Genomic DNA, 43,955 nt, shown 5'->3' with positions numbered 1-43,955 from the left:
CAGCCCTCATCAACCGGGAGGGACAGGTGGAATGGAAAGCAGAGCTGGACCCGTGGGGAAATGTGCTTTCCGAAGACAACCCGCATAATATTGAACAGCCGCTGAGGCTGCCGGGCCAGTGGTATGACGGGGAATCGGGGCTGCACTATAACCGGCACCGGTACTATGATCCGGCACAGGGAAGATATATCACGCAGGATCCGATTGGGCTTAAGGGGGGATGGAATAGGTATGTTTATCCGTTAAACCCTGTTATGGGTACAGATCCCTTAGGTCTAGAGGCCAGCTGGGGCAGTGTATTAGGTGATGGTGGTGGAAGATACGCTGCTAATACCATGTCTATGGATCTAGAAATGTCCCATAGTGGGGCTTCAGCTCAAGATATATTACAATCAAATCAAAGAATGTGCATAGGGGCGAATGGCTGGAATCCAGGTAATCAATATACAAAAGGTATTGTATTTGGCTCAACAGCTATCGGCATTGGGGGACTTGGAGTTGGGGCTGCTATAGAAGATGGTATTGCTGCTGGAGTGACGAAAATGTCCTTGGGGTGCACAAAAAATGCAGGAAAAAAAATAATTGAAAATAAATTAGAAAACAAGTCTACCCCGCTAAAGGAAATTGTGAATGAATGTGTTAAAGGTGCCGTGGACTCTGGGTTAGATAAGCTAGGAAGTTTTGCCTTTGATACTTCTATTGATAATTTACCTAATTAGAAACGGGTTTTCAATCTCCAAAAAGGAGGAAGGTATGAGTTTTTATACTAAAATTGCCATTTTATTTTTTAGCATAGTTACTAATATAAATACATCTTATTCGGCTACGGTTGAGAAATTTCCTACTGCAGATGAATCAGATATAGTAGTTCAAAGTTTTTACAAGAGTTATAACAATGATGAAATCAATCATATATATGAAATCTTGATTTCCCGAACAGGAGATAAACCAAGCAAAGATGTAGTGCTTCAAAATATAGGAGAGAGAAAAAAAACAATTGGGAAATTTATTAGAAGTGAGCTTAAGTCCAGCATGCATGCTTCACCTAATTTGCTGTATCTTTTTTATGAGGCTTATTACGAACATTCTACTATGCTGGAATTTTTTTGCGTTACTCGAGATCCCTCAGCAAAGAAAATTAGAATTACTGTTGATCAGATAGATACTGATAACCAAATGAGAAATGAAGGTAGCGTGGATGATAGGGTTCAGCAAGCAGTAGTTAAGGTCAATGAGTTTAGAAAACTGTACAATGATAAAATGTATGAGTCATTTTATAATCAAGTTGATTTTGGTTCGGAAAGCTATGTTGTGCCTAAAGATAAATTTTTAATTATGATGAGAGAACAAAATGAAAGCTTAGGTAAGTATATTAGTTCTAAACTGTTATTTAGTAGGAGCAAAAACAATGGTGTGGTTTTAACTTATTTAAGTCAGTATGAAAAATATGCTGTTGTTGAACTTTGGGGAGTTATTAGGGATTCACCTATAGATGCATTCAGGTTAAGAGTCTATGAAGTGTTTTGATAGATGATAACATTTAGTTAAGTTCAAGAATAATTTGCTGGCTTTTTGCAACAGGCACTTTTTCGATATTGAACTCTGCGTATAACGAATGAGTTGCCCAGAATATGCATCATTAATACCATCATGTTCTCTACGGCAACTTCATAAAACAGGATAGCCACTTGCCCGGAGCGAAACTGGGCGATGAGCCGTTGATTGATTTTACCCGCCTGCACCGGGAAGCGGAGCGGGTATTCGGCTGTCACAGCGAACAGCGGTGCTACACGGCAGTGGGCCGGCTGGCCGCACGGGTTATCGGCGGTGAGATGCAGGACTACCGGTACGATATCCGGGGCCAGCTTACCGGTACAGGTGCAAAACGGCAGTACGGTTACGACGAACACGGCCGCTTAATCAGCGCGGTACAGCCCGGCCTCAGTGCAGCATACCATTACGACCCGGCAGGCAACCGGGTGGACGGGGAAGGACAACAACAGTTCGACAACCGCCCGGCACAGGACAGCCAGTGGCAGTATGAGTACGATGCGTGGGGCAGTCTCATCAAAAAATACAACGAGCGGGAGAAACATCTTTACACTTACGACCTGCTGCACCGACTGACGGGCTTTGAGAAACAGACGCCGGACGGCGCGGTCACTAAAGCCACCTACCACTACGACCCGTACGGCAGGCGCATCAGTAAAACCGTCAGACGCAATAACCAGAGCGACACCACGCGCTACGGGTGGGATGGTGACCGGCTGGTGATGGCGGAGAAAAACGGGCAAAAAGTTCACACACTTTACGAACCCGGCAGCTTTACGCCGCTGCTGCGCATTGAGGGTGAAGGTGGCGACGGGGCGTACACCTGCCTTGCCGACAAACTCCGGCAGCACAGCCGGATACCGTTTACGGCGCAGGAGTATGCGGACATGGAGCGTCTGGAAGACGACCTGCGGACAGGAAAGCTGTCGGAGAGAAGCCGCGGCTGGCTGGAATTTGCGAACATTCCCGCAAACCTGATGGCGGTGCAGCTTGACCCGCTGCCGGTGGTGAATATCCGACAGGTTCACCTTTACCAGTGTGACCTCCGGGGCGATGGGCCAGCGCACGCGTTACCGCCACGGGGCCTTCGACCTGCTGTGTGAAGTGGAAGACGCGGGTGGGCAGCGGATACTCTGCGACTACGACGGTGCCGCAAGGCTGAAGCAGCTTACGCGCAGCGGCAACCAGCAGTGGCGGTTGTACTTCGATGCGGCAGGCCAGATGGCCGGGGAGGATGACTGGTCGGGACGCAGAACCGTCTATATCCGTGATGAACAGGGACGCCTGACACAGAAACAGCGGCCGGACGCCATCGTCTGGTGGCGGAAGAGCAGGACGGCGAGCGTATCGAATACCGTTACGACGAAGCCGGAAGGCCGGAGGGCACCACAACGCCGGACGGGGAAACCCAGAGAGAATATGATGCTTCGGGCATTTTGACCGGTTACCGCAGCAACGGTCACTGGATGGATTTTGGCCTTACGCCGGCAGGGCTGGAGAAAAACCGGCGCTACCGGCCGGAGGATGAAGCGCGCTGGCTGGGGCAGACACAGCTGAACCATGCGGTGTATATGCAGGAGCAGGGATATGACGCCTGCGGGCGTACGGCATGGCAAAACAGGGCGCAGAACGGCTGGCAGGCAGCCACCAGAGCGTGGCGTCGTGGCGATCGCTGGGTGAACACCGTTACGCGTGCTATGAATTAAAGAGTCATGAGTATGACTCTCTCTCTTTGCCTTAACCCTCTTTGACAGCTCCTCCGGGGGCTGTTTTTATATGTTCACTGAGGAAGTCTATAAACGCCCGTATGCGTGTACTCACGGCACGATCGCTGTAATAGACGGCACTGAACGGCATCTCTACCGGTAGCCGTTTATCTGCCATGAGTTCCACCAGTTCACCGCGGGCGATTTCCCGGTCAATCATATAGTCCGATAAGCAGGCTATACCGTTTCCGCTCAGACACAATTGTTTGAGCGTTTCACCACTGTTGGAAGACATTCCACAAGTAATTTCGTGAAGCTGGCCATCGTGGCAGGCGACAGGCCAGGTATTAAGTGACACCGGTTCGGTGAAACCCAGGCACAAATGCTTTTTCAGATCCTCGACCGTTTCTGGTTGACCAAAACGTTTAAGGTAGTCTGGTGAGGCGATAATTTTTCGGTAACTGGTAAAGAGTGGACGGGCGCGCAGACTGGAATCCGTTAGCGCGCCTGCGCGGATTGCAACATCCACTTTTCTCTCGATTAAATTGATAAACGTTTCAGAGGAGACAAGAGAAAGCGTGATTTCCGGATAACGTTCGCGGAAAGGTTTTATTAGCGGCATCAGAAAATGAAGAACCACCGGTGTGGCGGCATCGATACGCAGCATGCCGCGCGGGGTGCTGCGCGTTTCCATGATTTCCGTTTCCGCAGCGGCCATCTCCTGCAGGAGAGATTGTACCCGACGAAAGTAGCGCTCGCCTTCCTCCGTCAAACTGAGCTGCCGTGTCGTGCGGTTGAGTAAACTGACGCCGAGCTTCATTTCCAGCTTTTTGACTGCCCGACTGACGGCGGAGTTTGCCTGGCCCAGTTGTTCCGCCGCACGGCTAAAACTTCCGCTTTCGACCACGGAGACAAAAATGGCGAGTTCGTCTGAGGTTGCTTTCATTTTTGCACCCGTAGCAAAATTATAAAGGTATTGTAGTTTATTCTGTTATTAAATCACTCCAGCATGCCGCATGTCATCATGAAATATAATGCCTGAGAGCAGTGAAAGTACTTAGATTAAGTCTTTGATGTAAGCGCTTGCTTACAAAACAATGTGCAATGGGTCGTTGAAAGTGCGCGCGAAAATCCCTATAACTGAAGAACCGCCCGGCTTCGGACGGGTTGACGTTACAGAGGTTTGAAAGTCAAAAGTGCGAAAAAACACCTATGCCATGCGCTATGTTGCCGGACAGCCCGCAGAGCGGATTTTACCGCCCGGGTCATTTTCGGGCATCGGTCAGGCATTGCCCGCCGGGGCACCGCTAAGCAGTGAAGATCGGATTCGTATCCTGGTGTGGAATATCTTTAAACAGCAGCGAGCTGAATGGCTGTCGGTGTTGAAAAACTTTGGCAAAGACGCGCATCTGGTGCTGTTGCAGGAGGCACAGACGACGCCGGAACTGGTGAAGTTTGCAACGGCGAATTATCTGGCAGCCGATCAGGTACCGGCATTTGTTCTGCCGCAACACCCGTCAGGAGTGATGACGCTCTCCTCCGCGCATCCTGTGTACTGTTGCCCGCTTCGTGAACGGGAACCAATCTTGCGGCTGGCAAAATCGGCACTGGTTACCGTGTACCCGCTGCCCGATACACGGCTGCTGATGGTGGTGAACATCCACGCGGTTAACTTTAGTCTGGGGGTCGATGTGTATAGTAAGCAGTTACTTCCAATCGGTGACCAGATAGCACATCACAGTGGTCCGGTAATTATGGCCGGTGATTTTAATGCCTGGAGCCGTCGTCGCATGAATGCGCTGTATCGCTTTGCACGCGAAATGTCGCTGCGTCAGGTGCGCTTTACCGACGATCAGCGCCGTCGTGCGTTTGGCCGCCCTCTGGATTTTGTCTTCTACCGGGGTCTGAACGTCAGCGAGGCATCAGTGCTGGTCACTCGCGCCTCCGATCACAACCCACTACTCGTTGAATTCAGTCCCGGCAAACCTGAACAATAAGGTGTGTCAGGTCTGCCGTCGGGGCAGGCCTGAAGTGGTACTGCCCTTTATCATGCAAACAACTAAAGGACAGCACAATGACCGCACATTCCCACCACGATAATGTCGAAAAGCAGTTTGGTTCCCAGGCTAATGCCTATTTAACCAGCACCGTACACGCTTCTGGACGCGACTTGCAGCGTCTGGCCGGTCGCCTGTCTCTTTTCCCGCAGGCCAATGTGCTGGATATGGGCTGTGGTGCCGGTCATGCCAGTTTTATTGCTGCTCAGAACGTGAAACAGGTCGTGGCGTACGATTTATCTTCGCAGATGCTTGATGTTGTTGCTCGGGCGGCAAGGGACAAAGGGTTCACGAATATCATCACACAACAGGGTTATGCCGAAAGCCTGCCATTTGACGATGGCGTATTTGACGTGGTCATTAGCCGTTACTCTGCGCATCACTGGCATGATGTAGGTAAGGCGCTTCGCGAAGTGAATCGGGTATTAAAGCCGGGTGGCGTGCTGATTGTAATGGATGTTATGTCCCCGGGGCATCCGGTACGCGATATCTGGTTACAGACGGTTGAGGCCTTACGCGACATGTCGCATGTTCGAAACTATTCCAGCGGAGAATGGCTGGCTTTGATGAATGACGCGAACCTGACCGTCGATACGTTAATTACCGATCGCTTGCCGCTGGAGTTCAGTTCATGGGTGGCAAGAATGCGCACACCAACGTCATTGGTTGAAGCTATTCGCCTTTATCAGAAAAGTGCTTCCTCGGAAGTGAAAACCTACTTCGCCTTACAGGAAGACGGTTCATTCACCAGCGATACCATCATGGCTGAAGCGCATAAATCGGCATAAATAAAAAAGGCACCGGGGGAAGCCGGTGCCTTTCACATTTATTATGATCAGGAATCAGGTAAGCTGTTGTTTTTCACAAACAACGTGAGCTGATCGCCTGGCTTCAGATTGTCCGTATCGGCGTTCCAGCGCATCACATCTTTGATGTTAACGCCGTGACGTTTAGCGATGCTCGAAAGCGAATCGCCTTTACGTACCCGATAGGTAATGCTGTCGCTATTTTTCGCCAGTAGCTGCGCACTGTTACCAGCGCCAACCGTCAGGCTTTGGCCCACTTTCAGCGTTGACCCGCGCAGTTTGTTCCACTGCTGCAAATCTTTGGCGCTCACGCCGAGACGTGAAGCAATGCCCGAAAGTGTATCGCCAGAGCGAACGGTATAGCTACGGCTGTTCAGCGGCGTGTTATCAGCCACCAGTGTGGACTGAACGGCAGCAATTTCGCCCGACGCCAGAGATTCACGCAGTTGTTCTGCGTGCTTCTTTGGCACCATCACATATTGCGGGCCGCTTGCACCCAGCGTGGAGCCTTTCACACCTGCATTAAATGTCTTCAGCTTACTGACGGAAATACCCGCCATATCGGCAACCTGAGCCATTTCAACCGGACTGCTTAAACGAACACGCGCCAGTGCCCGACTTTCGTCTGTTGTAGGCAGACGTACGCCATAACGTTTGCTGTTCTTGAGAATATCGCTCAGGGCCAGCATTTTGGGCACGTAAACTTTCGTTTCCTGAGGCAATGGCAACGACCAAAAATCGGTGGATTTACCACGCGCCTTGTTCGCTTTCATCGCCTTCATGACCCGACCTTCGCCGCTGTTGTAAGCTGCAATGGTCAACAGCCAGTCGCCGTCAAACATCTTGTTCAGACGCTGCATCATGTCGAGCGCTGCGGTTGTGGAAGCCACAACATCGCGACGCGCGTCATAACTGCGAGTCTGTTTCAAACCATAATTGCGCCCCGTGCTCGGAATGATCTGCCAAATGCCTGCGGCATTGGCGCCAGACGTCGCGTGAGGATCAAAAGCGCTCTCCACTATGGGTAGTAGTACCAGTTCCATAGGCATGTTACGTTTTTTAACTTGCCCGGCTATCCAGTACATATACGGCTCTGCCCGTAAAGTTACATCGTGGAGATAGCTCTTATTGCGTAAATACTTCTGTTTTTGTTCGCGAATCCGGTCATTTTCCGGAATTCCCATCTTTAGCTCGTCGCCAATGAAAGCCCACAAGTCTTGATCCTGCGCGAGGGACGTCCCATCGTCCATCCATCGTGCCTGACTCGTAAACTTTCCTGCTTCCCCTTGACCAGCTGCAGAAAGGCTCTGTGCGTGCTGTTGGACATTACCGGCGTTTTGAGACGACTGGCAACCCACGAGCAGGACAGAGGCGAGTAAGATCGCTTTTGCCTTCATGTGTGTGTCAATAGTTGCTTAAAAGACGACCGATCATAACGGCGAAGTTTTGAAAAGGCAACCCAGAATTGTCAGAAGCTGTCTTTCTTTGACCTTAACCAGGCAAATCGCTCTTCTGGTTGTAGCAATATCGTGTCTTTGTTAATTTTATCAATTAAATCAGTATCTTCCGTACGTAAAAAAATATTATTTTGCCGCTCATTTTTCAGAGTGACGGGGAGTGTCATTTGTTTTTTTACCCGTAACTCATTAACTTTACGATAATATTCATTTATAGAGGAATCATGCGGCAGGATACTCAATGCAAACTTCATGTTTGATAATGTATATTCATGCGCACAGCAAATGAGCGTATCGTCAGGAAGTGCATTAATTTTTTTAAGTGATTGATACATTTGCTTTGCTGTTCCTTCAAACAGGCGTCCACAGCCGCCCGAAAAAAGTGTGTCGCCGCAAAAAAGATAAGGATGGCTGAAGTAACAGATATGTCCTAAAGTGTGACCCGGCGTAGCAATAACACTAAATTCATGCGCCAAAATGAAGGCGGAATCGCCATCTTTGACTATCTTTGTGGCCCCCTTATCTTGTGTTTCTGCCGGTCCGTAAACCACAAGTTGCGGAAATTTTTCTACCAGTTCTTTTACGCCGCCAACGTGATCCTGGTGGTGATGAGTGAGTAAGATCGCCTCCGGTTGCCACTTATTTTCTGCAATGGCGTTTAATACCGGTGCAGCATCACCCGGATCGACGATCAGACAGCGTCCTTCATCATTACTCAGAACCCAGATGTAATTGTCCTGAAACGCCGGAATACTGTTAAGATTCATAAATTACCTCTCTATGTGCATAACGGATGGTTGTCATGAAACCGGCAAGGAACCCTCAAACAGTCGATGCCCCCGTTCGTTGGGGCGATTTACCCTGGGGTGAATACTATCGTGAGGCGCTGGAAAAACAGCTTAACCCGTGGTTTGCAAAAATGTATGGTTTTCACCTGCTTAAGGTGGGCAATTTAAGTGCAGAAATCAACACAGAAACCTGTGCAGTTTCGCATCAGGTTAATGTTTCTGCCAGTGGGACGCCGGTACAGGTACAGGCCGATCCGCTTCATCTCCCTTTCGCGGATAAATCTGTCGATGTTTGTCTTCTGGCGCATACGTTGCCCTGGTGTGCCGATCCCCATCGATTGCTGCGTGAAGCTGACCGGGTACTGATAGATGATGGCTGGATGGTGCTGAGCGGATTTAACCCGGTGAGCCTGATGGGGCTACGCAAGCTCATTCCGGTGCTACGCAAATCGCCACCTTATAATAGTCGTATGTTTACGTTGATGCGCCAACTGGACTGGTTGTCGCTCCTTAACTTTGAGGTTCTGCATTACAGCCGTTTTCACGTGTTGCCGTGGAAAAAGCAGGGCGGAAAGATGTTAAGCGCCCATCTTCCCGCACTGGGGTGTATGCAGGTCATTGTCGCGCGTAAGCGAACAATTCCTCTTACGCTAAATCCGATGAAGCAGACTAAAGCGAAAGCTCGCATTCCTCAGGCGGTGGGGGCAACCCGCCAGTATCGCAAGCCGGACGTTTAAGCGTCTGGCTGATAGCCAACATCTTCCTGAGTCGGATTCATTGCCGCAGCGCGGGCAAGCTCGTCGCAGCGTTCGTTTTCCGGATGACCGGCATGGCCTTTAACCCATTCCCATTTAATTTGATGCTGGCCAAGCGCGGCATCGAGACGTTTCCAGAGATCGACATTTTTAACGGGTTTTTTCTCGGCTGTTTTCCAGCCGCGTTTTTTCCAGTTGTGGATCCACTGGGTGATCCCCTGTCGAACATACTGGCTATCGGTGCTCAAAATGACTTCGCAATGTTCTTTTAATGCTTCCAGAGCGACTATCGCCGCCATCAGCTCCATGCGATTATTCGTTGTGAGGGTATAGCCTTCACTAAAGGTTTTTTCGCGCCCGCGATAGCGTAAAATCGCACCGTAACCACCCGGACCTGGATTTCCCAGGCACGAACCGTCGGTGAAAATTTCTACCTGTTTAAGCATCTCTGGTAGACTTCCTGTAATTAAATCGAACTGTAAAAGACAAGTCTGACATAAATGACCGAGATGAGCACAGCAATTACACGGCAGATCGTTCTCGATACCGAAACCACCGGTATGAACCAGATTGGCGCGCACTATGAAGGGCACAAGATCATCGAAATTGGTGCCGTGGAGGTGGTGAACCGTCGTCTGACGGGGAATAACTTCCACGTCTATCTGAAGCCCGATCGACTGGTGGATCCTGAGGCGTTTGGTGTTCACGGTATTGCCGATGAGTTTTTACTTGATAAGCCAACGTTTGCGGAAGTGGCGGATGAGTTTCTCGACTATATTCGTGGCGCGGAACTGGTCATTCATAACGCCTCGTTTGATATCGGCTTTATGGATTACGAGTTTGGCAAACTCAACCGTGATATCCCGAAAACGAACAGCTTCTGTAAAGTCACCGACAGTCTGGCGCTGGCGAGGAAAATGTTTCCTGGCAAGCGCAACAGCCTGGACGCATTGTGCTCACGTTATGAGATAGATAACAGTAAGCGTACGCTGCACGGCGCGTTGCTCGATGCCCAGATTCTGGCTGATGTTTATCTGATGATGACCGGTGGTCAGACGACGATGGCGTTTTCGATGGAAGGGGAAACTCAACAGCGGGACAATACAGGGATCCAGCGGCTTGTACGTCAGGCCAGCAAGTTACGCGTCGTTTTTGCGACCGATGAAGAGGTCGCGGCCCACGAATCGCGTCTCGATCTGGTGGAAAAGAAGGGCGGAAGTTGCCTCTGGCGGGCGTAAAATATGCGTTAAGGCGGTAAAAATCGCAGCCTGGGTGATTTTTACAGCAAACGATTAAAAACACGAGAAAAAGCGTTGACGAGGTGCGTGGCAATCCGTAATATGCGCTTCGTTCCCAAGCGGAACACATCGCGGAGCGGTAGTTCAGTTGGTTAGAATACCTGCCTGTCACGCAGGGGGTCGCGGGTTCGAGTCCCGTCCGTTCCGCCACTTACCTTTCTCAGGGTGTCTCTGGATGTCCTGATGAGAAGAAAAACCGTATCGCTGTCAGAGTGATACGGTTTTTTTTCGTCTCCAGGTATCCCTCCCGATATCGGGGAATCCGGCGCAAAATGGCCCACGAAATGGCCCACGCGCCCGGAAGGGATATTTCGTAGGCCATTTTTTGTTTTTTGGCCGAAAAATAAATGCGGAAACAGGATATTACGTCACCCATGTCGCGCTACATTCGACGACAACTGAAGGAGTGAATAATGGCTATATCTTCCCGACACCTTTCCGCCGCTGCGGTTCAGAAAGCAAAACCAGCCGACCATGATTATAGTCTGTCTGACGGACATGGACTGACGCTTTCGATCAGAGCCACCGGCAAAAAAATCTGGCGTTTTCGCTATCAGCGTCCCGGTTCAGGGACAAGAACCAATATCACACTGGGCCATTACCCAGCGTTAACGCTGGCTGCGGCCCGTACCCTCCATGATGAATATATTACTTTGCTCGCTCAGGGGATCGACCCGAAACGACAGTCCCAACTGGAGGCTGAGCGCCAGTGTCTGAATACGGAACGCCTCTTTATTAATGTGGCCAAAAAATGGCACAAACTGAAAAAATCCACCGTATCTGCCGAACATGCACAGGAGATCTGGTCGTCGCTGGAGAAAAATCTTTTCCCGCTAATAGGTGAGATGCCGGTCAGCGAGCTGAAGGCACCACAGTTGATCGCCGCACTTGAACCTGTGCGCGCACGGGGCGCGCTGGAAACGCTGCGTCGCCTGACGCAGCGTGTGAACGAAATCATGAAATTCGCCATCAATACCGGATTGCTTGAAGCGAACCCGGCTTCCTGCATTGGCCAGGTGTTTGAAAAGCCCAAAAGAACGCACATGCCCACCATTCGCCCTGAGCGATTGCAGGAGCTGGTACAGCGCATCGAAACCACCAATCTGAATCAGATGACCCGTTACCTCGTGAAATGGCAGCTTCTGACGCTGGTACGCCCCGGAGAAGCCGCCGGGACGATGTGGAGTGAAATCGATACAGAGAAACGGCTGTGGACAATCCCGGCAGAGCGAATGAAAAAAAAGCGTGAACATCAGGTGCCTCTGACAGACGAAATGCTCTGGTTACTGAAGCAGGTTGCTCCCCTGAGCAGACATTCCTTGTTTGTGTTTCCGGGGCGTTGCAGCCAGTACAGTCCGATGAACAGTGAAACGGTGAATAAAGCACTGCGGCGAATGGGGTATACCGGAGAGCTGGTGTCACATGGTTTCCGGGCACTGGGCAGCACAGCGATGAATGAAGCGGGCTTTCCAGCGGATATCATTGAGGCAGTGCTGGCGCATGCCGATCTGAACAAAACTCGCGCAGCCTATAATCGCTCTGCTTATCTTGAGCAACGGCAGGAACTGATGATGTGGTGGAGCCACCAGATAAGCAGCACACTGCCGTTGATGTACGGTGTGAAGACTGACGTCAGCTAGTTGTTTGAGAAGGGGCCAGCGTTGTGCAGGACTCTGACCCCGACTTTTTTACCTAAGCAAAAGACGTCGCGATGGACATTCATCGCATCAGGGGGAAACTGACGGTAGCCTGCAATTCTTCTGGTGCTATCGTATGCCGCTTAAAGTGACAACTGTTAATTCGCTGGAACAACTGTCCTTCTTAACCAATTCAGCAACAAGATTGTGTACGTTAAATGTGGCAATGAAATCGTCGACATCACCGCATATTTTAAAATCGACCGGGGCCACCAGCGCCCCGGTATCTGAGAATCCCGCAGTAAGTGCTGATTTACACACGAAAAAGGCCGGGCCATCAGCATCCGTAACGAACAGTCCGGATGCCCATTCTTCATCGGTTGTCACCACGTTTTCCCAGCCCTGTTCCGTTAAGACGATCACCGCACGGGTCAGCCTTTTCAGGGGATGAGGCTGTGCCTCCTGCCATAATGCTTCCAGCTTCTGTCGCAGGCTTCCTGTCGCCCCCTGTAGTTGCCCCAGACGGATCAGCAGTGTGATATCGTCGGCCACTGCTTTGGGAAATCGCTTTTGTTTCTGCGCAAGCGTCAGCCAGCGCAAAAGAAAAATGTTTTCTGCATAAAGCGAGTCGATGGGGTGATCCTGTCGCGCAAGATGTAGCGCAGTCAGCGCGCAAAAAACCAGGTGATCGATATTGTCGGAGCGGGAGGCAGGCATAATTCTCAGTAAAAGTGAAAGACAGTGCAGTGTAGCCTGGTTTACCGCGGCAGAAAATGCCATTTCTCATAGCCCAATGCCATCAAAAGAAGAGATTTCTGGATTTTGCTATGGCGAAAAAAATTGCCTGAATTTTTTCATAACTGAAAACAAACAGATACTGACTATCCCCGCAGAACAGGATAGAGATGCAGGCGTTCGTTCCGCTCACTCAGTAATAACACTTTGTGCCGGGGCGACGTTGTAGCGCCCGATCGGCACAGGATCGAAAGCAATATCGCGTTCTGCCTCATTTGCCAGGTAAGCAAGGGAGTCTTCGCGGGTCTGTGACTGAGCAAAACGTCCGCATACGGGGATCTCCGGTCAGATGTAAAACACGTTCAGTATGGCACAGCACGGTGATGCGATGTAATGCAATGACACGTTTATCATCATTAACTCATGAAATAATAACTGGATTTATCCTTATGTTTTTATTGTAAAAGAATTGATTATCTCCCGAATTTTGGTTTTCTGGTGGTGTATCAATGTAAATTCACTTCGCGGGATTGCCGGTTACAGCAATCTCATTGTCATGATGTTGTACTTCTTATCTGAGGTTTCTATGTCTGACTTTACAGTAGTGGATAACACGGACACACGATTCAGCACCCTGCAAAAGGGGTTTAACCTGCGCTGGCCTGCTGATGAGGGCGCGGACTATATCTATCTTTGCGACTCCCCGGAGGCGGTGATCGAGGCGGTCAGTGATGCGTTAGCAAAAGGCCGGCGGATAACCGTTCGCAGTGGAGGGAGTTGTTATGAAGGTCTGGTGGCCAACAAACTGCAAGGCGATAATGGCCAGCCACTGGCCATTATCGATCTCAGCGAGATGAAGGGGATGCGTTACGATGAGGGCGGTAATATCACGTCCCCCTGGGATGCATCCGTTCATTATAAATTTTCACTCTCCAGCGGCAACCAGAACTGGGATGGCTATAACAGCCTGTATAAAGCCGCAAACCGTACTATCCCTGGCGGTTCCTGCTATTCGGTGGGAGCTGGCGGGCATATTGCCGGTGGAGGCTTTGGTCTGCTGTCCCGTATTCACGGTACAACGGTAGACTGGCTGTCCGGCGTGGATATTCTGGTGCCCGACGGCAGCGGCGGGCTGGTGGTAAAACATGTCAGTCTGAACAGTACCGGCAGCGAGCGGGATCTGTTTATTGCCTGTCGTGGTGCCGGGGGCGGCAATTTTGGCATTATCCTCAATTACTATTTCAGCGAACTGCCCGTCGCTCCGCAAACGGTCTATCTGTTGACGCTGGCGTATCCCTGGAGCAATTTCACTACCCAGTCGCAGTTTGATACCTTTATGCGGACTTACTGGCAGTGGTTTGCCGACCACGATGCAGAGTGGAACAGCAGCGACCCGACGCTGGCTAACGGCGGCTTGTTTACGTTGCTCAAGGTTCAGCACCGGGCATCCGGGGATATCAAACTGGTCATTCAGTACACCGGTATGGATGGTACGGTGGGCGGGGCGCAGGATCAGCCGTTTATTGATTTTGTCAATGCCATGAACGCCGCTGCGGGATTTACGCCGCGGGTGAGTGAAGAATTAAAACTGCACGGGCCGATGGTGGCGTCCGTCCATCCAGCCAGGCTGTTGCAGGATCCGGTGAGCGATGCCCGGCTGATGGACTGGCTGTACGCCACACAAACGATGAACGGATCGGGTGATAACCGGCGCGGCAAATATAAATCGTCGTATCAGAAAGGGCAGTTCGGCCAGCAGGAACTCAATACCTTATGGAACTGGCTGAATGATGCCAGCGAAACGCGCCTCGACCAGATGCTGGTGCAGTACGACAGCTACGGTGGTTGTATCAATACCCATGACGAAACGACCGATCCGACAGCGATACACCAGCGTCATTCAATACTGAAATCGCAGTTCCAGGTTTACTGGCTGGACGCCGCCGATGATGATTTTTACCTGGACTGGCTGTGGCGCTTTTACGCGGCGTATTTTGCCGATTATGGCGGCAAACCCTATGAAAGTGACAATTATGAGGGATGCTATATCAACTACCCGGACGTTGATATGAAATACACCGACCAGGCAAAAACAACGACAGACCCACTGTGGCTGTCGCTCTATTACGGCGACAAAGCTGCGATGCTTCAGGCCACTAAATCCAGCATCGATCCCGGTAATATTTTCCACTCTGAGTTGTCCATTCCGCCCGCACAATAGCCCCTTCAGCCCATGCCAGACCGGCATGGGCATTGCGTTGACTTACGCTGATGTGGACACGGCTAAAACGCGGTGTCCAGCTCTTTAAGCACCCGGTAGCTGCCATCAACCAGCAGCAGGGTTTTCCACTTGTCAAAGGTCAGGCAGGGATGAGAGAGGCCGAAGATGAGAATATCGCCCACCCTGGCGTCACAACCTGGCGCAAGGCGCAGCATACCGTGTTGATCCATAATCCCCGTGGTGACGATGGTGCCGGTTTTCAGTATCAGCGCCTGTCCCTGCCGGTAGTGGGCGATGGCCTGCGGCAGGCCTGCGTCAAACGCTGCGTCACGCTTACCGAAGTTCGCCACGGCCATCTCCGGCTGTGGCACCGACTGCACCATCGCCACCAGTTCCAGCGCCGGTTTCAGCTCGCCGCCCACTGAACGGGCAGTGGCATCGCGCGCCATCAGCGCATCCTGCGCACTCTGGTAGATGCCGTGATCGAGGGTAATATAGCAACCGGGACGTATCACCATCCGGCAGCGTTCTGGTTTGTCAGCCTCCAGCCAGACGTTACACACCACGTCATACCAGACGCTGCCGCCGCCCGTGAGGATAAACTCATCGTCAACAAACGCCGCCATCCGGCAGGCCAGCGTCGCCGCATCGCGCAGGAAAGCTTCCACCTGTTCCCGCAGGTCATCGCCATGCAGCACGCCTTCATACACCTCCAGTCCGCGCAGACGCAGCCCCGGCAGTGCGGCGATGTTCTGCGTCAGTACCCGCGCGTCTTCCACTGTGCGGCACCCGCTGCGCCCGTCCGGGAGTCCCAGCTCAATCAGCACATCCATCTGCTGGTTTCTTTCAGCAAAAAACGCCGACAGCGTGCGGGCATTGTCCGGGCTGTCCACGCAGCACAGCAGCTCGCAGTCCGGGTACTGCGCCTTAAGCTGCGAAGCCAGCAGCATACTGGCCCTGCCGGTGAGCTGGTTGGCTATCAAGACGCGCTGCACCCCGGCTTTTAACGCCACCCGGGCCTGCCAGATGCTGCCGGTGCCGATGGCCCACGCACCCGCTGCCTGCTGATGGTGAAAAATCCACGGCGTCATGGTGGTCTTGCCATGTGGGGCGAGGGAGACGCCCCGCAGGTCGGCATAGCGCTGCATCCAGCGGATGTTGTTATCCAGCGCAGCGGCGTTGATAACCGCCGCAGGCAGGCAGACATCCTCATGCAGCAGGTTTGGCTTGCTGCTGCATGAAGCCGACATGATGGCGGATTTATGCGTTGTACGACTTAAAGCATTCATCGCACGCTCCTCGCTGGCTCTGTGGTGGGGGTGAGGGGGGCAGGCGTGTTTTCCCGCTCGTCGGTGATGGCCTTCAGCACCACCTCGCGTGACAGGGTGTTTTGGGGCGTCAGCAGCGTGACTACCACGGCAGCCACCAGGCTGACGGACAGCGCCGGAAGCACCGGGTTGCCCAGCGCCGCCGACCAGGCGGGCGTCAGAATGACCCATAATGAGGTCAGGCTGCCGCCCAGCAGGGCGGCGATGCAGCCCGGCGCGTTAAACCGCCGCCAGAACCGGCCCAGCAGAACGCTGATGCACAGCCCCGACATAATCATCGAAATCATGCGGGTGATGTAGTCAATGATGTCGCTGGATGCCAGGGCGAAAACCAGAGCCAGCAGGATAACCAGCACCAGAAACAGGCGCGAGAGCATAATGGCTTTATCCGGCGGCGGCATTTTCCCGGTCACCAGGGTGTAAATATCGCGCAGGATGATGGAGACCCCGGCGATGGCGTCCGAACTGCCGGACGACATGTTGGCCGACATCCCGGCAATCAGTACCACCATCGCCAGCACCGCAGGCAGGGCGCGGGTGGCGTACAGGAAAGCAAAACCCGGGTTATCCAGCGTCGGGGTCATTGCATGCGTTGCCATACCGATAATGGCGGGCAGGAAGGAGAACCCCAGGTACAGCAGGCCGGTGATAATGAAGGACTGGCGAATGGCCCGGGTGGAGGCCGCCGAATAAATGCGCTGACGATAGGAGGGGGTTGCCAGCACGCCGATACCAATCACCACTGCCAGCGAAAGTGCCGGAAGCAGGCCGAGTTTTCCGGCCCCGAACAGCGTTAACGCCTGCGGGTCGGTACGGGCGAGTACCGTATCCCAGCCACCCGCGTAGCTCACCGACATCACTGCCAGCAGGATGAAGCCGAGGAACAACACGACGGACTGCAGGGTATCTATCCACGACACCGCCTTATAGCCACCAATGCCGACGTAGAAGATAAAACCGATGGCGATGATGATTTTGGCTGTAGTGATATCGATGTTTGCCGCCCAGGCCAGATACAGCCCGCCGCCGAGAATATGCGCGCCGAGCCAGCCAATGGAGGCCAGGAAAATCAACATCGCCACCAGATTTTTAACGATACGGCTGCCGCCGGTGTAATAGCAGATTTCCTCGCTCATGGTCATAAAGCGCAGGTTTCGTACCGGGCCGAACAGCCAGGCGGTCAGCAGCAGGCCGGTGGCACCGCCGACACCGTACAGCATCCCCGCCCAGCCGTTACCGTAGCCAAAGCTGACCGCGCCAATGCTGGAGCCGGTGCCGACCATGGTACCGACGGTGGAGCCAAGGGTCAGCAGCAGCGGCAGTTTTCTGCCGCCGAGAATAAAATCCTCACCGGTTTTCTGGTGGCGGGTGACGTACCAGCCGACGGTCATCATGACGAAGGCGTACAGCAAAAACCACATCAAAAATGCGTTCTGTTCCATACTCTGTTCCTTACGTGAAAAGACGGGGGTGTCAGCGTTTTCCGGCGTTAAAGCAGGTGACGTCCACCTCCACCCGGCAGTCAACTACCAGGCCCGCGACGCAGCAGATGCGCGCCGGGGGCGCATCGCCAAAAAAGCGCCGGAATACCGCGTTAAAGGACGGGAAATCGCGCGCATCCGTCAGGATGACCTTCATATGCACAATGTCCTCCCGGCTGAACCCGGTCTGCGTGACAATGTCGAGGCAGCGCTGAATCGCCAGCGTGGCCTGCGCCACAATGCCGCCGTCGATGATTTCGCCGTCCACCATCGGCGTCTGGCCGGAGACGTAAAGCCAGCCATCCGCCGCTACCGCGCTGGCAAAGGGCAAAGCCTGCCCGCCAGCACCCTGAGAACCCTCAGTGCCGAACCGTGTAACCATGTTATTTACCTTCTGTTGTTAAGACATTCTGCTCAGGAACCTGCCTGCCCGGTGGCCGGTCATCTGCCCCTCGTGAAAGGTCAGCACGCCGTTGACCAGCACAAGGTCAATACCTTCCGCCTGCTGCTTCGGGACCGGGAAGGTGGCGGTGTCGCGAAGGGTCTCCGGGTCAAACACCACCAGGTCGGCAAAGAAACCTTCCCGGATGAAGCCGCGCTGTGCCAGCCCGAAGCGCGTGGCGGACAGGCCAGTCATTTTGTGAATGGCGGTGGTCAGCGGAAACAACCGTTCATCCCGGGCGTAAAACCCCAGGATGCGGGGAAAGGTGCCCCACAGGCGCGGGTGCGGATTCGGGTCGCAGGGCAGACCGTCAGAACCCACCATAGTGGCGGGGTGCGCCAGCACGCGCCGGACATCCTCCTCATCCATCTGAAAATAGATGGCTCCGGCGGGCAGCAGCCGGGCGGCGGCGTCATGTAGCCCGGTGTGCCACAGTGCGGCGATGTCCTGCAGTGTTTTACCCGCCATATCCGGGTGCGGTGATGACCAGGTGACAAGAATGTCGTAATCGGCAGTCACCTGCTTCAGGTCGAGGCACGACGAACCGGCGCGGTAAGGGTAGGCGTCGCAGCTGATATCCTGGTGCTGCTGATGGCGCTCCATGAACGACAGTATTTCGCCGCTCCGGCCCCAGTTTTTCTCCCCGGCGCATTTCAGGTGCGAGATTTGTACCGGGACACCCGCGTGACGCCCGATATGAAACGCCTCTTTCATAGCGTCAGTAATACTGTCGTATTCGGTGCGCAGGTGGGTGGCGTAAAGCCCCCCGCATTCCGTCAGCAGCCCGGCCAGCGCGCAGACTTCTTCCGTGGAGGCATTCACGGCGCTGGCATACGACAGGCCGGTGCTCAGCCCCAGCGCGCCCTGCTCCAGCGCCTGGCGCAGCCGGTGCTGCATGGCGGCGGTTTGCGCTGCCGTGGCCGGGCCGTCCAGCGTGTCCATACAGGTGTTGCGCAGGGTGGTGTGGCCGACCAGAGAGGCGACGTTAACCGACGGCGTGGCGGCATTCACGGCATTCCGGTAGCTCACAAAATCCGGGTAGCAAAATTCATCCCGCCCGCCCAACAGCCCGAGTGGGTCGGGAACGACGTCTTTAACCACCGCGCAGGCAGCGCTGATGCCGCAGTTACCGGCAATCACGCTGGTGACGCCCTGAGAGGTTTTTTCGATGTAATCCGGGCGCTTGATGACGGTCAGGTCATCATGGGTATGGACGTCGATAAAGCCCGGCGTCAGTATCCGGCCACGGCAGTCCACCACGTTTTGCGCGTTCGCCTTTATCACCGGGGCAATGCCGGTGATACGGTCGCCGCAGACCGCCACATCGGCGATATACGCCGCCGTGCCGGAGCCATCCATCACGGTGGCGTGTTTAAACAGCCAGTCAGTTTTCATACCTGCCCCTCACTTTGCTGTGTGTCAGCAGTAAACGCCCGGTATGCAGCGATAAATGCCTGCGCCATGGTCTGCGTTTGCTCCGGTGTCTGGCCCGGCAACCAGAGACTGTTACCGGGGGCGACGCCCCGACAGCCTGCCGCCAGATACTCGCCGAGGTTGTCCGGGGTAATGCCGCCGACGGCATACAACGACACTGACGCAGGCAGCACCGCCTTCAGCGCCCGGATATACGCGGGGCCGAAGATACCCGCCGGAAACAGCTTGATATCCTGTGCTCCGGCGTCGATGGCGGTGAACGCCTCAGTGGGGGTGAGGCAGCCGGGTAGTACCTGCATCCGGCAGTCCAGCGCCCGGTGAATCACCTCCGGGCAGGTACTGGGGGTAACCACCAGACGGCAGCCCAGCGCCATCAGATGTTCCACCTGACCGGGATACAGTACGGTGCCGCCGCCGATAAGCACGCGGTCGCCATACTGCTCAGCAGCCCGGGCGAGGCTGATTTCCCAGCCGGGGGAGTTGAGCGGAATTTCAATCGCCTGAAAGCCTGCCTCAATCAGCAGCGGGATATGAATGTTAGCTTCCTGCGGCGTGATACCGCGCAGAATGGCAATGAGAGGAATGGACAAATTCAGCGTCATAAAGCATCTCCTGTGGCACGGCACAGCGCGTCAGTAAGGGCGGGGATGTGTCTGAGCACGGCCATCGCGCCCACACCGGAGAGCGGGGTCTGCGCATCCTCTGCAATCAGCAACGGGGCGACGGTAAAGAACGGGTCGGCGTCAATCAGCGTCGCCAGGGCCTGCGCCAGCGGCGGTTTGCCACAGATAACGAGGCGGGTATCCGGTGTCATTGCCAGCGCCGGGCTGTTTTTCAGAGTCTGAATATCGGTGCTGAGCGTAGCCCCCAGCAGCCAGCCCGCTTTCTGGTCGTGGGTGGCATCAGTAAACAAATCCAGTAGCCGGACGGAAAAGCAGGCGCGGGCGAAACCACTCTCACGACTGGCCTGTGCACCTTTAAGCAGATAACCGGTATCCGGGCTGCGGGTAAACCGGCTCTCCAGCGATGCCGCCAGCAGGGACTGACGGGTCAGCAAATCGAGCAGTTCGCCGGTCATACTGGTGGCGCAGGCGGTGATACGCTGCTCGCAGTCAATACGGACGAATTTGGTGTGCGAGCCGGGCAGAATAATCACCGCCGGGCCGGAAATGCTGTGTAATGCGAGCAGGCCGAAGGTCTCCACCTCCTCGCCACGCATCACATCCATCATCCCGATATTGTCGGCGCTGATATCCGCCAGCGCATTTTTCACGCCAGGGATAAACCAGACGGGATGAGGCGTGATATATGGCATGTCCTGAACCACCGTCGCCTGTGCCAGGTCAGCCAGGGAGACCGGCGCACACAGATGAGGAAGCGGGCATAACCCGGCATCAGAGGTTATCATCCCCGAGGCGACAATAAGGCAGTCACCGGTTAAATCATTTCCGGCCTGCGCCATAGCCTGCGTCAGCGCATGGCGAACCCCCGCCGCTAAAGTCGCGTGGCTTCCCGTCCGGGCAGTATCACGGACGCCAACAGGCTCGCAGGCCTGCGCCACAACAGTGTTATTACGCCAGACCCGCACCCGGGTGTTGGTGGTACCGCAGTCTACAGTGACTACCGACATGCTGACTCTCCTGTAGAGGGGCGGCGGATCGCCGTCCGGGTAAAGCGCAGGAGAAGGGTGTGGTTTCCTGTTGCCGGGAAATGCTGAACAAAAGCCTCAGCGAGGCTGACCATCCGCATAAGATTGTCCTCCGGGTAAAAAGTATGCGGAGCGCACAGACTTACCGGACGGCTATAACGGCAGGGCTGGCTTAACGGTCTGCGGCTCCGCGAAAGGTGATACAGGGTGATAACATTGTCTCTTCCGGGTACTCCTCTGGTGTTGGTACTGTTTTCATTATGTTTTTGTGCGGGCGACGCCGTTTTCAGGGCGAGCGAAAGCGTGGCAATTTCGCCCTGATTATGCGATGCTCGGGGGTCAGGTTTGCAGTGTGGGTTGTCTGCAATTGAATCAACTTAACTCTACATAACAAAAGTTCGAGAGTAAAGCGAAATTCGATCTTTTGGTCGAGTTCGTTGTTTTGGGCTCATTTGAAATTGGATGGTTGCTGTTCTGGTGGTTTTATGACGAGAAGTGAAGAAATAAATTCAGAAGTCGATCGCACGAATTCGTTCCAATCCCGTCTGGCGGAGGCTATGCAGGGAGAGAGTAACTCATCCTTTGCTCGTAAATGTGGCATCACCGAAACGACAATTAGAAAATATCTCAGTGGTAAAGCTCGACCCAGATCAGCAACATTACAAAAAATAGCGCTGGCAACAGGTAGAAAAGCCTCATGGTTACTTGGTGAGGATGATACAAAAGTTCGAGACTCAGGTACAAGCAACAAAGACGAGGGAATGCTCAGAGATACAGAATTGCTTCTTAACCTTTTTAAATTTTTGCCCATTGGGAAAAGAAGCCAATTGCTGAAGCAACTTCTGGAGGAGGTTAAGTTGTGTGTTGAGAATGTCGAACGCTACAACAATTAATAGTTGTGGCGATGATCTGCTACTGCATTACTGACAGATACGGATTATCTTCTGGCACCGTCGGGCCAAAAATCTCCTGCGGATTATCCAGCAAAAACCCTTTTACTTTACGTACCTTCCGGGGACCGCGAACCTCAATCGTCCAGATATTGATGCCGTCGTCACCGCGACGGTGCAGTTTTAGCTTCTGGAACTCTTTCTGAAGTCGACGCCACTCACCGCCGGTTTCCCCGGTGGTGGATTTGATATACAGCTTAAAAATCTCCGGCGATACCAGAAACGCCGCTCCCTCCACCATATGCACGCGCGCCAGCGTATCGTTCACCACAAGACGATGCTCTGCCAGCGCCTGCCTGAGCCAGTCAACAAAACCGCTGGCTGACAGAGATGTGTTCAGCGCCACGGTATGGTCACTGGTGGGGGCAGGACTATCCTTAGTTGCTGCATCCTGTGAGATATTTTCAGCACGAAGGGCTTTTTTCATCGTTGTTGCCCGTCGCGGTGATCCCGGATTGCAGAACGGTAAATACGCAAATGCATCCGGCTCCTCGCTACTGTTTTCGTGAACTGGCGTTGTTGTGGCTGCAGGTAGTGCAGGGGCTTCCGGTGTAAGTGATTTACTGGCAGGCGTCACGGTTCCTGCAAATACCGCCGGGCGGTTGTCGGTATCGGGCCAGACCAGGGCCGGAGAAAAACGCAGCAGCGTCAGCGGTGTGCCGGGCGTCCAGCCGCCGTGAGCCGCGATATCACAGTGCCAGACGGCCTTGTCATCCGGCGTTGGCACAATCAACCCACAGCCCTGCATCTCATCAAATAACCGGCTGTTGCTGTCCGGGATCCCTGCGATACCATGCTGCAGCAGCCAGGCGCGGATTTTATCGGCGCTGGTTTTGCTGATAAGCCACAGCGCATCGCCGGTAAACCAGCCATCCGATCCCGATGCCGTATTGTTGAGCGTAAACGAGGCTCTGACCAGTTCGCGCACGGCGGTGGTGATTTGCCCGGCCAGTGAGGTTTTGGGGCGGGCCAGCGCACGGCGGGCATCGCCGCCCAGATTCTGCGCCACCGACGCCCGGTCGGCATTCTGTACCAGTTCGCCGGGAACACCGGCTTTATCGTAATGACCGCTGATGCAGTACAGCAGGGTGCTGAACAACGCCGGATACTGCGCCAGCCAGCTTAAGGCGGCGGAGAGGATTTGCTGGCACAGCAGGCTGCCCGCCACCGGATGCAGGTGGTAATCGCGGGATGCGCGAAATTTCAGGTGGTACGGGCGGGTCAGCGCCCCCTGCCACGGATACCAGCGTTGCCCGTCATCGGTCACAATCTCCATATCGGTCACGATTTTCCCGCAGTCATGCAGCAGGGCAGCATAAATGACCGCCGCCGTCCAGGCCTCAGTCTCTCTGGCCTGATCTTCCGGCGGTGAATCAGGCGGCAACAGATGGCTCTGGCGCATCTGAGCGGCAAAGGCCATCACTTCCAGCGTATGATCCAGCAGACCGCCAGGATAGGCATGATGATGACTCTCCGAGGCCGGTAACTGCTGCACCAGTTGCGCGAAACGGGTTACCGGTTGCTGATACAGCTCATCAAATAAAGACCGGGGCAGGGCAGTGCGCTGCCAGAGGGTATGCAGCAGCCGTTGTCGTAATGGTGTACTGAGCAGACTTTCTGCGGATACTGGCCGCAACCAGCCAGCATCCGTTGGCGCAGTGTCTGCAGCAGGCCGGGATTTTTTGTGGCGGCTGAACCAGCTACGCATCCTGTATTCCTCTGGTGTGGGTCATGCTTTCATGAATGCCGTCATTCATGACGCTATTGATGAAGCTGTCGGTAGAGCCGCCAGGCTTCCAGCAGCAGCGCCGTTATCGATTTTCCCTCCTCTGCTGCGCAGGCTTTGATCTCCCGGTGCAGGGCCGGATCGATGCGGATCTGGATCGCTTTAACGCCACCCGCGTCATGTTGTGTTGTGGTGACATTCAGGGGCGGCGTTTTCTCCGGACTGAGTTTTGGCGGCGATTTTCTGACCATGGTTGTCCTCTGGCTGGCGGAGTTGATCTCATGAAAGCCGTGTTTCCTGCATTCATGCTTTCCTGATTCAGGCGACGGCTTCCGCGCGGGTACAGATTTCGCGGATAATATTTTCGGCATGGCGGTTAAGGGAGGGCCAGCGGGTTTCGGTAATTGACTGACCGGCATCCAGCGCCAGGCTGTAACCGGCCTTAAATCGCAGATACGATTTGACGCAGCGAAACTGCCATGCGCTGATGGTCTGCATGGCCGATCGGGCTTCGGCCCCCGTGGGCGCTTTGCAAATCACATACAGTATCTTTCTGAGCGGGATACCCCGGTGCAGCAGTTCCCGTCCCAGCAGCAGCGAGGGCTCCAGGTCGTCCAGCGCGGTACCGGTGGCAATTACCACCAGGCTGGAGTGTTGGGCGATATCAAAAGAGGAGATATCCACAAATGGGCGGGTATCGATAATCAGGCAGGCGTACTGGCTGGCGGCTTTCAGCGCCACGCTGTGTCGGCGGTAAACGGCGGTCTCAACGGCGGGGTGAATACTGGCATGGTCGCGGCGCTCGGCCCACTTTGCGCTGGTTTGCTGCTGGCTGTCGAGATCGGCAAGCAGCGTCTGCTGCCCGGCGCGGGCCAGTTCCACGGCGGTGGCGCGGGCAAGCGTTGAGCGGCTGACGCCACCTTTCTGGCTGATGAAGCTGATAATCATAATGGCGATTCTCCGTGAGGCATTCATGAAAAGAGGAAAGCGGGAAAGCAGGCGTTCTGCTGTCGGCGCTATCCTGTTCTGAATCCCGTCACGGGGCTGTAATCAATTCAAATGCCGGAGAAAAAATTGTTCATGAAAGCGGTTTTTCAGCAAAGCGGGTTTTCATGAATGCAGGATATTTCAGCGGGGGTATGGCTTTTGTGTGGTTTGGTGGGGGGGCGTTGGCGGCCTTTTGGGGTAAGCCTGTTACCCTTAAAAACCATTACCCTTACCGGCCTTTTGGGTGGTGGCCTTTTAATGAAAATCTCCCCCCGGAATACATCATGCTGCCGACGGGTTGCTCCCCCAGCATTGTGAGGGACTCTACTGCATAGTAGCCCCTCACAATGCTGGACTATCGGGTCTTGACGGAACAACAGAATGGGTTTACGCCGTGCGTCCGGTGATGGAACTGAGCAGGATAGGTATCCGCTACAGTGTGAGCCAGTACCGCAACAATCTTGAATGTAAATTCAGCACTAAACGCTACATCACCGACAGTCTGCTCAGTGCCAGGAGCGGACATAACGTTCGTATGAAAAAAGGGAGGGAGTGCCAATGGCAATCCCCTTCGTATCAAGAAGAATAAATCAGCTTTGACACAATCGAAATCGGTTTCGAAACGGGTCGTAGACTCCCAGAATATCTCCCCAGCCCTGCTTCACAATTTCCGGGCGACCATAGCCATATCTTTTTTCGTGCAGCGGGTTTCTGAACAACTCAATATTCTGCACAGGTATGAATATCGTTGCTCCCGAACTAGCGTCACTATGGTATTCAGAGAGGTGCAATTACAAACACTCGCGTTCAATGCACAGATACAAAGGTAAGCCGGGCTTGAACCGATGGATTCAACCGGTTGATGCATCACGATGCCAAGCTACGACTGGTATTTTTAAAACATTTTGTAGCCGCTATCACTATAGCTGCAACATGGCTTAGAGCGAAGTTTTCATGGTAGACAGCATTTTCTGATAAATACCTTAAATTGTAGTATTTCACCCACGCATCAATAAACTTTCCTTCTTCTCTATAGTCAAAGCCCATAATATAAAAATCTCCGGTATCTTCATGAAAGATAATGTTTTGAGTGATGTGAGGTATGGTTAATAATTTTAGGTGTACTGGTCCTTTATCAGAGATAAATGAATAACCAATAATCATCTTAACTATTCTTGATGGGACATAATGCTCAAGCAATGAAATAATAAGATTGTTATTGGCAAGTTTCATCCCAGCTAATGCACTACTCCCTGCAGCATTAAACCCATCACCAAGCATTTGATAGTACGTTCCATCACTAACCTGAACTATTGTGTTAAATTTACTCTCTCTATATTTTTTCCTATCTATACTATTTGGTTCTGGGTATACAGAAGTGACCGAATTGATTCGATTTTCATCTAAAACATGAGACCACTCAGCATGTATTATTTCAATGAAATCAGTGTCAACCCATAAATCATCCCCATGGTCAAAAATACCTAAACAATAAATATCATCATCTCTGACCAATGCGACAAGTAGAGCGCCAGTTCTTTCAATAAAATCATTTTTTGAATTATTATTTTGTTTCTTTTTTGATTCTAATTTTTCACCTAAATGAAAATGATGAAGGCCAAAGTCTAATAACATGCCATCATTTTTATTTGTACTATATATTGATTTACTAAGATGTGAGTTTATATTCTCTCCACTTTCCATTTTTTGGATTAGCTTACGAAAACCCCTCTCATTCTCTTTTGGGAAACTTAATTTCGTTGATATATGAACATGTCTTTTTTTTTGGTTTTATTAGTCTTCCGAGTACATTTATGAGGTTGAAATAAGAGCATTCACCTTTTTTAATCTCGATTCCGAAATTATGCTTTAGAATTTTTTTGCTGATCCCATTTCTATCATTCAAGGGGGAAAACCTGACGTTAAAAATAGCAAAGGGAAAGTTATCACTCATAAGTAATCCTGCAATAATTTAAAGAAAAAAGGCTAAGCATGATATCACCCTCATAGTTATGACGTAACCTTAACCGAAAATTAGATAGTCATTTCTAATGAGCCAGGGACTAGACATTCCTATCGAGCCTTAACAGGAGATAAATGAGAGTTGACAAATTAACTTGACACCCTCAATCGATATAACCTAAGGACTAAATATTTATATGTTTGGGTAGAACACAAAGCAGTAACTGGACTGACCTCACGCCCGTAAACAAATTATGTCCTCACAGCGAGGCTTGTTAGAAGGCCTCCGGACTTCCGCTCCTCGCTCATAACAGTCCGGTAGGTTAAGCCGTGGCCAAATGCAGATTGCTACCAGTTCAATCCTGAGTCAATATAGATTAACCCCATCAGCCTTTTACCCCCCACCCGATCCCACCAGCTTTCCCGCCAGCTGTATCATAAGTTCCCGTGCCTTACCTCCGGCATTCTTGATATCCGCAGTCCCGCTACGTAATGCGCCATCCAGCGCGCCTCCCAGCTGTATTCCCGCCCAACTGACCGCCGCGAACCAGAAGCCCGGCAGCACGATAAACAGCGTGCCGGTGACAAACATCATAATAAGATCGTCCTGGGTATTCTGAATCCCCGCCATATTCCAGTAGCTGTGGGTATCGCTGTCGTACAGCAAACTCAGCAGTGAGCCGTCCAGCCAGCGGGCCAGCTCCCACCAGAAGGTTAAAAACATCAGCGCAAACTGGGCGAAGGTCAGCGTCAGTACCACTCTCACGTTATAGGCTGAAAACAGGGTGACCAGCGGCAGGCAAATCACCAGCGCCATCAGCAGCACCGCCTGCACCATCGGCAGCGCCTGGCGTAGCGAGTCAAAGGCCGGAAACGCCACCAGCGAGGCAAGGGCATGGCCCGCTGTGGCACCATTACGGGTTATCTGGTTCATCACGGTGGTGTCGATATTGCCCCCGAAGCCGGGATACACCCGCCCGGACTGCGACACTTCCATATTGCGCTGGCTGACCACCGAACGCAGTACCGCCTCTTCATACCCGGCCTGGCTGTAGCTCAGTTTCTGCAGCGCCTGCCAGATATCCGTTTTTACCAGCGCCAGCACCCGGGGCTTTAACCCGATGTCGGTATCAGACCACCACTGTTTACAGGTGGGATAGCCGCCGTTGCCGGTATCGACGAGCCCGGCATCCCTGTCCTCATCGTAAGGCCACTGAGAGCGGGGCGAGTAAGCGCGATCCGTATCGTAATAGCCGGGCTGCGACAAAAAATACGACGAACCAATCCAGGCGATATCGTCAGTTTCCTCCTGCGACAGGCCGGTGGTGTGCTGCTTGAGGCGCGCCAGCGACGGGGCATAGCAGGACTGGACAAAATCCTGTAACTCCTGCCCCAGCACCGGGTCGGACAGCCGGGTGTGCTGTACCTCAAAGCGAATTTGCCGCAGGTCGGGCTGACAGGGCAGGGAGGCTGTGGCCGCATTGACCAGCCCTTTCGACAGGGTATGCACCAGATACCACCACACCGGGATGGCGGCGGTTTTGCCGCTCACCTCATTGATCAGCGGTTTGTAGCCGGTATCATCGGGCTGCGCCAGCGAGATATTGCACTGCTTCGAGCGCGTCATATCAAATTTCATCGTCGTGATATCGACATTCAGCAGCGGCACGCAGGTGAACATAATAACGACCATCGCCATGTACACCACGTTCTCCATCCAGGCGACGGTGAGCGCCCCGGTATTGCCTTCGTCCACACCCTGCTCACGGGCCTTAAGCCAGGCGGCGACCAGCTTAATCAGCAGCGGCAGGGCAAACAGCCCGGTGGTGGTGAGGGTGTTCCAGATCCCGTTATTAATCAGCCAGCCCAGCAGGGTGAGGGCATATTCCAGGTAGCTGTGGGCGGTCATGGGGTATCTCCTTCCTGTAGCCCGTTGCTTATCTCGCCGAGCAACAGCAGGGCGACCGACCAGACCGCCATCCGGTTCAGTGCCGGAAGACGCGCCGGAGCCTGCTTCAGCCAGCGCCGGCGCAGCGACAGCCACAAACCGGCCATCAGGCCGTACAGACACAGCCGCCAGATGAGCAGAGCGATGCGGGCTTGTTTCAGTGTTTCCCGCCAGTAGAGCGTCTGCCCGGCAAACCGGACGGATAAACCAGTGATGGCGGCGACAAGCAGCAGCACCAGTATCAGGGTAAGGATGTTTTTTACGCGGCGTCGCATGGTTTACTCCTTCGTCTGATCCTGATGAAGCCCGTTAACCCGCGCATCCCCGTCATCCTCCACGCCGATGGCCTGGCCCCGGGTGGTGTCGCGCTGAATTTTGCGCTGCAGAATGGTGCTGCCGGTATTGCTGGTCAGCGACTGGCGCATTTCCAGCTCCAGACGCAGCTGATCCAGCTCTCTGTCCAGCTGCATCGTGGCCTGATTTAACTGCGACTGCGCCTCCTTTTCTGTGGCAATATTGGGTTCGCGCATCCCTGCCAGCAGGGTGCGCCGGGCCGTGAGCGCCTGCTCCATCACCCGGGCAATTGCCATCTCGCCCGACAGCCGCTCCGCCAGGACTGCGGCATCCGGATCGTCCCTCAGCGCCTCCACCACCCCCCGGGTTAACCGGATCTGACCGCCGCTGGCTTTTGCCAGATTCTCCGTTGTGGGCTTCAGGTTGCCGTTGACCAGGTCGTTCAGCGCCTGGGCGATTTTTTCCTGCTCCTCGTCAATCAGCGGCATCAGCCCGGTGCCCGACTGTGCGCCGCTGCGGTTACTGCTGCTGCCGGAGGCGTCATTTTCCGGCGATACATTGATGTTCTGCTCGCCAATTACCCGGGTCATCCATTGCGCGGCGTCGCCAGGGGAGGGCCACAGATGGCACAGCTCCCCTTCACAGGCGGTATCTGAAACTGTGCTGTCGTCGGTAACGCTGCGGCTGTTCAGAATGTTGTAGCCAGCGGTGGTGGTATCGGTGATCACTCTGATGGGTGGTTGTCCCTGGCCGCCGCGTTGCTCGCCGCCCACCCAGCGTTTGCCGTTTTTAGCGGCAGCTTTGCTGGCCTCCTGCTCGGCGCGTACCGCATCCGGTTCCCCGGCGACGATACTCTGGTAGTTCTCCGCTTTTGCCGCCTGAGTCCAGGCGGCGTTGTACGCATAATCGGTCATTTTCTGCGCCATGTTTTTACAGCTCAGCTGTGACTTATCAAAATCCAGCCGACCCTGGAGAACGCCGTTGGTCAGCAGATCGTAGAGTTGCGGATTGGCGCGCTGGATCACCATCGCGGGCAGGCTGGCAACGGCGGATGTGGCGTTTTCGATAACCTCGCCCATCAGATCCTGAAAGCCATCCGTCACGCCGTTAAGCTGATTTTTGACGGTGGTGTTGATATCAAAGTTGCCGCACATCAGGTCTGAACTCCAGCCCACGCCGACATTGATAAGCGACGTATTTCGTCGGCTGGCAGCGGGCGTCAGTGCCGCACCGCCGCCAATCTGGTAGTAGAGGGTGTCGGCAATTGCGCCGCGGGTCTGTGGAATACCGTTATCCGCCAGGGCGGGCAGCGATACGCAAAGCGTGCCGGTTATCAGCAGGGAAAACAGATAACGTGTCATCAGTCAGCCTCCGGTACTGCCTAAAAAGGTCTGGCCCCGCCGCTGGCAACAGCTGTAGGGCCGCCAGAGCGTCCAGGCGTAGTCACCCGTATCCGAAAGTCTGTCGGCGTAAGCGCCTTCGGGGCTCCGGTCGGGAAAGGTGATGCACTGCGGGCTCATTGCGGGGGAGAGCATCTGCCAGCCGTGGTTATCCGGCTGGTTCTCCTGCACCGGATCGGGCGGCCAGTAGCCGTCCCGGGGTGATGCAGTCAGCGGCAGATAGACGTGTGGCTGACCGGTGCGGGTCACGATATCGGCGCTACGCTGCGCGATAACGGCCCCGGCTTTATAGTCGTGAGTCTGCCCCAGCGCGCCGGCCCGGGGATAAACATTGCCCCACAGGTCGCCGGTCTGGCCGACCTCCCGTAACCCGGGCGTCAGCGCCTCGGGGTAAAAACTTTCCGGGATGCCGGTACGCCAGGCGGCGGCATCAAACGTACTGACGAAGTAGGGCTGAAACGCCACTGCCGGGCTGTGGCAGCTGTAGCCAAAGCCGCTCAGAAATTTATAAAACGTCTCACCGCCCGGATGACCAAAAGCATCCGCGTTTTTAAAGCGAATTTTGGTCTTCGGATTTCCCTCTCGGGGATTGGTATCGCTGCCTTCTTCTGCCACGCCGGGGATGGGGCTGCCGATAAACGCCATCTCCTGCCAAGGGTTATGGCCTGGTACGGCATACGCGGAGACGACCAGCTCGGGTAAATTGTGCTTCACCTTAACGGAGGTTCTGACCGAACAGCCAAAGGGCGTGCAGTACAGCCAGTAACAAATCCCGACGATGCGATAGTGCAGGCAGTCAGCAGACAGCGAAGAGGCAATAATCTGCGCCGTATTTAGCGCCTGTGCCGGTAGTGTTGCCAGCAGAAGGGGGAAAAGCAGGCGGGAAGAATTCATGGTCGCTGCTCCCGCCATTTACTGAGCAACTGCTGCGCCAGCGCAATATCGGTGGTGCCGTACACTACATAACGATCGTCAAACACGATGGCGGGAGTTTTGGCGACTCCGGCAGACCAGGCGGCGATAAGTGCCTGATACGCGCCAGTCAGCTGCGCTTCGCGGCTTTTCCTGTCCGGCAGTTGCATCATGCGCCGGGCCTGCTGCTCCGCCTGTTCCGGGTTATCCGACAGGTGGGGAAACAGCGATTGCTCCAGTTGTGCAGCCTCATCCAGCCGGAAAACCAGTACGCCCGGTTCCGGCGTTTTTACCGGATGTTGTGCCGTGGTGTAAATCACGGTCTGGGCCAGCGTTGGCGGGGCAGCGGCGAAGAAAAATGGCAGTAACAGTAAAAAAAGAGTGCGTTGCATTGCATTCCCCGGTGAGTGAGCCAGATACCGGATTTAACGCTGCTGGCGCGGGGAGGACAGTAAACAACTGAATATGCGTGAGAGGGATTTTTCTGCGTACGTTCTGGCGGTAGAATACCAGGCGTCACGTCTGGCTGACGATAACAGATATCAGGAACCACGATATGTTACTTAACCCCCTGGCGCAGGAAATCATGCGTGTTGTCGGTGAACACCGGGTTCAGGCCGGAGAGCCTCTGCCAGAGAAAGCGTTCGATCTGTTTCTTGACGAATATCCGGAGACTATTGGCGAAGCGCTGATGGAGCTTTATCTTCTGGAATTGCTGGAAGAAGTCCCTCATGAGGTGGATATATTGACGCAGAAGGGGGGCGAATATATTTATGCTAGGGATACCCACACTCCTGCCTGATATTTCATTTTTTACTTTTCTTTTCATATCGTTAATCTGAATCCTGCCATTACAGGTGTAAGATGTCTCCGGTAAGATTTAAGCAAGGGGTGAGGGTATGGATATTCCGTTTAAAGCGAAATTGCGTAAATTATCTGTTCTGGGAGCGACAGGTTGTCTGCTGTCAATGGAGTATGAGGCTCTGAGTCGTGGGCAGAAATTGCTGCATATTCTGGCGTATTCGTTGTTTATTGCCTCCTTCACTTTTGTGATCACCGGCGGTGATCCATCAAAATTCAGTCATCCGTGGTTTGTTGTTTATGCCGCGCTCGTCATTATCTCGATACAGTGGCCATATTTATGGCGATGGCATAAAGAAGATCTTCGTACATATGGGCGCATCAGGCGTGCTGGCCGGTAAGGTATCGAAGCCGCAACAGTATAGTTGCGGCCTGAGATTATACAGGCAACTTTAGTCCCCGTTGCCTGTCCAGTTCCCGCGCCACCATAATCGCCGCATCCAGTTCACCGACCCCGAACTTGCGCATCAGTTGCGCTCGCTCCGCTTTTTCATGCTTTTCCGTCATCCCCAGCGCCAGATACAGCCCCGGCGGCACCACCCGAAACAGCGCTTCAATCTTGCTCGCCAGCACCACGCCCTCGGTATACTTGCCCGGCGATTTACTGGCCGACAGTAGCAGTTGTTCCTGCTCCGGCGTCAGCGTCTTAAACCGCTTCAGTTGCTCCACCTCTTCCGGCGGCATCACCAGCAGCTCCCACCATTCGATCATATTCAGCAGCTTTTTCGCATCGTCCGGGAAATCCGCCAGGTTTTGTGTCGCCAGCCACAGCCAGATCCCCAGCTTACGCCACATCTTGGAGCCTTTCGTCAGAAAGCGCGCCAGCAGCGGGTTGACGGTGATGATATGCGCCTCGTCGGTGATATTGACAATGGCGCGGGACTGGTGCTGGGTGCGCTCGCTGAGGTTGTTGATATGGTTAATCAGCGAGATATAGCTGATTGCCAGCTGGGCCTCGTACCCTTCGCGGGCGAAAGTGGCGAGATCCACCAGCGTGATATCCGCATCCGGCCACGCCTGTCCTTTGCGGTTGAACAGCTCCCCTTCAAATCCGATACAAAACAGGTGCATGGATTCCGCCATCTCATACGCACGGGCGCGGCGGTTTTCCGGCAGCGTGGTGTCAGCGGACAGGGCAAACAGCGCGTCACGGACATCCCGGGTCAGCGTCTGGCGTTTTTCCTGATAACATTGCTCAGCCGCAGATAAAATCGCCCGGCGGATCATCGCCCGGTCGGGGCGGGTTAGCCTTGCGTCTTCCTTCGCTTCACCGCCGGTGATCATCAGCCGGGCAGTAATCTCCATCTCACCCAATATATCGCGCTGGTCATCGCCGTCCTGCTCAGCCTGTTCTTCGTCATCAGGAATATCGGCGCTTGCAGCCTGCTCCACCAGACGCCAGGCATCGGCAAACAGCGGCAAAGTCACGCCGCTGCCCGGCTTCAGGCTGATTTTGTTCACCGTCAGACCGTGGCGCTTCGCGTAATCCGCCATCAGGCCGAAGCTGTTCCCGGCCTCAATGATGAACAGGCGCGGGCGGTGCAGCGCCATGAGCTGGGCAATCTTGCCGTTGAGGGTGGCGGATTTACCGGCTCCGGTCGGTCCCAACAGCAGCAGGTGGGCGTTTTTGCTGCGGTCCTCCTTGTTGAGCGGATCAAAATCCAGCGGTGCGCCGCCCCGGTTAAAATAGCTGATTCCCGGGTGTCCGGTGCCGGTTTCCCGGCCAAATACCGGCAGCAGGCTGGCAATGTGCTGAACAAAGTTAAACCGGGTATACAGCTGGCGTTTGTCGCGGGCAGGATCAAAGCTCATCGGCAGCCAGCGCAGCCAGTTACCCAGCGGTGCAACGTCATTCTCCTCCTGCACCGGGGCCAGCCCGGCATTGAGCAGCACGCTGTTAAGCTGGCGGCGCTGTTTATTCAGGGTGGCGATATCTGCGGCTGACAGGTAGAAAACCAGTGAAGAGCGGTACATCTTATGCCCGTCTTTCAGAAAGCTTTTCACCTCACGGCAGTCCCGGCGGGTGTATTCCGACTCGGTATTTTCACCGATGGCGCGGTTTGCCAGCCGGTTCAGATGCGCTTCCAGACGATCCTGCGGACTGACCACCAGCGTCAGTGCCATGGTGGTGGACTCCGGGAGCAGATCGAACAGGGTATTAATGCTGTCGCCCTTACGGTATTCACCCGTCAGATGGCCGATTTGCGGGGCTTTACGCAGCCGGTCCACGACCACCGCACAGTGGGGACGGTTATCAAAGTACCAGCATCCCTGCGCGGCATCGGAGACCGGCTCGCTGAACAGCAGTGATTCGGCAAAATCGGTGAGGACCGGCGGTGTGTTCTCCTCAGGAACATCGGGTTGCGTGACCGTGTGGTAAAACGCCTGCGCGGAATCGCCGGGTGGCGCAGGATTAAACCAGCGAACCAGCCAGTGGCGCAGCGCCGTTTCAGACAGCCGCCGCGCCGTCAGCCCGGCCCCGGCCAGCGCCTGGCACAGGCGCGCGCAGGCGTTGTTGAGGATCTCCTCTGCCGGGAGGGAACCCGAACGGGTGTCATCCCCGCTGTCCGATCGGCGATAAATCACCATTCGGGTACACTGCCGCTGGCCCCGCCACGGGGTCTGCGTCACCACATCGTCGAAAAACAGCCCGCCAGGTGTTGAAATGCCCCGCAGGTGGCGCGCCATCTCGCCGAGCCAGGCCTCGCTGAAGGCAGCTCCCTGCGCAGACGGGGCGACATAGCGGCGCAGCGTATCCAGATACCCGGACAGATCGTCCTCGTTCTGGCAGTAAAACTGCACCACCCACGGGTTGCGATCCCGTTCTTCAAAGGTGTCCTGCAGGGCGTCTTTAACCGTATCGCGGATCTGCACCAGATACGGCCGGGAACGGCCTTCGGTACCCACGGGCGTGACCTCATACACCGCACCGACTGAGCGACCGTCATCCAGCAACAGCGTCTGACTGTCCGGCTGATATTCCACCCACGGCAGCAGGTCGGCGAATGACGGGCCTTTCTGGTACATCGCGTCCATCTCCCGCTGAGTCAGCCTGCCACTGCGGGGGCGTGCCGGTGTGGGGTGTATCATCACAAATCCTCCACCCGTTCGCCGGGCATGGCGTACTGCACCCGGGTATAAAACGGGAACACCGTGGAATAGCCCGGAACCGGGACGGCATCGTCGCCCGTAAGGTGCGGGAAGATATACATCACCATATCGGGGTCCGGCAGGCGCACAAACTGCGACTGAATTTCACCGGCGGCACTGCGGGTATAGCCCTGCTGCTGGCGGGTTAACGCCGCCGGGTCATTCAGTGGTCTGCGAAGCTGGCTGCGCTGTTCCGTCAGCGCCTGCGTGCTACCGCCGCGCTGGTTCCAGAGCGTCATCATGCTGGTATTCGCATCCACCGGCAGCAGCGTCTCCTGGGATGTGGAGCAGCCCGCGAGCAGGAGCGCTGCCAGCGCTGAAAAAATTATCATTCTGTTCATCAGTCCAGTCCTCCGGCGTGTGGGGTGGCGGTGGGGTACGTCACTTTGCGCCCGTGAGATTCATAATCGATGCGTAACTGGCGGGTGATATGAACGGCGACGGCCTGGCCGGGTTTGACGTAAATCGCGTCAAACATCTGCCCGTAGCGTTGTTTGAACCAGTCTGCGGACTCTTTCAGCCCGCCCCCCAGCGCCTGACCCAGCACATACTGGCCGTTACTGCCGGTGACGGCGGAGGTAATGGAGCCGTCTTCGACGGTGGTGGTGGTCTCGCCGTTAGCAAAGGCGTCGGCGGCAGCCGCCGATCCCGCCAGCAAAAACTGAGAAGAGAGATATTCCCCGGCGTTGGTTTTGCGCTCACCGGGAATACAGGGCAGCCCCTGCGGGTCGGAGAGCCAGCCAATCGTGGGGTCCTGTGATTTACCGCTGTTATCGCTGCTGTCGCTCTGCTGTGGCAGCGTGCGCACCGTCCCGTCCTGAAAAATAAAGGTGATGGAATGCACGTTGCCGCGCACGCACGACAGCGTCCAGTCGCCCGATGCCGTCCCGGACATCACCGCGCTTTCGACATCCGGCAGTTCGATGCCGTTGGCGATCAGATTGTCATGCCCAATCAGGATTTTGAACGGATAAGGGTCACTGACTGTGCCGTTGATCGGCACGCGCCCCAGCAGGGCGGTCATCGCCACCGAGCCGATAAGCGTGCTGTTTTCCGGCAGGGTGTAGACGGGCGTGGCGTCATCCTCCGGTGTTGTTTTACCTGTCACTCTGGTGGAGGTTGTCTCCGGCGGGCCTGCCGTGGTCTCTTGTGCTCGGCCAAACTGGCGGGGAAACTGAATGTCACTGCCGCGCGGATGGCGGGGATCGACCGTCATGGCATCATCGGGCTCCACCCAGCGAACGGCTCCGGCAGGCGGGCTTTCTCCCTCCAGACCCAGACCGACCGGTATCTCACCGTCAGCGCCTGACGGTTTGCGGGTCAGTTGATCCAGCTTTTGCTGGAAGTTATCCAGCAGCGTGGTCTGCTGTTGTTGCAGTTCGCTGCTGAAATTTTCCCGCTCGTGGTGGATGGCGGCGTTGATGCGCTTTTCCACGCTCTGATCGCGCTGGCGCAGCCGCTGGTTTTCCTGAACGAGGATGGCGCTGTCCTTATGCAGCGTAGCCACCTCTTCACGGTACTGTTTCATCTGACCGACCAGCGTGGCAACCGTATCAGCAGGCGTATCGCCGTCAATGCCCAGCGCTTTCAGCTCGTCGCTGCTGAGATCGGCTACCGTATCGGCACGCACCGGCTTTTTTCCCGTGGGCGCAGAGCAGGTTTTCAGGATGATAAAGGTGGTTGCCAGCAGTACCAGCGGGAGCAGCAGCGTCAGCAAACGACTGGATTTTATCTGCATTAGCGTTTCTCCGTGTTTTGGGGCTCCGGCAGAATGGCGCGGTCGGCCCGGACTCCCCGGGTCACCAGATACACCACCGTGGTGTCTTCCGGTGAACCGCTGGCACCCAGCCACGGGTGCTGAAAGGTGGCGGCGTAAAAGTCGCCCTGCAGCGACCGGGGATCCAGAGTAATCCGCTGTGCGCCCTGATTCTGCAGGCGGATGGCGGTGACGGTATCCCCGGCAAGCTGCCAGGCCCCCAGTGGTGTGGCGCTGACCGGCTCTCCTGGCAGCAGGGTGGTGATGCTGTCGGGTAACCGGGGCGACACCTCGCGAACGCCCGCCAGGGGCTCTACCGTGCGCAGCGGCGCATACAGCATCTGGGCGGCATAGCGGGTCAGCGCCACCGGCGCGGGCGCGAGGGGAAGTGCGGTCACGGGCGGTGTGTCGTCAGGCTCCTGAGCCGGGTGGTCCGTGGCATCATTGCCGTAGACGGCGTTATCGTAGCGCAGCTCAACCGGTTCGAGCGCCTCACCGTCGCTGGCGCTGACGTCCAGCAGGATCAACGCGCCTGAGTCCATATCTTTCAGTTGCAGGCGGGCATCGGGAAAGGGCTCGCTGGCTTTCAGGTAGACCGTGCCGCCGCTGCTCTGAATGCGCAGCTTTCCGTCCAGCCCGGCGGGATAGCCGACGCGGACATTTTTGTTCACCATCACCACCCGCTCGTGGCCGACATGCAGCGCAACCGGCAGGGGAAGACGCTCCCACTGCATTAGCGTTGTGGCGCTGGCGTCAGTGATAAAGAGCAGAGAAAACAGATACGGCAACACTGTGGGGATTTTCATGGTGTGGTCTCCGGTGTGGCGGCTTCCAGTCTCTGGGGCGTACCGGCAAAGCAGTCGAGGGCCAGCCCCCAGGGGTTTTTCTCCGGGTCGATATCAAAACGCACCACGCTCACCGGATAGCGCACCAGCGCCCGCTTGACGGGCTCTGCCTGGTAGTATTCATCCACGCTTAAATCCAGCGTCACCGTCCAGCTGTCGCGGCTTAACACCGCCACCCGCTCCGGTTTAAAGCCCCGTCCGGGGATTTCATAGACGCCGCGCACCCGTTCGCGCAGTTCACCCCGGTCCTTACGCTGCTGCCAGTCCTGGTTCAGCCGGGCCTGGCAGGCCGGGGTCAGATACGCGCGCAGCCGGGCGATGTTTTGTGGGTAATCATCATCGCCGTTAGTGGGCCAGCGGTTCAGTTGCTGAAAAATGTAAAAGGTGAACGCGTAGATATCGCCGGGCGGAATGTCCCACCAGGGGCGGGTGCTGCCGTGGCGTAAATCGGGGGGAATATGAATGGTGAGGTGCTGAGGCGCGCGATACCAGCCGTACCCGAGCGCCAGGATAATGACCGCCATTATGCCCAGCGCCAGACGCAGTGTGATGATATGCGCATCCCTCGCGGCCAGGGCGTGCTTAAACGGGCTCATCATTTTTCACTCCTGCGGATTGTCCAGACGGCGCTGCGCTGAACCTGGCGGGGATCGCCCAGCCCCCGGCGGGCCAGAAAGGCGCTGAGGCTCTGGTACAGCCAGGTGTCCGGGCGACCCCGTTTGAGACGTGACATAGAGCGACCACCTGCCAGCACGCACAGCGTTGCGCCGACCAGCGCGCCGGTTGGGATCAGCGCCCAGATATGCAGGGCGAGCGCCGGGAAAATACCGCCCAGCAGACCGGCGAAAAATCCGCAGAGGAAGACCAGCAGCAGCTCCGTGGTGGTCATCCCGCGAAACACCACGGGCTCACGGTTCAGACGGTCGGGCAGAAACTCAATGGTTATCGTCATTACAGAATGTCCCCGGCTTCGGTCAGCAGCCAGATGGTGATCACCAACAGAATGGCACCGACACCCGCCATCGCACCCAAATCTTTCCACTGTTTTCTGCCGTTCTGGATCTCGGCATAGGTGCCAATGCAGCTGTTGGCGACCACCAGAAACCCGACGGCACAAATCGCCAGCGACATCAGGACAACAATGTCATACCCGTAGTTCTGCAGGGTCTCCATAATGCCCTCGCCCTTGCCACGGGAAGGATCTTCCATATCCGGCAGGTCGGCATGGGCAGCAAGTGGCTGCAGGAATATCGCCAGTGACGGCAGAAAGGTGCGGATACGCAACGGCATAATATGACTCCCTGAAAGCGTTCAACTGAGCACCAGCCAGAAACTGACCAGCAGCAGTAAGAAGAGACGGGCGGCAATGCCGCCAAGCTGGCGCAGGGTCAGCGTGCCGGTGGAAAACCCCCGGTAGAGGCTGACCAGACACCAGCCCGCCCACAGAAACAGCGCCGCACAGAGCAGCCCCAGCAACACCAGACTGACATCAGCGGGTTTTGACGAGCTTCCGGCCTGGAAGGCGGAGAGTTGTTCATCACTCATCGGCCCGGGCCTCACGGCGGTACAGGCCGGAGAGGGCCGTCACATTGCGCGGCTGCGTGCGGGAAGGGGCCAGGTAATCGTGGATGCCGTACCGGATAGTCCGGAGATCGTCGAATGCCTGCGGGTAATCGAAACGAAAACGGGTATCCGGTGCGAGGCTGGCTTCGGCTTCAGCACGTTGCAGCGTGCTTTCCATCTGGTTCAGTTGCCGGGTCAGCAGCGCCAGATTAGCCTGCTCAGAGGTGGGGGCGGCCTGGGCGGTGCAGGCGAGCGCCATGGTGGTTAGCAGTACAATGCGTCGCATGAAATGAGCCTCCGGAACGTGACAGGGGAGACTAAAAGGGTGGCGCAGACGCGGTAAAATTACTGCAATGAATTGACTTTTGGCTGGAAAGGTTTATTTATCGTAGGTAATGGTAGCATGTTAACTTGAAGATAAATTTGTCTGGAGATGGATGGGTAAGCTAAGTCGTTTAGGGTAATAGTGTTACCCCGCTTTGTGTGTGAGTAGTGCAAAAGTATAGAAATGAACGCGTCGTAGGTGAGGGATATTTGCAATCAAAGGCATCATCCATGAGCCGTTGTAAATTATAAATTAGGAAGCAACCGTATGAGTATCGGTATTATTGGAACAAAATGTATAACGCGCACAGGATTTTCTAAAGGTAAATTCATTCCTTTCATCTATGTTCTTGTTGAAGACTCCCTTGCAAAAGAAGTTATTGAACTGATGTTCCCCCGTGATTCCGTTAACAAACCAAAGTCTGCAATCAAGTGTATCATCTCTGGCGTATGGCAAAATCAAGCTGCTTGCATGTATGGTTTCTATACTTATGGCAATGAGTTAATATCTTCCTATCGAATCCCCTTCTTCTCTATTTTGGCGGTTGCTGACGGCGACATTTGCGAAGAAAACCAAAACAAAAGACTCGATAAAGTCATCAAGGGTGATAGTCTCAACAAGGATCAGGTTGAGATCAAAGAAAAAATCAGGAGCCACACCACGCAATTTAAACTTGAATATCGTGAGGGCCCCGGCACCAACAATGAGAAGATAAAAGCCTTACCAGAGTATAATCACAAGAAATGGTTCGATGAAATCACCGAGCAGATGATCCTCGACCAACATCAAAATGTGTTGGACGGTCCCGATAAGTTGAATAAAATGGAAATTGATACGTTGCTGGAAGTCATTGCGTACTCAAAATCCATCCTAACCGATCAGAGCGTTGAAAAAATTGATTACCACTGCTATTACAATCGACTCAAGGCTTTTGCACCTAAATATCCCTGTCCCAGGATGAACCACATTGAGTATTATGTCTTAAGTGCTATAAGACAGTACAACCCTGTTAAATGGGAATGCTATATCGCTCCTGTTAGAGATCGCATAATGGCTCTTGCCGAAGAGAATCACGAACGGTTCAAAAGTAGTCATTTTGATCTTCGCTAATTATGGAGCTTTTACGTTGTCAGTCGGTATTAGGGGCAGTGCTGATTTTTAAATCTGATATCATCAAAGATATATTGAATCACTGTATTTTTTATTTTAAAACAAATAATTGTTTCTTTAAAGTAAATTTCGTATTGCCTGTCTCATAAATATTTCTTAAACGCCCCCACAGCAATCGACACCACAAACCCCAGCAACCCCGCCGCGGGCAGCAAAATCACATCAGGGTTGATGGAGAACGGCAGCGCCAGATAAATCATCCACGGCAGCAAAAACACCGGACGGATGGCCCGCCTGGCGTGGTGATAAATAAAGCCCGATTCATAGCCGCAGCCAAAGCGGCGAATATCCCGTCGCACCAGACCATCCACCAGGCCAACCAGCGTGGTCAGCACAAACAGCGGTGCCGTCAGCAGCAGTAAAAACAGGCGCAGCGTGAAAGTCAGCACTGTCCAGACCGTGGCCTGGAGATACGTATTCAGCCCGTGACGCCAGTTGGCGCTATCCGCCAGAAAACGATAATGTTGCTGTTCACCCCATGCGACCGCCCCGGTATCGACAAACAGCCACTGCCAGACCTGAAGTAATGCCTGATTCAGATGACCCGCCGGGTCGGCCATCACCACGCTGCGAACAATATTGCCGGAAAACCATGCCAGTTCCCGGTTCATCATCAGGTGCGCATGTTCTGCACCCTGTTCGGGCCAGAAAAACGCAATGCCCGTCCACTCCGCCAGCAGACGAATAAACAGCGCCGCCAGCAGTGTGGCGATAACCTGCCCTGCCAGGGCGAGCAGGATCGTTACCGGGCCCTTATGGCCGGGGAAAGGCGGCGGACTGGCGTGATCACTCATCCGCGCTTCCTGTGCCCTGAATCTCAGCAGCATCAGTGGGCGGTTCTGCGACCCAGGTTCCGTGCCACCACCGTTCGCCGCTGTGATAGTGCTGGCGCATCTCTTCTGCCAGGTGCTGAATATCATCAGGGATATCGTCATCTTCACTGGCGGGCAGGGGCAGGCGAATTTTCCACAACTGCCCGCCCTCCAGCAGTGCGAACGCCTGACCTTTGGGAAGCTGAATTAATGCCGCTGGCTCGAGCAGGGGAACGCTGAGGGCGCTGACCCTGTCCTGGGTGTTGCTGATAAAATCGGTCTGACTCTGTGGTTCTGAGGAGTCGGTTACGCCGGAAGTCACCGTGCTGGTCAGGACTTCAACCTCAGACAACTGGCTGGTCAACAGCTCCGCAGTGGCGGTTTCCCTTACCCGCAGCATGATCAGGTTGTTGAAGTTGCCCACCACCTGGCCTGCTTTAGCACGGCTGCCGGTGCGGGCTTCGATATCAGAGAGGGTCTGGGTATAGGCCGTAACCTGCACGCCCGCGCCGCCGCCTTTATTGATAAGCGGGATAAACTCATCGCCCATCAGCTCGCTGAACTCATCACAGTGCAGGTTAATGGGGATACGGGTTGCGGTTTCCCCCGGCAGGCCGTCATGCACGCCGAATTTATAGATGTACCCGGCGACGCTGACCAGATCGGCAAACATTGAATTTCCCACCGCTGCCGCCACTTCGCTGTCGGAAAGCGCATCCAGCCCGACGTAGACAATACCGCGTTTACGGATCACCTGCTGCCAGTCGAAGATTGGACGCGGGTCATTCAGATCGCTGTAGCAGGGGGCCAGCAGCTGCGCGGTCTTGCCGGTGGTGAGTTTTTCCAGCAGCGGCAGCAGCGAGGCGACGATTTTGTCGAAGTAGGTTTTGTCGTAACGCACTGCTGAGCGCAGGCCATCCATAATGGGATCGTAGCATCGGGTGGCCGCCAGATACTGCTCCAGCGCGACAACAAAACTGTCACGTCCGTGAAGGTTACGGGGCGTGTTTTTATCCGTGACCTGACCGGCTATCCGGGCAATGGTTTCCCATGCTTTTGGCGCATTCTGCGATAAATAATAGCGGGCGTAATCGATAAACAGATCGTCAATATTCAGAACATGACGGGCGATCAACTGATAATCCGGTCGCTGCCCCAGCGCCACCAGCGCGCGGGTGATGATATTCACAAAGCGCCAGGCGAACTCACGAAAGGCGGCGGAGTTCCCCTCGCCGGAAAGTTGCCCGGCAATACGCGACGCCACTTCGGAGATGCGCCCGAACCGGCCCACGGCGTTGTAGCGCGCTGAAATGTCGGGGTACGCCAGATGAAAGAGATAAAACACATCCTCACGCCCCGCACGTCTGGCTTCTGCCCGGGTGCGCCGGAGCAGATCGGCGTCGCCTTTCGGATCAAAGACAATCACCACCTCACCACGCCGGATATCCTGCGCGATAAACAGCTCCGCCAGCCGGGTTTTACCGACGCGGGTGGTGCCCAGTACCAGGGTGTGGCCGGGGCGTTCGCTCAACGGCAGCGTGACGGCGCACTCGTTAAGCTCTATGCCGTGCAGGAGGGCGCTGCCGCCGACGGCAGGTAACGGACGCACCGGGTTGAAGATACTCTCGCAGGAGAGCAGGCGGATCAGCCACGGGCAGCGGTGCTCTGCCCGTTTTTCCAGCCAGCGGGCCTGCCGGTATAACCGCCCCGGATGGACATAACGCTCTGCCTCCGGGCGGCGGCAGGCCAGCAGGCGCTGAGTATGTCCGGGTTGCCAGCGAAACCCCCGCCCGATAAACAGACTCCGGTGGCTGACGGGGATCTGCTGACTCCTGAGCACATAGCGCGGCAGGCGGCGGATATTGCGGCGGTAGCGCAGAATGGTCATGCCCTGATGCCCGCGAAAGAGGGCAAAGGCCATAAAGCCGCCCGCCATCACTCTACTGATGG

General features: G+C 55.0%; 46 protein-coding genes, 1 tRNA gene and 1 pseudogene (1 of these 48 only partly in view). 15 read left to right on the top strand and 33 right to left on the bottom strand.

What is annotated here, in order from left to right; translation table 11 throughout:
- The 4 genes from WB371_RS19410 to WB371_RS19390 all read left to right on the top strand — a co-directional run.
- On the top strand, positions 1–719 hold a 719-nt coding region (locus WB371_RS19410), incomplete at its 5' end, for an RHS repeat-associated core domain-containing protein (RefSeq protein WP_336221673.1).
- Positions 720–753: 34 nt separating this feature from the next.
- Positions 754–1,527, top strand: a complete 774-nt coding sequence (locus WB371_RS19405) for a hypothetical protein (protein ID WP_336221672.1) — start codon at positions 754–756, stop codon at positions 1,525–1,527.
- Positions 1,528–1,688: 161 nt separating this feature from the next.
- The gene (locus tag WB371_RS19400; protein WP_336221671.1) at positions 1,689–2,654 is read left to right on the top strand and encodes a hypothetical protein; all 966 of its coding nucleotides are present in this window, start codon (positions 1,689–1,691) and stop codon (positions 2,652–2,654) included.
- Positions 2,655–2,870: 216 nt separating this feature from the next.
- Entirely contained in the window at positions 2,871–3,257 is a 387-nt protein-coding gene (locus WB371_RS19390; protein ID WP_336221670.1) for a hypothetical protein, read from the top strand.
- A gap of 31 nt (positions 3,258–3,288) precedes the next feature.
- Here WB371_RS19390 and yafC read toward each other — a convergent pair whose 3' ends face one another.
- Positions 3,289–4,203 (bottom strand): DNA-binding transcriptional regulator YafC, encoded by a 915-nt coding sequence (gene yafC, locus WB371_RS19385; RefSeq protein WP_336221669.1) that lies wholly within the window; start codon positions 4,201–4,203, stop codon positions 3,289–3,291.
- Positions 4,204–4,453: 250 nt separating this feature from the next.
- On the opposite strand from yafC, the gene WB371_RS19380 reads away from it, so the two are divergent.
- On the top strand, positions 4,454–5,254 hold the full coding sequence (locus tag WB371_RS19380; RefSeq protein WP_206164732.1) for an endonuclease/exonuclease/phosphatase family protein: 801 nt from the start codon (positions 4,454–4,456) through the stop codon (positions 5,252–5,254).
- 77 nt (positions 5,255–5,331) lie between these two features.
- Positions 5,332–6,102, top strand: a complete 771-nt coding sequence (locus WB371_RS19375; protein ID WP_336221668.1) for a class I SAM-dependent methyltransferase — start codon at positions 5,332–5,334, stop codon at positions 6,100–6,102.
- Positions 6,103–6,149: 47 nt separating this feature from the next.
- On the opposite strand, the gene mltD is transcribed toward WB371_RS19375, so the two are convergent.
- Positions 6,150–7,517, bottom strand: a complete 1,368-nt coding sequence (mltD, locus tag WB371_RS19370) for a murein transglycosylase D (RefSeq protein WP_336221667.1) — start codon at positions 7,515–7,517, stop codon at positions 6,150–6,152.
- A 71-nt stretch (positions 7,518–7,588) separates the two neighbouring features.
- Positions 7,589–8,344, bottom strand: coding sequence for a hydroxyacylglutathione hydrolase (gloB, locus tag WB371_RS19365; RefSeq protein ID WP_336221665.1), 756 nt, complete (start codon positions 8,342–8,344; stop codon positions 7,589–7,591).
- A gap of 35 nt (positions 8,345–8,379) precedes the next feature.
- Between gloB and WB371_RS19360 the strand changes: the two genes are divergently transcribed.
- Positions 8,380–9,102 carry a class I SAM-dependent methyltransferase gene (locus WB371_RS19360; protein WP_336221664.1) on the top strand — a complete coding sequence of 241 codons (723 nt, stop codon included), beginning with the start codon at positions 8,380–8,382 and terminating at the stop codon, positions 9,100–9,102.
- Here the strand turns inward: WB371_RS19360 and rnhA are convergent.
- Positions 9,099–9,566, bottom strand: a complete 468-nt coding sequence (rnhA, locus tag WB371_RS19355; RefSeq protein WP_336221663.1) for a ribonuclease HI — start codon at positions 9,564–9,566, stop codon at positions 9,099–9,101. The genes WB371_RS19360 and rnhA overlap by 4 nt on opposite strands.
- Before the next feature lie 63 nt (positions 9,567–9,629).
- On the opposite strand from rnhA, the gene dnaQ reads away from it, so the two are divergent.
- From dnaQ to WB371_RS19340, 3 genes are all read left to right on the top strand, one after another.
- Positions 9,630–10,358, top strand: coding sequence for a DNA polymerase III subunit epsilon (dnaQ, locus tag WB371_RS19350; protein ID WP_336221662.1), 729 nt, complete (start codon positions 9,630–9,632; stop codon positions 10,356–10,358).
- Positions 10,359–10,491: 133 nt separating this feature from the next.
- Positions 10,492–10,568: transfer RNA gene (locus tag WB371_RS19345), tRNA-Asp, on the top strand.
- 263 nt (positions 10,569–10,831) lie between these two features.
- Positions 10,832–12,058, top strand: a complete 1,227-nt coding sequence (locus WB371_RS19340; RefSeq protein WP_336221661.1) for an integrase domain-containing protein — start codon at positions 10,832–10,834, stop codon at positions 12,056–12,058.
- A gap of 126 nt (positions 12,059–12,184) precedes the next feature.
- Here WB371_RS19340 and WB371_RS19335 read toward each other — a convergent pair whose 3' ends face one another.
- Entirely contained in the window at positions 12,185–12,772 is a 588-nt protein-coding gene (locus tag WB371_RS19335) for a DUF2913 family protein (RefSeq protein ID WP_336221660.1), read from the bottom strand.
- Between the two features lie 176 nt (positions 12,773–12,948).
- Positions 12,949–13,129: pseudogene (locus WB371_RS19330) on the bottom strand (SOS response-associated peptidase); the annotation flags it as partial.
- A gap of 247 nt (positions 13,130–13,376) precedes the next feature.
- On the opposite strand from WB371_RS19330, the gene WB371_RS19325 reads away from it, so the two are divergent.
- Positions 13,377–15,011 (top strand): FAD-binding protein, encoded by a 1,635-nt coding sequence (locus tag WB371_RS19325; RefSeq protein ID WP_336221659.1) that lies wholly within the window; start codon positions 13,377–13,379, stop codon positions 15,009–15,011.
- Positions 15,012–15,073: 62 nt separating this feature from the next.
- On the opposite strand, the gene WB371_RS19320 is transcribed toward WB371_RS19325, so the two are convergent.
- The 6 genes from WB371_RS19320 to WB371_RS19295 are packed head-to-tail and all read right to left on the bottom strand — an operon-like array spanning position 15,074 to position 21,326.
- Positions 15,074–16,300 carry an amino acid deaminase gene (locus tag WB371_RS19320; RefSeq protein WP_336221658.1) on the bottom strand — a complete coding sequence of 409 codons (1,227 nt, stop codon included), beginning with the start codon at positions 16,298–16,300 and terminating at the stop codon, positions 15,074–15,076.
- A complete protein-coding gene (locus WB371_RS19315) occupies positions 16,297–17,781 on the bottom strand; it encodes a sodium:solute symporter family protein (RefSeq protein WP_336221657.1) in 1,485 nt (494 codons plus the stop codon). Before WB371_RS19315 ends, WB371_RS19320 begins: the two co-directional genes overlap by 4 nt.
- A gap of 31 nt (positions 17,782–17,812) precedes the next feature.
- Positions 17,813–18,202: a RidA family protein gene (locus WB371_RS19310; RefSeq protein ID WP_336221656.1), complete on the bottom strand. Its 390-nt coding sequence runs from the start codon at positions 18,200–18,202 to the stop codon at positions 17,813–17,815.
- Positions 18,203–18,220: 18 nt separating this feature from the next.
- Positions 18,221–19,657, bottom strand: coding sequence for a D-aminoacylase (locus tag WB371_RS19305; RefSeq protein WP_336221655.1), 1,437 nt, complete (start codon positions 19,655–19,657; stop codon positions 18,221–18,223).
- Entirely contained in the window at positions 19,654–20,298 is a 645-nt protein-coding gene (locus WB371_RS19300) for a 2-dehydro-3-deoxy-6-phosphogalactonate aldolase (protein WP_336221654.1), read from the bottom strand. The genes WB371_RS19305 and WB371_RS19300 overlap by 4 nt, the downstream gene beginning before the upstream one ends.
- The gene (locus WB371_RS19295) at positions 20,295–21,326 is read right to left on the bottom strand and encodes a 2-dehydro-3-deoxygalactonokinase (protein WP_336221653.1); all 1,032 of its coding nucleotides are present in this window, start codon (positions 21,324–21,326) and stop codon (positions 20,295–20,297) included. Before WB371_RS19295 ends, WB371_RS19300 begins: the two co-directional genes overlap by 4 nt.
- A gap of 503 nt (positions 21,327–21,829) precedes the next feature.
- Here WB371_RS19295 and WB371_RS19290 point away from each other — a divergent pair.
- Complete coding sequence (locus tag WB371_RS19290) at positions 21,830–22,237, top strand: helix-turn-helix transcriptional regulator (RefSeq protein ID WP_336221652.1); 408 nt, start codon at positions 21,830–21,832, stop codon at positions 22,235–22,237.
- 19 nt (positions 22,238–22,256) lie between these two features.
- Here the strand turns inward: WB371_RS19290 and mobH are convergent, their stop codons facing one another.
- The 10 genes from mobH to WB371_RS19240 form a co-directional block, all read right to left on the bottom strand.
- Complete coding sequence (gene mobH / locus WB371_RS19285; protein WP_336221651.1) at positions 22,257–24,002, bottom strand: MobH family relaxase; 1,746 nt, start codon at positions 24,000–24,002, stop codon at positions 22,257–22,259.
- Between the two features lie 53 nt (positions 24,003–24,055).
- Positions 24,056–24,271 (bottom strand): toxin-antitoxin system HicB family antitoxin, encoded by a 216-nt coding sequence (locus tag WB371_RS19280; protein WP_336221650.1) that lies wholly within the window; start codon positions 24,269–24,271, stop codon positions 24,056–24,058.
- Between the two features lie 67 nt (positions 24,272–24,338).
- Positions 24,339–24,968 carry a ParA family protein gene (locus tag WB371_RS19275; protein ID WP_336221649.1) on the bottom strand — a complete coding sequence of 210 codons (630 nt, stop codon included), beginning with the start codon at positions 24,966–24,968 and terminating at the stop codon, positions 24,339–24,341.
- Positions 24,969–25,597: 629 nt separating this feature from the next.
- Positions 25,598–25,798, bottom strand: coding sequence for a glyoxalase superfamily protein (locus WB371_RS19270; RefSeq protein WP_336221648.1), 201 nt, complete (start codon positions 25,796–25,798; stop codon positions 25,598–25,600).
- A 76-nt stretch (positions 25,799–25,874) separates the two neighbouring features.
- Complete coding sequence (locus WB371_RS19265; RefSeq protein WP_336221647.1) at positions 25,875–26,711, bottom strand: hypothetical protein; 837 nt, start codon at positions 26,709–26,711, stop codon at positions 25,875–25,877.
- A 652-nt stretch (positions 26,712–27,363) separates the two neighbouring features.
- Positions 27,364–28,878 carry a conjugal transfer protein TraG N-terminal domain-containing protein gene (locus tag WB371_RS19260; RefSeq protein WP_336221646.1) on the bottom strand — a complete coding sequence of 505 codons (1,515 nt, stop codon included), beginning with the start codon at positions 28,876–28,878 and terminating at the stop codon, positions 27,364–27,366.
- A complete protein-coding gene (locus tag WB371_RS19255) occupies positions 28,875–29,192 on the bottom strand; it encodes a hypothetical protein (RefSeq protein ID WP_336221645.1) in 318 nt (105 codons plus the stop codon). Before WB371_RS19255 ends, WB371_RS19260 begins: the two co-directional genes overlap by 4 nt.
- 3 nt (positions 29,193–29,195) lie before the next feature.
- Entirely contained in the window at positions 29,196–30,572 is a 1,377-nt protein-coding gene (locus tag WB371_RS19250) for an integrating conjugative element protein (RefSeq protein ID WP_336221644.1), read from the bottom strand.
- 3 nt (positions 30,573–30,575) lie between these two features.
- On the bottom strand, positions 30,576–31,505 hold the full coding sequence (locus tag WB371_RS19245) for a TIGR03756 family integrating conjugative element protein (protein ID WP_336221643.1): 930 nt from the start codon (positions 31,503–31,505) through the stop codon (positions 30,576–30,578).
- A complete protein-coding gene (locus tag WB371_RS19240) occupies positions 31,502–31,915 on the bottom strand; it encodes a TIGR03757 family integrating conjugative element protein (protein WP_336221642.1) in 414 nt (137 codons plus the stop codon). Before WB371_RS19240 ends, WB371_RS19245 begins: the two co-directional genes overlap by 4 nt.
- A gap of 164 nt (positions 31,916–32,079) precedes the next feature.
- Here WB371_RS19240 and WB371_RS19235 point away from each other — a divergent pair, with 164 nt between their 5' ends.
- Positions 32,080–32,325: a hypothetical protein gene (locus tag WB371_RS19235; RefSeq protein ID WP_336221641.1), complete on the top strand. Its 246-nt coding sequence runs from the start codon at positions 32,080–32,082 to the stop codon at positions 32,323–32,325.
- 97 nt (positions 32,326–32,422) lie between these two features.
- The gene (locus WB371_RS19230) at positions 32,423–32,725 is read left to right on the top strand and encodes a hypothetical protein (protein WP_336221640.1); all 303 of its coding nucleotides are present in this window, start codon (positions 32,423–32,425) and stop codon (positions 32,723–32,725) included.
- Positions 32,726–32,762: 37 nt separating this feature from the next.
- Here the strand turns inward: WB371_RS19230 and WB371_RS19225 are convergent, their stop codons facing one another.
- From WB371_RS19225 to WB371_RS19185, 9 genes are read right to left on the bottom strand one after another with little or no spacing between them, the layout of a single operon-like run.
- The gene (locus tag WB371_RS19225; RefSeq protein ID WP_336221639.1) at positions 32,763–35,474 is read right to left on the bottom strand and encodes a conjugative transfer ATPase; all 2,712 of its coding nucleotides are present in this window, start codon (positions 35,472–35,474) and stop codon (positions 32,763–32,765) included.
- Positions 35,474–35,878 (bottom strand): TIGR03751 family conjugal transfer lipoprotein, encoded by a 405-nt coding sequence (locus WB371_RS19220; protein WP_336221677.1) that lies wholly within the window; start codon positions 35,876–35,878, stop codon positions 35,474–35,476. Before WB371_RS19220 ends, WB371_RS19225 begins: the two co-directional genes overlap by 1 nt.
- Positions 35,875–37,272 carry a TIGR03752 family integrating conjugative element protein gene (locus WB371_RS19215; RefSeq protein ID WP_336221638.1) on the bottom strand — a complete coding sequence of 466 codons (1,398 nt, stop codon included), beginning with the start codon at positions 37,270–37,272 and terminating at the stop codon, positions 35,875–35,877. Before WB371_RS19215 ends, WB371_RS19220 begins: the two co-directional genes overlap by 4 nt.
- Positions 37,272–38,096, bottom strand: a complete 825-nt coding sequence (locus WB371_RS19210) for a TIGR03749 family integrating conjugative element protein (RefSeq protein ID WP_336221636.1) — start codon at positions 38,094–38,096, stop codon at positions 37,272–37,274. Before WB371_RS19210 ends, WB371_RS19215 begins: the two co-directional genes overlap by 1 nt.
- Positions 38,093–38,731 (bottom strand): PFL_4703 family integrating conjugative element protein, encoded by a 639-nt coding sequence (locus WB371_RS19205; protein WP_336221676.1) that lies wholly within the window; start codon positions 38,729–38,731, stop codon positions 38,093–38,095. The genes WB371_RS19210 and WB371_RS19205 overlap by 4 nt, the downstream gene beginning before the upstream one ends.
- Positions 38,731–39,087 (bottom strand): TIGR03750 family conjugal transfer protein, encoded by a 357-nt coding sequence (locus WB371_RS19200; protein ID WP_336221635.1) that lies wholly within the window; start codon positions 39,085–39,087, stop codon positions 38,731–38,733. Before WB371_RS19200 ends, WB371_RS19205 begins: the two co-directional genes overlap by 1 nt.
- Complete coding sequence (locus WB371_RS19195) at positions 39,087–39,425, bottom strand: TIGR03745 family integrating conjugative element membrane protein (protein WP_336221634.1); 339 nt, start codon at positions 39,423–39,425, stop codon at positions 39,087–39,089. Before WB371_RS19195 ends, WB371_RS19200 begins: the two co-directional genes overlap by 1 nt.
- A gap of 21 nt (positions 39,426–39,446) precedes the next feature.
- Positions 39,447–39,680: a TIGR03758 family integrating conjugative element protein gene (locus WB371_RS19190; RefSeq protein WP_336221633.1), complete on the bottom strand. Its 234-nt coding sequence runs from the start codon at positions 39,678–39,680 to the stop codon at positions 39,447–39,449.
- Entirely contained in the window at positions 39,673–39,984 is a 312-nt protein-coding gene (locus tag WB371_RS19185; RefSeq protein ID WP_336221632.1) for an RAQPRD family integrative conjugative element protein, read from the bottom strand. Before WB371_RS19185 ends, WB371_RS19190 begins: the two co-directional genes overlap by 8 nt.
- Before the next feature lie 306 nt (positions 39,985–40,290).
- Here WB371_RS19185 and WB371_RS19180 point away from each other — a divergent pair, with 306 nt between their 5' ends.
- Positions 40,291–41,133, top strand: a complete 843-nt coding sequence (locus tag WB371_RS19180) for a hypothetical protein (RefSeq protein ID WP_336221631.1) — start codon at positions 40,291–40,293, stop codon at positions 41,131–41,133.
- Positions 41,134–41,276: 143 nt separating this feature from the next.
- On the opposite strand, the gene WB371_RS19175 is transcribed toward WB371_RS19180, so the two are convergent.
- Together WB371_RS19175 and traD are read right to left on the bottom strand one after the other, a co-directional pair.
- On the bottom strand, positions 41,277–41,987 hold the full coding sequence (locus WB371_RS19175; RefSeq protein WP_336221630.1) for a TIGR03747 family integrating conjugative element membrane protein: 711 nt from the start codon (positions 41,985–41,987) through the stop codon (positions 41,277–41,279).
- Positions 41,980–43,955, bottom strand: partial view of a type IV conjugative transfer system coupling protein TraD gene (gene traD / locus WB371_RS19170; RefSeq protein ID WP_336221629.1) — the 3' portion only. It continues 124 nt past the right edge of the window; 1,976 of the gene's 2,100 nt are visible here — the last part of the coding sequence; its start codon lies beyond the right edge, outside the window; the stop codon is at positions 41,980–41,982. The genes WB371_RS19175 and traD overlap by 8 nt, the downstream gene beginning before the upstream one ends.

The sequence above is a fragment of the Citrobacter amalonaticus genome (genome assembly GCF_037053465.1).
Lineage (GTDB): Bacteria > Pseudomonadota > Gammaproteobacteria > Enterobacterales > Enterobacteriaceae > Citrobacter_A > Citrobacter_A amalonaticus_H.
Note: the sequence above shows the minus strand (reverse complement) of the source record. Positions and strands in the feature narration are given on the sequence as shown.

Bases quoted from the DNA above. Each gene is read 5' to 3' on its own strand.
- WB371_RS19405 (WP_336221672.1), top strand. From the start codon at position 754: ATGAGTTTTTATACTAAAATTGCCATTTTATTTTTTAGCATAGTTACT.
- yafC (WP_336221669.1), bottom strand. From the start codon at position 4,203: ATGAAAGCAACCTCAGACGAACTCGCCATTTTTGTCTCCGTGGTCGAA.
- WB371_RS19375 (WP_336221668.1), top strand. From the start codon at position 5,332: ATGACCGCACATTCCCACCACGATAATGTCGAAAAGCAGTTTGGTTCC.
- mltD (WP_336221667.1), bottom strand. From the start codon at position 7,517: ATGAAGGCAAAAGCGATCTTACTCGCCTCTGTCCTGCTCGTGGGTTGC.
- gloB (WP_336221665.1), bottom strand. From the start codon at position 8,344: ATGAATCTTAACAGTATTCCGGCGTTTCAGGACAATTACATCTGGGTT.
- WB371_RS19360 (WP_336221664.1), top strand. From the start codon at position 8,380: ATGAAACCGGCAAGGAACCCTCAAACAGTCGATGCCCCCGTTCGTTGG.
- rnhA (WP_336221663.1), bottom strand. From the start codon at position 9,566: ATGCTTAAACAGGTAGAAATTTTCACCGACGGTTCGTGCCTGGGAAAT.
- dnaQ (WP_336221662.1), top strand. From the start codon at position 9,630: ATGAGCACAGCAATTACACGGCAGATCGTTCTCGATACCGAAACCACC.
- WB371_RS19340 (WP_336221661.1), top strand. From the start codon at position 10,832: ATGGCTATATCTTCCCGACACCTTTCCGCCGCTGCGGTTCAGAAAGCA.
- WB371_RS19335 (WP_336221660.1), bottom strand. From the start codon at position 12,772: ATGCCTGCCTCCCGCTCCGACAATATCGATCACCTGGTTTTTTGCGCG.
- WB371_RS19325 (WP_336221659.1), top strand. From the start codon at position 13,377: ATGTCTGACTTTACAGTAGTGGATAACACGGACACACGATTCAGCACC.
- WB371_RS19320 (WP_336221658.1), bottom strand. From the start codon at position 16,300: ATGAATGCTTTAAGTCGTACAACGCATAAATCCGCCATCATGTCGGCT.
- WB371_RS19315 (WP_336221657.1), bottom strand. From the start codon at position 17,781: ATGGAACAGAACGCATTTTTGATGTGGTTTTTGCTGTACGCCTTCGTC.
- WB371_RS19310 (WP_336221656.1), bottom strand. From the start codon at position 18,202: ATGGTTACACGGTTCGGCACTGAGGGTTCTCAGGGTGCTGGCGGGCAG.
- WB371_RS19305 (WP_336221655.1), bottom strand. From the start codon at position 19,657: ATGAAAACTGACTGGCTGTTTAAACACGCCACCGTGATGGATGGCTCC.
- WB371_RS19300 (WP_336221654.1), bottom strand. From the start codon at position 20,298: ATGACGCTGAATTTGTCCATTCCTCTCATTGCCATTCTGCGCGGTATC.
- WB371_RS19295 (WP_336221653.1), bottom strand. From the start codon at position 21,326: ATGTCGGTAGTCACTGTAGACTGCGGTACCACCAACACCCGGGTGCGG.
- WB371_RS19290 (WP_336221652.1), top strand. From the start codon at position 21,830: ATGACGAGAAGTGAAGAAATAAATTCAGAAGTCGATCGCACGAATTCG.
- mobH (WP_336221651.1), bottom strand. From the start codon at position 24,002: ATGCGTAGCTGGTTCAGCCGCCACAAAAAATCCCGGCCTGCTGCAGAC.
- WB371_RS19280 (WP_336221650.1), bottom strand. From the start codon at position 24,271: ATGGTCAGAAAATCGCCGCCAAAACTCAGTCCGGAGAAAACGCCGCCC.
- WB371_RS19275 (WP_336221649.1), bottom strand. From the start codon at position 24,968: ATGATTATCAGCTTCATCAGCCAGAAAGGTGGCGTCAGCCGCTCAACG.
- WB371_RS19265 (WP_336221647.1), bottom strand. From the start codon at position 26,711: ATGGAAAGTGGAGAGAATATAAACTCACATCTTAGTAAATCAATATAT.
- WB371_RS19260 (WP_336221646.1), bottom strand. From the start codon at position 28,878: ATGACCGCCCACAGCTACCTGGAATATGCCCTCACCCTGCTGGGCTGG.
- WB371_RS19255 (WP_336221645.1), bottom strand. From the start codon at position 29,192: ATGCGACGCCGCGTAAAAAACATCCTTACCCTGATACTGGTGCTGCTG.
- WB371_RS19250 (WP_336221644.1), bottom strand. From the start codon at position 30,572: ATGACACGTTATCTGTTTTCCCTGCTGATAACCGGCACGCTTTGCGTA.
- WB371_RS19245 (WP_336221643.1), bottom strand. From the start codon at position 31,505: ATGAATTCTTCCCGCCTGCTTTTCCCCCTTCTGCTGGCAACACTACCG.
- WB371_RS19240 (WP_336221642.1), bottom strand. From the start codon at position 31,915: ATGCAACGCACTCTTTTTTTACTGTTACTGCCATTTTTCTTCGCCGCT.
- WB371_RS19235 (WP_336221641.1), top strand. From the start codon at position 32,080: ATGTTACTTAACCCCCTGGCGCAGGAAATCATGCGTGTTGTCGGTGAA.
- WB371_RS19230 (WP_336221640.1), top strand. From the start codon at position 32,423: ATGGATATTCCGTTTAAAGCGAAATTGCGTAAATTATCTGTTCTGGGA.
- WB371_RS19225 (WP_336221639.1), bottom strand. From the start codon at position 35,474: ATGATACACCCCACACCGGCACGCCCCCGCAGTGGCAGGCTGACTCAG.
- WB371_RS19215 (WP_336221638.1), bottom strand. From the start codon at position 37,272: ATGCAGATAAAATCCAGTCGTTTGCTGACGCTGCTGCTCCCGCTGGTA.
- WB371_RS19210 (WP_336221636.1), bottom strand. From the start codon at position 38,096: ATGAAAATCCCCACAGTGTTGCCGTATCTGTTTTCTCTGCTCTTTATC.
- WB371_RS19205 (WP_336221676.1), bottom strand. From the start codon at position 38,731: ATGAGCCCGTTTAAGCACGCCCTGGCCGCGAGGGATGCGCATATCATC.
- WB371_RS19200 (WP_336221635.1), bottom strand. From the start codon at position 39,087: ATGACGATAACCATTGAGTTTCTGCCCGACCGTCTGAACCGTGAGCCC.
- WB371_RS19195 (WP_336221634.1), bottom strand. From the start codon at position 39,425: ATGCCGTTGCGTATCCGCACCTTTCTGCCGTCACTGGCGATATTCCTG.
- WB371_RS19190 (WP_336221633.1), bottom strand. From the start codon at position 39,680: ATGAGTGATGAACAACTCTCCGCCTTCCAGGCCGGAAGCTCGTCAAAA.
- WB371_RS19185 (WP_336221632.1), bottom strand. From the start codon at position 39,984: ATGCGACGCATTGTACTGCTAACCACCATGGCGCTCGCCTGCACCGCC.
- WB371_RS19180 (WP_336221631.1), top strand. From the start codon at position 40,291: ATGAGTATCGGTATTATTGGAACAAAATGTATAACGCGCACAGGATTT.
- WB371_RS19175 (WP_336221630.1), bottom strand. From the start codon at position 41,987: ATGAGTGATCACGCCAGTCCGCCGCCTTTCCCCGGCCATAAGGGCCCG.